Source organism: Faecalibacterium sp. An192 (assembly GCF_002160175.1).
Classification (GTDB): domain Bacteria; phylum Bacillota; class Clostridia; order Oscillospirales; family Ruminococcaceae; genus Faecalibacterium.
On record NZ_NFKB01000015.1, the window covers coordinates 1 to 55,960 of the forward strand.

The 55,960-nt window shown below is 56.6% G+C and carries 58 protein-coding genes and 1 pseudogene (1 of these 59 cut by a window edge); 19 read left to right on the plus strand and 40 right to left on the minus strand.

The window, feature by feature from the left end:
* Positions 1–157: 157 nt before the first annotated feature.
* Positions 158–796 (minus strand): CatA-like O-acetyltransferase, encoded by a 639-nt coding sequence (locus B5F27_RS06495; protein WP_087365578.1) that lies wholly within the window; start codon positions 794–796, stop codon positions 158–160.
* 396 nt (positions 797–1,192) lie between these two features.
* Here B5F27_RS06495 and B5F27_RS06500 point away from each other — a divergent pair, with 396 nt between their 5' ends.
* Both B5F27_RS06500 and B5F27_RS06505 read left to right on the plus strand, forming a co-directional pair.
* A complete protein-coding gene (locus tag B5F27_RS06500) occupies positions 1,193–1,633 on the plus strand; it encodes a DNA starvation/stationary phase protection protein (RefSeq protein WP_087365580.1) in 441 nt (146 codons plus the stop codon).
* A gap of 585 nt (positions 1,634–2,218) precedes the next feature.
* A complete protein-coding gene (locus B5F27_RS06505) occupies positions 2,219–2,869 on the plus strand; it encodes a hypothetical protein (RefSeq protein WP_087365583.1) in 651 nt (216 codons plus the stop codon).
* A 267-nt stretch (positions 2,870–3,136) separates the two neighbouring features.
* Here B5F27_RS06505 and B5F27_RS06510 read toward each other — a convergent pair whose 3' ends face one another.
* The 7 genes from B5F27_RS06510 to B5F27_RS06540 form a co-directional block, all read right to left on the minus strand.
* The gene (locus tag B5F27_RS06510) at positions 3,137–3,973 is read right to left on the minus strand and encodes a DUF1266 domain-containing protein (protein WP_087365585.1); all 837 of its coding nucleotides are present in this window, start codon (positions 3,971–3,973) and stop codon (positions 3,137–3,139) included.
* Between the two features lie 30 nt (positions 3,974–4,003).
* The gene (locus B5F27_RS06515; protein WP_087365588.1) at positions 4,004–4,993 is read right to left on the minus strand and encodes a DUF3137 domain-containing protein; all 990 of its coding nucleotides are present in this window, start codon (positions 4,991–4,993) and stop codon (positions 4,004–4,006) included.
* Between the two features lie 198 nt (positions 4,994–5,191).
* The gene (locus tag B5F27_RS06520; RefSeq protein WP_087365590.1) at positions 5,192–5,935 is read right to left on the minus strand and encodes a LemA family protein; all 744 of its coding nucleotides are present in this window, start codon (positions 5,933–5,935) and stop codon (positions 5,192–5,194) included.
* 514 nt (positions 5,936–6,449) lie between these two features.
* On the minus strand, positions 6,450–7,115 hold the full coding sequence (gene sfsA / locus B5F27_RS06525) for a DNA/RNA nuclease SfsA (protein WP_087365592.1): 666 nt from the start codon (positions 7,113–7,115) through the stop codon (positions 6,450–6,452).
* Between the two features lie 152 nt (positions 7,116–7,267).
* Positions 7,268–8,656 carry an ATP-binding protein gene (locus B5F27_RS06530; RefSeq protein WP_087365594.1) on the minus strand — a complete coding sequence of 463 codons (1,389 nt, stop codon included), beginning with the start codon at positions 8,654–8,656 and terminating at the stop codon, positions 7,268–7,270.
* Positions 8,641–9,354, minus strand: coding sequence for a LytTR family DNA-binding domain-containing protein (locus B5F27_RS06535; RefSeq protein ID WP_087365596.1), 714 nt, complete (start codon positions 9,352–9,354; stop codon positions 8,641–8,643). The genes B5F27_RS06530 and B5F27_RS06535 overlap by 16 nt, the downstream gene beginning before the upstream one ends.
* Before the next feature lie 241 nt (positions 9,355–9,595).
* Positions 9,596–10,993, minus strand: a complete 1,398-nt coding sequence (locus B5F27_RS06540) for an alanine/glycine:cation symporter family protein (RefSeq protein ID WP_087365598.1) — start codon at positions 10,991–10,993, stop codon at positions 9,596–9,598.
* Positions 10,994–11,207: 214 nt separating this feature from the next.
* On the opposite strand from B5F27_RS06540, the gene B5F27_RS06545 reads away from it, so the two are divergent.
* On the plus strand, positions 11,208–12,128 hold the full coding sequence (locus tag B5F27_RS06545) for a LysR family transcriptional regulator (protein ID WP_087365600.1): 921 nt from the start codon (positions 11,208–11,210) through the stop codon (positions 12,126–12,128).
* 85 nt (positions 12,129–12,213) lie between these two features.
* Here the strand turns inward: B5F27_RS06545 and B5F27_RS06550 are convergent, their stop codons facing one another.
* A complete protein-coding gene (locus B5F27_RS06550) occupies positions 12,214–13,017 on the minus strand; it encodes a hypothetical protein (protein WP_144066490.1) in 804 nt (267 codons plus the stop codon).
* 211 nt (positions 13,018–13,228) lie between these two features.
* On the opposite strand from B5F27_RS06550, the gene B5F27_RS06555 reads away from it, so the two are divergent.
* On the plus strand, positions 13,229–14,071 hold the full coding sequence (locus B5F27_RS06555) for a hypothetical protein (RefSeq protein ID WP_087365604.1): 843 nt from the start codon (positions 13,229–13,231) through the stop codon (positions 14,069–14,071).
* Positions 14,072–14,154: 83 nt separating this feature from the next.
* Here the strand turns inward: B5F27_RS06555 and B5F27_RS06560 are convergent, their stop codons facing one another.
* The 15 genes from B5F27_RS06560 to B5F27_RS06625 all read right to left on the minus strand — a co-directional run bounded on the left by B5F27_RS06560 (position 14,155) and on the right by B5F27_RS06625 (position 30,102).
* A complete protein-coding gene (locus B5F27_RS06560; protein WP_087365606.1) occupies positions 14,155–16,263 on the minus strand; it encodes an S-layer homology domain-containing protein in 2,109 nt (702 codons plus the stop codon).
* 19 nt (positions 16,264–16,282) lie between these two features.
* Positions 16,283–17,476 carry an ABC transporter permease gene (locus B5F27_RS06565; protein ID WP_087248702.1) on the minus strand — a complete coding sequence of 398 codons (1,194 nt, stop codon included), beginning with the start codon at positions 17,474–17,476 and terminating at the stop codon, positions 16,283–16,285.
* The gene (locus tag B5F27_RS06570) at positions 17,473–18,231 is read right to left on the minus strand and encodes an ABC transporter ATP-binding protein (protein WP_087248700.1); all 759 of its coding nucleotides are present in this window, start codon (positions 18,229–18,231) and stop codon (positions 17,473–17,475) included. The genes B5F27_RS06565 and B5F27_RS06570 overlap by 4 nt, the downstream gene beginning before the upstream one ends.
* Complete coding sequence (locus B5F27_RS06575) at positions 18,228–19,916, minus strand: efflux RND transporter periplasmic adaptor subunit (protein ID WP_087365608.1); 1,689 nt, start codon at positions 19,914–19,916, stop codon at positions 18,228–18,230. The genes B5F27_RS06570 and B5F27_RS06575 overlap by 4 nt, the downstream gene beginning before the upstream one ends.
* 263 nt (positions 19,917–20,179) lie before the next feature.
* Positions 20,180–21,655: a glycosyl hydrolase family 28 protein gene (locus B5F27_RS06580; RefSeq protein WP_087365610.1), complete on the minus strand. Its 1,476-nt coding sequence runs from the start codon at positions 21,653–21,655 to the stop codon at positions 20,180–20,182.
* 165 nt (positions 21,656–21,820) lie between these two features.
* Positions 21,821–21,991 (minus strand): hypothetical protein, encoded by a 171-nt coding sequence (locus tag B5F27_RS06585; RefSeq protein WP_204228847.1) that lies wholly within the window; start codon positions 21,989–21,991, stop codon positions 21,821–21,823.
* Positions 21,992–22,078: 87 nt separating this feature from the next.
* Entirely contained in the window at positions 22,079–23,098 is a 1,020-nt protein-coding gene (locus B5F27_RS06590; RefSeq protein WP_087365612.1) for an SdpI family protein, read from the minus strand.
* Positions 23,073–23,366 (minus strand): autorepressor SdpR family transcription factor, encoded by a 294-nt coding sequence (locus B5F27_RS06595; protein WP_087248690.1) that lies wholly within the window; start codon positions 23,364–23,366, stop codon positions 23,073–23,075. Before B5F27_RS06595 ends, B5F27_RS06590 begins: the two co-directional genes overlap by 26 nt.
* A gap of 295 nt (positions 23,367–23,661) precedes the next feature.
* A complete protein-coding gene (locus B5F27_RS06600; protein ID WP_087365613.1) occupies positions 23,662–24,087 on the minus strand; it encodes a nuclear transport factor 2 family protein in 426 nt (141 codons plus the stop codon).
* Between the two features lie 141 nt (positions 24,088–24,228).
* Positions 24,229–25,470 carry an SEL1-like repeat protein gene (locus B5F27_RS06605; RefSeq protein ID WP_087365615.1) on the minus strand — a complete coding sequence of 414 codons (1,242 nt, stop codon included), beginning with the start codon at positions 25,468–25,470 and terminating at the stop codon, positions 24,229–24,231.
* A 14-nt stretch (positions 25,471–25,484) separates the two neighbouring features.
* Positions 25,485–27,104, minus strand: a complete 1,620-nt coding sequence (locus tag B5F27_RS06610) for a hypothetical protein (RefSeq protein ID WP_087365617.1) — start codon at positions 27,102–27,104, stop codon at positions 25,485–25,487.
* Between the two features lie 169 nt (positions 27,105–27,273).
* Positions 27,274–27,483: a hypothetical protein gene (locus tag B5F27_RS16505; protein ID WP_144066491.1), complete on the minus strand. Its 210-nt coding sequence runs from the start codon at positions 27,481–27,483 to the stop codon at positions 27,274–27,276.
* Between the two features lie 153 nt (positions 27,484–27,636).
* Positions 27,637–28,464: an SDR family oxidoreductase gene (locus B5F27_RS06615; RefSeq protein WP_087365619.1), complete on the minus strand. Its 828-nt coding sequence runs from the start codon at positions 28,462–28,464 to the stop codon at positions 27,637–27,639.
* 39 nt (positions 28,465–28,503) lie between these two features.
* Entirely contained in the window at positions 28,504–29,013 is a 510-nt protein-coding gene (locus B5F27_RS06620) for a flavodoxin (protein ID WP_087365622.1), read from the minus strand.
* Between the two features lie 198 nt (positions 29,014–29,211).
* Positions 29,212–30,102 carry a LysR family transcriptional regulator gene (locus B5F27_RS06625; protein ID WP_087365625.1) on the minus strand — a complete coding sequence of 297 codons (891 nt, stop codon included), beginning with the start codon at positions 30,100–30,102 and terminating at the stop codon, positions 29,212–29,214.
* Positions 30,103–30,625: 523 nt separating this feature from the next.
* Here B5F27_RS06625 and B5F27_RS06630 point away from each other — a divergent pair.
* Genes B5F27_RS06630 through B5F27_RS06650 form a run of 5 tightly spaced genes read left to right on the plus strand, consistent with a single transcriptional unit; the run spans position 30,626 to position 33,766 of the window.
* Positions 30,626–31,528, plus strand: a complete 903-nt coding sequence (locus tag B5F27_RS06630) for a YafY family protein (protein ID WP_087365627.1) — start codon at positions 30,626–30,628, stop codon at positions 31,526–31,528.
* Positions 31,529–31,531: 3 nt separating this feature from the next.
* Positions 31,532–32,176 (plus strand): MmcQ/YjbR family DNA-binding protein, encoded by a 645-nt coding sequence (locus B5F27_RS17475; protein ID WP_087365629.1) that lies wholly within the window; start codon positions 31,532–31,534, stop codon positions 32,174–32,176.
* Complete coding sequence (locus B5F27_RS06640) at positions 32,166–32,804, plus strand: GyrI-like domain-containing protein (protein ID WP_087365631.1); 639 nt, start codon at positions 32,166–32,168, stop codon at positions 32,802–32,804. Before B5F27_RS17475 ends, B5F27_RS06640 begins: the two co-directional genes overlap by 11 nt.
* Positions 32,801–33,295, plus strand: coding sequence for an N-acetyltransferase (locus tag B5F27_RS06645; protein WP_087365634.1), 495 nt, complete (start codon positions 32,801–32,803; stop codon positions 33,293–33,295). The genes B5F27_RS06640 and B5F27_RS06645 overlap by 4 nt, the downstream gene beginning before the upstream one ends.
* 15 nt (positions 33,296–33,310) lie before the next feature.
* The gene (locus B5F27_RS06650; RefSeq protein WP_087365637.1) at positions 33,311–33,766 is read left to right on the plus strand and encodes a GNAT family N-acetyltransferase; all 456 of its coding nucleotides are present in this window, start codon (positions 33,311–33,313) and stop codon (positions 33,764–33,766) included.
* 54 nt (positions 33,767–33,820) lie between these two features.
* Here the strand turns inward: B5F27_RS06650 and B5F27_RS06655 are convergent, their stop codons facing one another.
* Positions 33,821–34,069: a DUF3847 domain-containing protein gene (locus B5F27_RS06655; RefSeq protein ID WP_242962116.1), complete on the minus strand. Its 249-nt coding sequence runs from the start codon at positions 34,067–34,069 to the stop codon at positions 33,821–33,823.
* Between the two features lie 197 nt (positions 34,070–34,266).
* On the opposite strand from B5F27_RS06655, the gene B5F27_RS06660 reads away from it, so the two are divergent.
* From B5F27_RS06660 to B5F27_RS06680, 5 genes are all read left to right on the plus strand, one after another.
* The gene (locus tag B5F27_RS06660) at positions 34,267–35,076 is read left to right on the plus strand and encodes a hypothetical protein (protein WP_158098203.1); all 810 of its coding nucleotides are present in this window, start codon (positions 34,267–34,269) and stop codon (positions 35,074–35,076) included.
* A 176-nt stretch (positions 35,077–35,252) separates the two neighbouring features.
* Positions 35,253–36,545, plus strand: coding sequence for a PTS transporter subunit EIIC (locus B5F27_RS06665; protein ID WP_087365644.1), 1,293 nt, complete (start codon positions 35,253–35,255; stop codon positions 36,543–36,545).
* A gap of 12 nt (positions 36,546–36,557) precedes the next feature.
* Complete coding sequence (locus tag B5F27_RS06670) at positions 36,558–37,967, plus strand: family 1 glycosylhydrolase (protein ID WP_087365646.1); 1,410 nt, start codon at positions 36,558–36,560, stop codon at positions 37,965–37,967.
* Between the two features lie 3 nt (positions 37,968–37,970).
* Positions 37,971–38,273, plus strand: a complete 303-nt coding sequence (locus B5F27_RS06675) for a PTS sugar transporter subunit IIB (protein WP_087365648.1) — start codon at positions 37,971–37,973, stop codon at positions 38,271–38,273.
* Between the two features lie 3 nt (positions 38,274–38,276).
* Positions 38,277–38,612 (plus strand): PTS lactose/cellobiose transporter subunit IIA, encoded by a 336-nt coding sequence (locus B5F27_RS06680; protein ID WP_087365651.1) that lies wholly within the window; start codon positions 38,277–38,279, stop codon positions 38,610–38,612.
* A gap of 171 nt (positions 38,613–38,783) precedes the next feature.
* Here B5F27_RS06680 and B5F27_RS06685 read toward each other — a convergent pair whose 3' ends face one another.
* From B5F27_RS06685 to B5F27_RS06690, 3 genes and pseudogenes are all read right to left on the minus strand, one after another.
* Positions 38,784–39,029: a DUF6809 family protein gene (locus B5F27_RS06685; RefSeq protein ID WP_087365687.1), complete on the minus strand. Its 246-nt coding sequence runs from the start codon at positions 39,027–39,029 to the stop codon at positions 38,784–38,786.
* Positions 39,015–39,319: pseudogene (locus B5F27_RS17480) on the minus strand (type IV secretory system conjugative DNA transfer family protein); the annotation flags it as partial. The gene B5F27_RS06685 and the pseudogene B5F27_RS17480, both read right to left, overlap by 15 nt.
* 48 nt (positions 39,320–39,367) lie before the next feature.
* Positions 39,368–39,547, minus strand: a complete 180-nt coding sequence (locus B5F27_RS06690; protein ID WP_087365653.1) for a transposon-encoded TnpW family protein — start codon at positions 39,545–39,547, stop codon at positions 39,368–39,370.
* Positions 39,548–39,743: 196 nt separating this feature from the next.
* Between B5F27_RS06690 and B5F27_RS06695 the strand changes: the two genes are divergently transcribed.
* On the plus strand, positions 39,744–40,832 hold the full coding sequence (locus tag B5F27_RS06695) for a HipA protein (RefSeq protein ID WP_087365655.1): 1,089 nt from the start codon (positions 39,744–39,746) through the stop codon (positions 40,830–40,832).
* Between the two features lie 149 nt (positions 40,833–40,981).
* On the opposite strand, the gene B5F27_RS06700 is transcribed toward B5F27_RS06695, so the two are convergent.
* The 12 genes from B5F27_RS06700 to B5F27_RS06755 all read right to left on the minus strand — a co-directional run bounded on the left by B5F27_RS06700 (position 40,982) and on the right by B5F27_RS06755 (position 51,298).
* Entirely contained in the window at positions 40,982–42,262 is a 1,281-nt protein-coding gene (locus tag B5F27_RS06700; RefSeq protein WP_158098205.1) for an MFS transporter, read from the minus strand.
* Positions 42,263–42,869: 607 nt separating this feature from the next.
* Positions 42,870–43,478 carry a histidine phosphatase family protein gene (locus B5F27_RS06705; protein ID WP_087365659.1) on the minus strand — a complete coding sequence of 203 codons (609 nt, stop codon included), beginning with the start codon at positions 43,476–43,478 and terminating at the stop codon, positions 42,870–42,872.
* Positions 43,479–43,530: 52 nt separating this feature from the next.
* Positions 43,531–44,268: an ABC transporter permease subunit gene (locus B5F27_RS06710; RefSeq protein ID WP_087365660.1), complete on the minus strand. Its 738-nt coding sequence runs from the start codon at positions 44,266–44,268 to the stop codon at positions 43,531–43,533.
* Positions 44,265–45,080 carry a sugar ABC transporter permease gene (locus tag B5F27_RS06715; RefSeq protein ID WP_158098206.1) on the minus strand — a complete coding sequence of 272 codons (816 nt, stop codon included), beginning with the start codon at positions 45,078–45,080 and terminating at the stop codon, positions 44,265–44,267. Before B5F27_RS06715 ends, B5F27_RS06710 begins: the two co-directional genes overlap by 4 nt.
* A 10-nt stretch (positions 45,081–45,090) precedes the next feature.
* Complete coding sequence (locus tag B5F27_RS06720; protein WP_087365665.1) at positions 45,091–46,560, minus strand: ABC transporter substrate-binding protein; 1,470 nt, start codon at positions 46,558–46,560, stop codon at positions 45,091–45,093.
* A gap of 705 nt (positions 46,561–47,265) precedes the next feature.
* Complete coding sequence (locus B5F27_RS06725; protein ID WP_343214631.1) at positions 47,266–47,439, minus strand: hypothetical protein; 174 nt, start codon at positions 47,437–47,439, stop codon at positions 47,266–47,268.
* 129 nt (positions 47,440–47,568) lie between these two features.
* Entirely contained in the window at positions 47,569–47,964 is a 396-nt protein-coding gene (locus B5F27_RS06730; RefSeq protein WP_087365667.1) for a cupin domain-containing protein, read from the minus strand.
* A gap of 12 nt (positions 47,965–47,976) precedes the next feature.
* Positions 47,977–48,534: a flavin reductase gene (locus B5F27_RS06735; protein WP_087365668.1), complete on the minus strand. Its 558-nt coding sequence runs from the start codon at positions 48,532–48,534 to the stop codon at positions 47,977–47,979.
* A gap of 39 nt (positions 48,535–48,573) precedes the next feature.
* Positions 48,574–49,419: an aldo/keto reductase gene (locus B5F27_RS06740; protein ID WP_087365670.1), complete on the minus strand. Its 846-nt coding sequence runs from the start codon at positions 49,417–49,419 to the stop codon at positions 48,574–48,576.
* 13 nt (positions 49,420–49,432) lie between these two features.
* Entirely contained in the window at positions 49,433–49,720 is a 288-nt protein-coding gene (locus tag B5F27_RS06745; protein WP_087365671.1) for an aldo/keto reductase, read from the minus strand.
* Positions 49,721–49,742: 22 nt separating this feature from the next.
* Entirely contained in the window at positions 49,743–50,591 is an 849-nt protein-coding gene (locus B5F27_RS06750; protein WP_206422994.1) for a prolyl oligopeptidase family serine peptidase, read from the minus strand.
* 14 nt (positions 50,592–50,605) lie between these two features.
* The gene (locus tag B5F27_RS06755; protein WP_087365673.1) at positions 50,606–51,298 is read right to left on the minus strand and encodes a flavodoxin; all 693 of its coding nucleotides are present in this window, start codon (positions 51,296–51,298) and stop codon (positions 50,606–50,608) included.
* Between the two features lie 282 nt (positions 51,299–51,580).
* Here B5F27_RS06755 and B5F27_RS06760 point away from each other — a divergent pair, with 282 nt between their 5' ends.
* From B5F27_RS06760 to B5F27_RS06775, 4 genes are all read left to right on the plus strand, one after another.
* Positions 51,581–53,290: a carboxylesterase family protein gene (locus B5F27_RS06760; protein ID WP_087365691.1), complete on the plus strand. Its 1,710-nt coding sequence runs from the start codon at positions 51,581–51,583 to the stop codon at positions 53,288–53,290.
* A gap of 160 nt (positions 53,291–53,450) precedes the next feature.
* A complete protein-coding gene (locus tag B5F27_RS06765) occupies positions 53,451–54,248 on the plus strand; it encodes a MurR/RpiR family transcriptional regulator (protein ID WP_087365675.1) in 798 nt (265 codons plus the stop codon).
* A gap of 147 nt (positions 54,249–54,395) precedes the next feature.
* Positions 54,396–55,481 carry a PTS transporter subunit EIIB gene (locus B5F27_RS06770; protein WP_087365677.1) on the plus strand — a complete coding sequence of 362 codons (1,086 nt, stop codon included), beginning with the start codon at positions 54,396–54,398 and terminating at the stop codon, positions 55,479–55,481.
* A gap of 134 nt (positions 55,482–55,615) precedes the next feature.
* Positions 55,616–55,960, plus strand: the 5' portion of a protein-coding gene (locus B5F27_RS06775; protein WP_087365680.1) for a LysR family transcriptional regulator. 552 nt of this gene lie beyond the right edge of the window; 345 of the gene's 897 nt are visible here — the first part of the coding sequence; it begins with the start codon at positions 55,616–55,618; the stop codon falls past the right edge of the window.

A 55,960-nucleotide genomic window follows, 5' to 3' on the forward strand; every position in this document is an offset into this window, starting at 1 on the left:
ATCCTTCGCGGCTGGCAGACCGTACTTACGCGACGTGACGCGTGGCTAGTATTCTAGGGCTATGCCCGCATATGAAAAACCCCCGGCTATGCCGGGGGATATTTATTTGCCTCGCTTTCCATTGGCTGAGGAAATGCCGGGGATGATTCTCATCTTGTCAATCCGGATTTTGTTCCCCGAGGTGCTGGATTTCCCGGTCAAGGATGGCTTTCAGGGCTCCAATGTGGAAGCCGTCAATGGTACGGTGGTTCACTTCGACCGACAAATGAACCCACAGCCGCCCGTTTTCCTGGTAATATTTTCCCCAGGCTAGCCGGGGCACGGTGTCGTCCTTATCAAAATTGTGTTCGTTGGTCAGGGCTGTGAAGTCAAACCAGGGCGTACACGAAAAATAAATCAGACTGTCGGTTTCTTCCCCGGAACGGATAAAACAGGTCTGCTGTTCGCTCTGCTCCTGGGCGTTGCGGCAGAAGGACTCCCACTCCGGTTCCCACGGAAGGGTCACAATTTTAAAAACCTCCGAGCCTTTGGGCATATAGGTGAAACTGGGATTTGCCTGGTCCAGCACCACCAGTTCGTCCCCACGGATGCGGATACGGAACTCCGGGACGAAATTCAGCGCCTTTGTACACACCCAGACCATCAGCATATAAAAAGACACGCCCCGGGCTTTTGAAAGGCGCTTGATCTCGGTCACGTCCACCGGAATGGTGACCGAGTAAAAGGGATAGTCCATCTTCGAAAACATCTCATAAATTTCTCTGCGGGCCCATTTGGCTTGGTCCAGTCGTTCCATATGGCTGCCTCCCTGTTTTGTTGGGTTATTGATCCTATTGTACTATGGTCCGCCGCGTTTGGGAATAGAAATCCCTCAGATTTTTCTATCGGAATACAGCTGTCCCCTGTTTTGGAAGCGTCAGGGTTCATCTGCGGGAAACAGTTCGGCCGCTCATCCCGGCCAGGGCGCCGCCCGAACCGCGGAAGCAACCGGATGCACACCCTCACACGCTTTCACGAAAGCGCATGCCGGTCATCTCTGTGAAGTAAAATTCACACCCATCATCGTCTATATCAAACCATATTTCATTGTGTGATCTGCTCACCTTGACAAGTCGGACTCTTTCTGTTATCCTATAGCCATAGGTTAGATACATCTAACCAAGTAAATTTTCACATCGAAAGGAGCATCCTTATGAAGAAAGAACTTGCAACCGCTCTCAACACCTATCTCGCCAACATGGGCGTCATGTATATCAAGCTGCACAATCTCCACTGGAACGTGGTGGGCTCGGATTTCAAGCAGGTCCACGAGTATCTGGAAACGCTTTACGACGCGATGGCTGGTGTGCTGGATGAAGTGGCCGAGCTGCTGAAAATGCAGGGCGAACAGCCGCTGGCTTCTCTCAAGGATTACCTGGCAGCAGCTTCCATTCAGGAGCTGCCCTCTGCCGAGCTGCGCTCCCGTGAGGTACTCCGCATCGTTCAGGCCGACCTGACTCTCCTTCGGGATCAGGCACAGCAGATCCGGGCAGACGCAGCCGCCGATGACGTCTACGCTGTGGTCTCCATGATGGAGGACCATCTGGCTCAGTACAACAAGACTCTGTGGTTCGTTGAGGCCATGCAGAAATAAATTACTCCCTCTGCGGGGACGGTGGCTACCGCCCCCGCTTTTTTGTGCGGACATCATAACAGAACCTTTTTCTGTTTTGGAGAAAGTCTCCTGTTCCCGAACATTTTATGTATGGAACGCTTGACCGGACCAAAACTTTTTCTTCTTGTCTCCGCGCATTTCTTTCAAAACAAATCCGGATTGTGCGTTTTCTCTCCCTTTTTCTGGGCATTTATGTTATAATGCTTTGTAATATATCGGTTCTGCTTTTGACAGCGTTTGGCCGTCTCCCCACTGCGGCCAATGCGGTTTGTGATGGATCGAGGCTCTGTGATGAACCTCGGTCTTTTTCAAGACCGCTCAGGTCTGTCCCGCGGATGCGGTGGGGTTTTCGCTTGCACGCTCTGTGTTCTGGACAGCCGGCCAGAGCGTTTTTGTTGGGACCATCACGCGGGCGGTTCACCCGGATTTCACCCGAGACAGCGCAGACCTGTCCGACATACGCCAAAAGCAGACCACCCCAAAACACCAGAATTCCATCCCCTGCCGCGGGCGCAGCAAGCGGGATCGTTCGCTGGATAAAACTTCACATTGGAGGCACGCAACATGAAACTGCTCAAACAAGCCGTTAAACTGATTTTACCCACCCTGGGCGCATTTCTTCTGCTGGGGGCTTACAGCGGCACCAACAGCCTTTCCTCTGCCCTCTATCAAGAGGGACTTTCCACCGTATCAGTGATGGAAGAGATGGCGGAAAACGAGGACTGGGTCAACCTTTTTTCCAGCAATCAGAACCTGGCCTCCATCCTCTCTGCCGTGGGTGACGGCGACTACTCCCGCCCCAAAACCGTCTATCAGATTCGGCTGTCCGACGAGACGGTATCCCATCTCACCCGGAACGCAGATTTAGAGGCTTTTTCGGACACCCTGCAGGCTTATCTCCGGGCCACCGTCCAGAGTTCCATTGCAGCCCAGATCAACGCCAAGGGCGGCGCTGACGCCCTGGCCGCCGCCAGCGCCTGCACCGCTTCCCGCATCTTTTTCTGTGACGACCTGCACGAAAATCTCCTCTATCTCTACACCTACGAAAACGCAGCGCCGGCCATGATTTCTTTCCTGGTGGGCGAGGACGGAGCGGTGTCCGCCACGGGCCTGTTTATCCTGTACGACGGCTTCCCCACCGGCTCGGCGGCAGAAATTCAGCAGTTCCTGTCCAGTCTGAATGTAGAAGTGACGGAAGTCTCTGTCCCTGCATAAATCAGCCCAAGCATGGCCTTTCCGCGCTCCATAAAGAATCCTCAAGCGCTTCCCGTTCCTCGGCAAAGTCCGGAGGCAGCTTTCAAATCCGTTAAATAAACCAATCAAAGCCGTCGGCCTGCGAGAGCAAACCGGCGGCTTTTTCTATCATGGTACCCTTTGCAGCAAAAACCACCGCCGGGCTGTCTGCCCTGGCGGCGGCTTTCTTAGTTTGTATGGATGTTCCGGTCTCTTTTAAGGCCTGGCGGCCCGCCCATCTTATCGCCGTTAGACCATGTAGCCGTACTTGTCGGTCACAATCTCTTTGGACAGAGGCAGGTCAAAGGGAATCGACAGATAGGGCGTCTCGCGGGAAGCGGTCTCGCCCTTCCACAGTTTGATGTAGAGTTTCCAGCGCTCGGCGGTCATGGATTTGGGGTCGTTCTTGTCGTCGCGCTGCCAGTACTGCCCGCCCAGCAGATAGCTCTCCATCATTTCCTCCCAGTTCTGGAAAACCGCCTGGGCCTTTTTGCCTGCTTCCACGCCGATTTCCAGCACTTCCTCCATGCTGACATATCCCACAAAATAGCAGCACTGGACGATAAAGGCCGCCCGGCCCATGTCCCAGCCCAGCAGGGCGTCCTCGCCGTACTTCCGATAGGCCATAAGCATCTTGGGGAGAAAGCTGTCCTCATCGGCTTTGGGGTTCCGCTCCCGGGCCACCTGGATCAGCTGCTCCTCCGAGAAACCGGCGTAACGGATCTCCAGCCGCTGCATTTCCGCGCCATAGGCGGACCGCATTCCGGTATCCAGCAGGGACTGCATTTCCTCCATGGCCTGGTCATGGGTCTCAATCTCCCAGTAATCCCGCAGCATGTTCCGGATTCGCTCCACCCGCTCCGGGATGTTCTCGCCGCCGGGGTAAATCATTCCCGCCATCCTGCGGAAACTGCCCTCGTTGGCGGCCAGAAGAATGGACCCTGCGGTATTCATCCACCGCAGGGTGGGCGACAGAGGATTGTCCACTTCAACCCGCTGTTCTCTGGGTTTGAAAAAGTAGTTGCCGACCACGATTATGATGAGGCCCACTCCTACGGTGACAAAACAGGCAATGAATCCAGCCATAAAGAATGTTTCTCCTTTCCTGTTTTCGGATTAATACGGGCTGCTGTGCTCACCGGCGCGGACCAGAATGTCCCGCGCGCTGCGCAGAATATTGGTGTCCTGAATGATCTGCTGGCACTGTTCCTCCACCGTCAGGTCCAGCCGGGCGTCAAAGGGATTGCGCAGCTGGCTGCAGGTGACATACAGTTCCTCTTCATTGAAGGCCAGGTAGACTTTCCCCTCCATGGCCTCCTGAAACGCGGTGATCTGTTCCAGTACCTGCGGGGTCAAGATATAAAAGGCGTTGGTTTCATTCTCCGCAAACACCACAAAGTTCTCATTGAAAACGCTGTTTTCGGTGTGGATGTTCAGCGGGGCGGTGGTCCGCTTGATTTCCGGCAGGGCCTTTTTGGAGAACACCTGCACAAAACCCTGGCTGCTCTTGCGGTCATCGAATCGGGAGAAAATCAGCACCTGCCCCTCAAACAGGATGTCCGGCAGGGAACGTCTGCCCGTGGGGCGCTGGCCGGTGGAGACGTTGCTGGTGCGGAACCGCACCCCCTCCAGCTCCCCGGTCAGCTCATCCGAGGAGGTAAAATACACCTTGTCGCCCTTGGGGATCAGGTTCATCCGGTCCATCTCCTCATAGGTGATGCCGCCCTGGGAGTTGTATTTCAGGCGGGAAAAGCCGGGAATCCGGCGGATGGTATCCAGCACATACTTGTTTTTGAAGCTGTAATTGAACCGGTCATAGGCCTTTCTCCACACCAGAATGGAATAGAAAAGGTAAATGACGCAGGAGAGAATCGCCGCCATCATCAGCTCTCCCAACAACACGAAGAACAGCCCCGTTGTGGTCGAGTCGCCCCACTGGAGCTCATCCAGATAACCGAGCACCCAGACCTTGTTGAGCAGAGCCATCGCCACAAACACCCCAAACGAACACGGGAGAATTCGCCGCATGATTTTGGTTTTCTTTTGGGCATCCTTGCGCAGCTTTTCCAGCTTGACGCCGCTGATGTTCTGTTCCACCCATTCCATGGTAAAAATTCCTCCTTTGATGCAGGGAGCCTGCGGTATTCATTTACTGCAAAGTGAACGGCAGCGGGTTATCCCGGCCCGCCTTCCATTCCCTCGCCCCGGCGCTCTGGGAGCGCAGGCAAAGGATGCGGATACACCAAAGCAGCATCTTCAAAACAGAGAGGATCGTGCCATTGGCCGCCGCCCGGCCTGCCTGCATCAGAACTTCACTTCAAACGTCTTTTTCTTCTCCTCCACCTCATAGAAATCGGCTTTTTTCATGCCGTGAAGTTTGGCCACGATGAGGTAAGGAAACATCTCGATTCTCTGGTTATAGAGGGACACGTTGGCGTTGTAGAGCCGCCGGGCGGCCTGCAGATGTTCCTCTGCGTCAAAGATATCCCGCTGGAAGTGTTCCATCGACCTTATCGAGAACAGGACCGGATACTGCTCGGCCAGGGCATTGATGGAGGAACTGACGCCGCTCAGCCCCTGCTGCACCGAGGTGAGCAGGCCAAGCTTCTGGTTCAGGCTCATCTGCTGCGCCGACAGGCTGTCGCCGGAACCGACGCCGCCGTCCTCGTCAGGGCTATTCTGAACCCGTCGCTGCTCCATCTGCTTTTTGATCTCCTGCATCTGCAGCTGCTGTTCGCTGATGGTTTTCTGGATGGTCTGGGCGGCCTCTTTCGAGAGGCCCTTCTTTTCCTCAAAGGCTGCTTCTTCCAGCTCTTTCCCGGTGCGGACCGCGGTGATCCCGGTGTACACGTCATACTCATGCTGCAGGAATTTCTTGACCGCTTCCAGCTCCTCCGACAGCATATCGTACCGCTTTTCCAGCGCCACATCGATGCCGGAGCTTCCCTCCTGGACCTTGACCGAGAGCCGCCGCAGCCGGTTATACAGCGAAATGTACCAGGCAGCCAGCGCCACAACCACAGCCGCCACAATAATCAGGATTTGCATACTCATTCTCCTTTTCGATGATGTCTCATACCGCAGGTGAACCTGAATGCTCTTGCATATCGCTCCGCCCGTACAGGCAGCACACGCCGATCTGTTCAGCGTCCTGCGCCCGTTCAGGCTTTGAAATCCTCTCCTTCCTCTGGCAGCTGCCGCCCCAAATACCGCAGACCACCGGTTTCAGCCGGGGAAGTCCCGGCGCTTTCGCCGGGTTCCCAATCCGTCCGCCGCCCGGAGGACTCCGGGCCGGCGGAGCGGTTCAGGATGACGCATCTATTGTATCATTCCATGGAACAAACAGGAAGTCCTTTTTGAAAGATCTTTGTACCTCTTTCCATACATCCGAAAGTCAAAAGGGCGTTTGAACAAGCTTTGTTGTCCAAAAGAACGATTTACAGCAAATTTTGTTTCTCAAAATAAACAAGGCAGGGGCCGCCCCACGGCAAGCCCCTGCCCTGCTGTCAGAAACATTCGTTCCTGCGCATATTCCAGCCCGAGAGCGGGCGCAGAAACGTCCTCATCCTTCCCTCTGCTCCACAATTTCCAGAGAATCTTCTCCCACGCGGCAGAGCAGAAACAACACCTTGACCCCGGCGGCCCGGGCTTCCGCCAGGGCCTGCCCAAATTCCGGATGGGTGGCCGTGTTGGGCCGCACCTCGGTGATTCCCTCCATCTGGATCACAAAGGCAATCCCGCAGCGGAACCCTGCCCGCTGGGCCTGGGTCAGCTCCTGCAGATGTTTGACGCCCCGCTCAGTGGGGGCGTCCGGGAAATAGCCGACCCCGTCCACCTCCAAAGTACATCCTTTGACCTCCAGCAGATAGGTCTGGCCGGCCTTTTCCATGGCAAAATCAATGCGGGACCGGCCATAGGAAAACTCGGGGCGGATGACGTCAAAATCCTGGGTTTCCAGCCATTCCTTTACCACCCGATTGGGGGCCTGACTGTCGATGTTGACCCAGCCAAGGCCCTCTTTGCGGACCGCCACCAGGTCGTACTTTGTTTTGCGGCTGGGGTTGTCGGACACTTCCAGACGCACCGGTGCCCCCGGCACCAGCAATTCTCTGCACCGGCCGGTGTTTTTGACGTGCACCGTTTCTTCTCGGCCCTGGACCTCAACCCGGGCCACAAAGCGGTTGGGCCGGGAGAGAAAACGGCCCTCGATGATTCTCCCATATTTCACAGCGGTTTCCCTTTCTGCACGGTTCAGCTCTTTGTTTGGTTGTGCAAACCGATTGTACCACGGCGCCGCATCAAAATCCATGGATTTCACCCGGTTCACACAAAAGGCCGGCCGGAGATGTTCCCGCCCGGCCAGCCTTTTGCATGGTTTTTTCAGCTCTCTGTATTCGGCCCGCAGGCAGGGCCGGCAGTCTTTTCCGGGTCCTGCGAAACCGGCATCTCTCCGGCAAACTGAAACCACCCGTCGGCGTATTCCATGGCATAAAAGCCATGGTATTTGTCCAGGATGGCTTTCACATTGGCCAGGCCGAACCCATGCAGTTTGGAGTCAGGTTTGGTGGTGGAAATGGTGTCCTCCACAATGGCCACCGGCCGGGACGTGTTCCGCACCGAGAAATAAAAGCTCTCCTCCAGCACCGCCTGCACTTCCACCGCCCGAAGCCCAGTGCATTTTTCACAGGCCTCTATGGCGTTATCCAGCAGATTGGCCAGCAGGACCGTCAGGTCTGCCGGGTCAAAGGGCAGCCCGGACAGATCGCTGACCTCAAAGCGGATTTCGATGCCCTTGCGGAGAGCTGCGGCGGCTTTGGTATTGAAAAGGGCATCCAGAATCCCATGCCGGCAGTTGACCAGCACCAGACGCTCGGTCTGCCGGGCCGAAACTGCCCGCAGATAAGTCTGGGCATCGGCGTATTTGTGCTGGGCCAGCAGCTGGCCCAACACCTCCAGCTGAGACTGGAAATCATGGGTTGCTTTCCGCTGCGCCTCATACAGCGCGGTGGCCGTCTCCATATGGACCGACTGCATTTTCAGCTGCTGGTTCAGGGTCACCAGTCGTTCGTGTTCCTGAGCGGCATGTTCCATCTGGTGCAGAAGGTAAAAGACGGCGAAATTGGCCAGCAGCAGCGCAAAGCAGCATCCCACAATGAACAGCAGAGAGACCGGCTGGTCGTTGCTCAGCCGCAGAAGCGCTGCCAGCGACAGAAGCGAAGCTGCCGGGAATACAAAGTACAGTACAAAATACCGGGGAGGAAGATTCCGCCTCCCCCACCGATGGAACAGCCGGCGAAAGCCCAGCACAAACCCCAGCGCCGAACTGTAGTACACCATGGCCGAGAGCAGGTAATACGGCGCATAACTCCAGTCCGCAAACTGTTGTACGGTCACCCCGCACAAGGCCGAAGCGGCCATGGACACGCTGGCGGAATACAGATAACCCGCCAGGTACTGGATCACCACCAGAAATGCCAGGTACAGCCGGGACAGGCCGGTATAAAGAATGCAGCAGGTGATATACAAAAGCCCCATCAGGACCAGCATCTTAACCATGAAAGAAAAGCCGATCCGGGATTTATAGATCTCGCACCAGGCCAGGGCGGCCAGCCAATAACTCCCGGCCACAGCCAAGTACTGCATGCCATGGAGGCGGCGTTTGCCAAACACATCGAGGAAAAGCAGAGCGATCCCAACATCCAAAAGGTTAAACAGGATGGCGGTGACCGTCTCTGCCAGCATTTCCACAGAAATCAGGACATTCTCCATGCCGTTCGCCCCTTCCACAGCAGATACTGCTGTTTCAGCTGCCGGTAATATTTTTTGCTCACCGGCAGCTGAACACCGTTTCGCAGCTCCATCTGGCCATACTGGAACCGCTGGATGTAGGCCATATTGACCAGATAGCTGCGGTGCACCCGCAGAAAACCCGTAATCCCCAGGCTCTCGCTCAGATCGCTGATACCGCCCGTAAACCGGCACAGCGGCCGCTCCGTCCCCGTCAGATGGGCGGTGATGGTCCGCTGGTCCGACTCAAAATAGAGGATATCGCGGAGCAGAAGGGTCACCTCTTCCCCATCTGCGCGGACGGTGAAGGTCTGCCGCCTGCGGCACAGTTCCTCCATGGCCAGGGCAAAGCAGGTGGGCAGTTTTTCGTCCAGGTCCGGCTTGAGCAGGTAGCGGAAAGCCTGCACCTCATATCCCTCCGGGGCATACTGGACAAAGTTGGTCACAAAGACAATGACTGCGTCCGGCCGGGCGGCCCGCAGCCGCCGGGCTAGGGTCATGCCGTCCAGGCGGGCCATATCGATATCCAAAAAAGCCAGATCAAACTCCGCCAGATTGTCCAGCTGTTCGGGCCGGTCCGAGATTATCAGTTCCGCCCCGGCCTCCCGGCAGGGCCGGGCCAAAAGGGATTCTATCTTTTCCAGGGCTTCCGGCTCATCGTCGCAAACCAATACTTTCATCGCTCACCCCTCCAAAACCCGTTTGTTTTATGATACAATGTTCCGTTTCAAAGCGCAATCTCCCCCGCCGCCTTCGACCGGGCCGTCGCATTCACTGCCCATTCTCACACAAAACCCCTGACACCGCATGAACGCTTCACGATGTCAGGGGTACTTTTTTGTTACTGTATCACAAACCCGCCCGGTTTGCCACCGAAACGCAGCGAACGGCAGATTTTTTGTCACGAAAGAGAGATTTTGCTCAGCTCTTTCTGCGTTTCATTTCGTGTTCTTCATAGTCCCGCAGGGAGGCCAGTGCTTTGGGGGCCAGCGGAACCAGGGCGATCATGTTGAACACCGTCATGAGGCCCACGCCCACGTCGCCCAGGTCCCACACGAACTGATAGGCCGCCAGGCCGCCCACAAACAGCATCACCAAGGCCAGAATCTTGTACAAAGTCTGGGAGATCCAGTTGTCCCCGAACAGGTACGCCACATTGGACCGGGCATAGAACAGAATTCCCAGGAAGGTGGAGAAACTGAACAGCCACAGAATCACCGCAATAAAGATCACGCCGAACTCGCCCAGATGGTACCGCATGGCGGTCTGGAGCAGGTCCATGCCTTCCAGGCCGGTGGTCAGGCTCTCGGGGGTCAGCAGCATCACCATGGCCGAGCAGCTGCAGATCACCAGGGTATCAATGAACACGCCCAGAGACTGCAGCAGGCCCTCTTTGGCCGGATGGCTGATATCGGCGGCCGCAGCGGCGCAGGGCGCCGAGCCGGAACCGGCCTCATTGGAGAACAGGCCTCTCTTGGCGCCGTTCATGATGACTGCGCCGATGCCGCCGCTGACGGCCTGGCGCAGGCCAAAGGCCTCGGCAAAAATCCGCTGGAACACCGCCGGCAGAAGCTGGGCGTTTTTCACGATGATGAAAATGGTGATGAAGAAGTAGCACGCAGCCATCACCGGGACAATCAGGTCCAGCACCTTGACAGTGGCGTTCTTCCGCAGCACCACAATGGCGGCCAGAATCACCAGCAGAATGGTGGTGTACAGCGGATCAATATGGAACGCATTCTCAAACGCCGAGGAAATGGAGTTGCTGGTCACCTGGCTGATTCCGCACCAGCAGATCAGGCCCGATAAGGCAAACAGGGATGCCACAATCGAGCGCTTCCGCTTGCTGCCCTCCCGGATGAACAGTTTGTGGAGGTAATACGCCGGACCGCCCCGATAGCCGCCGTAGAGGGGGTCCTTTTCCTTGTAAATCTGGGCCAGGGTGGCCTCGATGAAGGCCGTGGAGGACCCCAGAAGGGCGATCAGCCACATCCAGAACACGGCACCGGCACCGCCGGCCGAGATGGCCGCCACCACGCCCACCAGGTTCCCCATGCCCACCCGGCAGGCCGTGGAGACGATCAGGGCCTGCAGGCCCGAGATGCCCGCCTGCTCCTCTTTGCGGTGGCTTTCCAGGGTGATCTTCACCATCTCGGGAAAAAGCCGGAACGGGAGGAACCGGGTCCGAACGGTGAAATAGATTCCCGCCGGGATCAGAATCATCACCAACAGGGAAAGGCCGAGAGTGCTCCCTCCCGGCAGGGGAATCTGAACGATGTCCCCCCACAGCAGATTGTACATTGTCTGTATCAGCGCCATAAGAAATTCAACCTCATTGTCTCCGCTGGCCCGCAGGCCATGGGTTTGCTCCGGGGCAGATGCCGGTCTGCTCCAGGCAGGCCCTTTCCCCTCTCCGACCGCTTAAAACCGGATTGATTTTTGCGTTCATTTAGTGTAACATGAATGTATGATTTTGTGAAACGAATAGTTTTTATAAAATTATTTACTCAAATTTATAAGAGAGGTGCAGCAGATGGAACTGCGAACGGTACGAACTTTCCTGCGGGTGGCCGAACTGCAGAGCTTTTCCCGGGCGGCCCAGCAGCTGGGCTATTCCCAGGCGGCGGTGACGGTACAGATCAAGCAGCTGGAGCAGGAGCTGGGCACCCAGCTCTTTGAGCGGATCGGAAAGCGGATCAAGCTGACCGAAAACGGGGCGCGGTTCATCCCCCACGCCATGGAGCTCTTAAAGGTTGCCCAGAAAGCCCAGACGTTTATCAGCGACGACAGCAAGCCCTCGGGGCAGCTGCGGATCGGCACGGCCGAGTCTCTGTCCATCAGCGTTCTGCCCCAGATTCTGCTGGAATTTCACACCCTGTGCCCGGCGGTGGAAACCAGCATCCACACCGGCCTGATCTCGGAGCTGTTCGACATGGTGCGCCAGAACGACGTGGACGTTCTGTTCTTTCTGGACAAGAAAACCGACTTCCCGGAGTGGGTCAAGGTGCTGGAACGGCCCGAGCCCATCGTGTTTGTGGCCTCCTGCGGTCATCCCCTGGCGGGTGAGCAAAACATCCCGCTGGAAAAGATCCTGACCCAGCCCCTGGCCCTCACCGAAAAAGGGGTCAGCTACCGCTACGATCTGGAACAGATTGTGGCCGCCCGAAACCTGGAAATGCATCCCTTTCTTGAGACCGGAAACACCGACATCATCGTTCATATGCTACTGGAAAATGCGGGCATCTCCTTCCTGCCCCAGTATGCCGTCCAGAAGCATCTGGACGCCGGACGGCTCACCATTCTCTCAGTGGACAGCCCTCAGATTCAGATGTGGAGCCAGCTGGTCTATCACCGCAACAAGTGGATTACTCCGCAGATGCAGCAGTGGATCGACCTGATGCTCCAGAGAATTGGACCGGCGTCCGATTGTCCTGGCCCGCAAAACATGCTATAATCAATTTGCACCCAACGCAAAAAGCCGCAGGTGTACACTCCCCTTCCGGTTCGCACACTCTGCGGCTTGTATTGTCTTTTGGAGGTCAGGCGGTGCCGTTGCTGCTGGGCAGCGCGCGGCTGGACAACAGGCCGGACAGCTGTTCGTAATCCACCGCCAGGGTATAGGCGATGTCCAGCCCTTCAAAGGCTCCGGCCGGGAAATCCACTTCCAGGTGGTCCGCATAAAAGATCACCCGTTCCGGGTCGATGGCGGCGGCCAGACGTTCCTGCACCGCGGGGTCATCCCCGGCTGCGGCGGCCAGCGCCAGGCGCACATTGGCTTCCGGCTGGGTGAACAGGGACCACAGTTCCAGCCGCTGGCCGCTGGTGCGGTCAAAGGCGGCGGTATACCGCAGGGTCTGTCCCTGGGCCGGGTCCACAGCCTGGTCCACGGTGGTGGTAAAATAAATCACCTGCTCACTGAAAGCGGTGGAGGCCACCCTCTGGCTCACCCGCCCCGCCTGGAAGTTGTCCTTTCCCTGTTCCTGATAGCGGGTATAGGCGGCCTGCAGCAGGGTATTCAGGTCATACCGCCGGCCCGCCCCCTGATACCAGGCCGACACGGCAGACTGCACTTCCTGGCTGAGGATGCTGTAGCCAGCGTCCCCTTCGGGACCCACCGCGTCATCCTCGGTCAGGATGGTGGTTCCATCCGACAATTCGTACAGCACCCACGACTCCCGCAGCCCGTTCTGGTAGCCGCGCCAGCGGTCGACGGCCTCTCCATCCGAAAAAGAGACCACGTCCTCCTGCTCCAGCTCCCAGATCTCTTCCTGCACCGTCGAACGCTGACAGCCGGTCAGCAGCACAAGCCCGCACAGGGCCAGAGATACCATTCGTTGTTTCATGGGGAGCGCTCCTTCTGTTCGTGTGAGTGGCAAAAAGTTTCTTTTTGCAGCGGACGGGTATATTTTACCATATCTTTCCCCGACAAACAAGAGAACAGCGGCACCCTGCACAGAATCGGCACGTTCTTACGTCTTTTCCCTTCCGGCCGACACCGGCTCAGAGACCCTTTGCACCCATCCTTCCATCCATCTCAAAAAGGAGGTTGTTTCTATGAGCGCATCCAAATCCAACTCCCGGCGCCCGGGGCGTTTGGCCCTCCGGGTGCTCCTGGTTCTGTTCGTCATTGCAGCGGCGGTTCTGCTGGCCTTTGGCCTTCTGATCCGCAGCCGGTCCGCCGCACTGGCCAAGGGGGCTGCCTTTTCCTTTGATTATCAGGTAACTTCGACGGCGGCCGAGCCCTCCCTCACCTACTCCACCCTGGAATCCCTGGGCGGCCTCACCGGCACCCTCTCGGGCCAGAGCCACGGCAGCGACCTCTATCTGGCCTGGTACGCCGCCGGCAAAGAAGAAGCCTTCACCGATCTCTATGTACAGAACGGCAAGGTCCTTCTGAACATCCGCCAGATTTACCGGACGTTCCTGTCCGGTCTGGCCGCAAAGTATCCGCTGATCGGTTCCTTGATCCCCGACTGGACTCTGGGCGACTACATCTCCCAGGACCAGCTGGCCCTGCTGCTGGGCACCGAGCCCACCGTCTCGGAAATGGAAGACTACTCGGTCAGCGCCTTCTCCCTGTTTTCCATGCAGCGGGTCCATCCCAACAACGCCATGGATGGATACCTCTATTTCACCCCCAAGGAGTCCCAGGGGGGCGCGGTCATCACCATCGGCTTCCCCATCCAGAGCATCTGGGCCGAGTTTTTCCGCTGCCATGTGCTGGTGGACATTCCCAGCCAGGGCCTGCATCTGGAACTGACCGGCAAGGCTCTGCCCGGTGAATACGACATCCAGCTGCCCGCCTCGGTTATGAAGGACGAGGACATCAACGCCCTGGCCGAACTCATCCAGGCCGTCCGCTCTCTGGCCGCCCTGGTGGCTGAAATGGCCGGCTGATTCCTTTCATCAAACAACAACGCGCCCCGCAGCGGCTTGAGAACCACTGCGGGGCGCATTGTTATAAACAGGGGGATAATGAATCAATCTTTCTTCACGGCGACCAGCACGCGGATTTTGTTGCCTGCCGCGCAGCCCAGGCTGTCATACCAACCGATCAGGTGATAGTCCTGTGGGTTGACCTGGGAGAGGCTGGTGGTGAAATACTGGCCCTTGTACCACAGATAGACCTGCATATTGTCGGCGGTCTCGTAGCGGGTGTTCCCGCTCATGACCGACGCCGCGCCGATCTGATCAATCATGGTGGGCATCAGCTGAATCATGGATTTGACGGTACCGGTGGGGCTCTTGCTGACCGCAATGCCGCCGGCCACCACCGGGTATTTCACTGAGGTCTGCAGGGTGGTGTTTTCCCCGTTGATATAGCAGACATAGTTGGCGCCGGTGCCCAGATAGCCCAGAATATTGCTCAGGGCGCCGCTGGTGTTTTTGGAGGCCAGCTGCAGCGCATAGGCGGCCACCTTGCCGGTGCTGCTGGTGAGGCTGTCCCACAGCGTGCTGGCGATGCTGCCGTCAATGATGCCATACAGGATATCGCTGGTGCTGGGCAGAACCAGGTCAGCCACATCCGCCGCCACATTGCCGGTACTGGTGCTCCCGGTGGTGCCGGGCACCGTGGTGCTGGGCCGGCCCAGGGAGCTGTCCACCGTGCTGCCCACCGCGCTGGTCAGGTTGCGGACGTCGTCCAGGACGCCGTAGGTCCACAGATCGCCGGTGGCGTTGTTCAGGATCATGCGGTCAATCTCGCCCTGGGCGTTGGTGGTGTAGTAGCGGACATCGCTGCCGTTCAGGGTTACCCCCGATAGTCGGCTGGGGCTTATCGCCCCAGCCACACCCTCCGCCGTTGTGTCCAGAATCTCAACGCCGTTTGCCAGGGCCGTGCCGGAAAAGGCCGTGCCCGTCTCATTGAAGGTGCCGCTGATGGACTTGGTATCGATGGAGCGGACGTTCTCACCGTTTTCGTCCACCGTGATTTCCACCAGCATGCCAGCCGGGAAATTCAGGCTCTTGTCCACATTCACCGTCCGCACCACGCCGTCGGTGCAGGCCACCGCCACGCTCTGCAGCACGTCGGCGCCGTTGCCTTCCACCAGGCTGCGGGCGGAGTTCTGCACCACGCCGCAAAAGACCTCGTCGGCCTGGGTGCCAGTCAGCACCTGCACCACCTGGTTATCCATGCCCAGCAGCAGGGTGACCACCTGGCCCACACCGCCGCCATTCAGGGAGGAGAGAACCGAGGCAGCCGAAGAGGAGCCGATGGTGTATTCGGTGCCGGCCACCGTCACCGAGGTGGGTGCACTGGCCGAAGGGGCCACGGCCGTGATGCGGCCCGCGGCCTTTTTGGAGTAGATCCAGACCGTCTTGGCGTTGGCGCTGTAGTAGTATACGTCGTACGGGTTCAGCTCAGCCGAAGCAGTGGCAGTGTCATTGCGGTAGACCGCCGACGGAGTGAAGGGCAGCTGGGTGCCCTGGCCCGCCACAAAGGGGCCTTCCAGGCTGCCCAGCAGCACCGAGGAGACCGACACCTGGCCATCGGTGACCGAGAAGCCCAGGGTGGAACCGTAGACCTCACCGCTGCCGTTCTTGGCCGTCAGGGCGTTGTACAGAAGGACGGAGCCGTCCTCCAGATTCATCACCTGGCCGGGAGCGCAGTTCAGATCGGTGCGCAGACCCAATTCATTGGCCTTGTTCAGCTGGGCGGTGGGGAATGTGCCGCTGAGGGTGGTGACGTCATAGCCCAGCAGGTTGAGGGCAGCGGCACAGGCCTCCTCCAGAGTGATCTGGTTGTCAGGCCGGAAACTGCCGTCGGTATAGCCGCTCATCCAGCCCTGCTGGACGGCGATGCGGATGTAAGGGGCCAGGGGTGCATCCCCGCTCACATCGGTGAACAGGGTGCCGGCCGTCCCCTGGGAGGCGGCGCTCTCCCGATAGGGCGAGAAAGCCACCAGCAGCCGGGCCAGCTGGCCGCGGGTCAGGGCTGCATTCAGGCCGGCGGTCTGCTCGGAGGTCAGGCCTCCCAGCATCACCGCCGTCTGGACCGCCGTATTGGCACTGGTGGCCGAAGCAGGCATAACCAGCATGGCGCAGGCGATGCAGACGGCCAGCAAAAGTGCAAGAAACCGTTTTTTCATCTCGTGTATTCCTCCCTCTTTAATCATAGCGCAGAGCCTCAATGGGGTTGAGCCGCGCCGCACGCTTGGCCGGCAGATAGCCGAACAGAACGCCGATGCCCACCGAAATCCCAAAGGCCACCATCACCGAACCCATGGAGGGCTGGATGGTCATGCCTGCATTGGTCATGGTCAGCACCTGGTTGACGCCCGCCGAGATGAGATATCCCAGCAGGATGCCCACCACGCCGCCCAGCGCCGAGGTGGTGGCGGCTTCGGTGACAAACAGGCCCAGAATCGAGCGCTCTTTGGCGCCCAGAGCCTTGCGGATGCCGATTTCACGGGTGCGCTCCGCCACCGACACCATCATGATGTTCATGATGCCGATGCCGCCCACCAGCAGAGAGATGGCGGCAATGGCCGTCAGAACCATGACCACCATATTGATCATGGAGCCCAGGGTGGCCAGCATCTCGCTCAGACTGGTGACGTAGAATCCGCTGTCCGAGTTGAGCAGTTTTTTCAGGCCTGCTTCCAGGACGGCTTTGCCCTCCGACACCTGGCTCTCGTTGACGGTGGTGACGCCATACGCCGACACCACGCTGTTGCGGTTGAGGCGCAGGGCTGTGGTGTAGGGCACATAAATGGTGTCGTCGTTGCTGCCCTCCTGCAGGTTGGGGTCCTCCACCTGGGATTTCAGGACGCCCACAATGGTGAACTGGTCGTCCCCCACCTTGATGGTCTGGCCGATGGCATTGCCGCCATAGGCCACGCGGTCCACATAGGAGCCCACCACGCAGATTTTCTTGTAGTCGGCGCAGTCCACATACTGGAGCAGCCGTCCTTTTTCGATGGCGGTGCCGGTCATTCCAAAGTACACTTCGCTGATGCCCGAGACACTGGTCCGGCTATAGGTCTTGGTGCCCACCTTGACGGTGCCGGTCATGCTGACAATGGGCGAAATGCCCGAGTAGAGGTCGGGGCGGCTCTCCACGATGGCGTAGACATCGTCCACGTCCACAGTGCGGGCGCCGCGGCCCATGACGCTGACCTGCAGCAGGTTCATGCCCATGGAGGACACGCTCTCCCGCATGCTCAGGGTCAGGCCGTTGCCCAGACCCACAATCACCATGACGGCCATAACGCCGATGATGATGCCCAGCATGGTCAGGAAGGTGCGGAACTTATTGCTCCAGATGTTTTTCAGGGCCTGACGGAAGGTTTCATAGATCATACGCTGCCCTCCTGTTCCGTTTCTTCCTCTTCCTGGGGGATATAGTTGGGCTGGACCACTGCCTCCGGCGCATGGGAATCGCCGTCATAGACGATCCGGCCATCCTCCAGGCGGATGATCCGCTCGGCCTGCACTGCAATGGAGTTGTCGTGGGTAATGAGGACCACGGTGTTCCCCTGCTTGTGCAGTTTCTGGAGGATGCCCAGCACTTCCCGGCCGGTATGGCTGTCCAGAGCGCCGGTGGGCTCGTCGGCCAGAATCACCGCCGGCCGGCCCACCAGGGCCCGGGCAATGGAGGCGCGCTGCTGCTGGCCGCCGGACAGCTGGCTGGGCTTATTGTCCAGCTTGTTGCCCAGACCCACCTGTTCCAGCGCTTCCCTGGCCCGCTGGTGCTGTTCGCTGCGGGAAAGCCCCGCGTACACCAGGGGGAGCTCCACGTTTTCCAGCAGGCTCAGCTTGGGAAGAAGGTTGTACTGCTGGAAGATAAAGCCCAGCAGCTCGTTGCGGATTTCGGCCAGCTCGTTTTTGTCCATGCTGCCCACGTCCCGGCCGTTCAGCTTGTAGGTGCCGGAAGTGGGAACGTCCAGGCAGCCGATAATGTTCATACAGGTGGACTTGCCCGAACCGGACTGGCCCACGATGGCCACAAATTCGCCCTTTTCAATTTTCATCGAGATGTGGTCGGCGGCCTTAACCACCGTATCGCCCATCTGGTAGTACTTGCAGACCGAGTCAAACTCAATCAGCGCACTCATACCGGACCACCTCCCGGGCCGGCAACCATGACCGCCATGTCGTCACCCATGCCGCCCGCTGCTACAGCCGAGGCATCATAGGCGACGGTGTCGCCGGCCTGCAGGCCGCTGGTCACTGCAATGTAGTCATTGTCGCTGACGCCGGTTTCCACCTTGACGTAGACGTAGCCCTCGGGGGCGGTCATCTCGCTGACGGCGTTGGACGCGCTGGGCGAGTCCGCCGTCACCAGGACGTAATTGCCACGCACCACGGCGGCATTGGGGATGGACAGAGCGTTCTGGACGCTGGCCACCACAATTTCAGCGGTGGCGTTCATGCCGGGCAGCAGCTCGCCGAAGTTCTCAATGCGGATGGTGACGGGATAAGTGGTGGTACCGGCGGTGGTGGTGCCGGCCGAGGAAACGTTGGTCACCACGCCTTCAAAGGTCTTGTTCTGGACGGCGTCGGCGGTGATGGACACCGACTGCCCTTCCTTGATGGAGAGGATCTGCAGTTCGTCCACGTTCAGGGTCAGCTCCAGATAGCTCAGGTCGTGGATGATGCACATGGGGCTGGTGGTGGTGGAGCTGTCGCTGCCCACCGTCTCGCCGGCCTGGATGTTCTTCTGGATGATGGTGCCGCTGATGGGGGCGGTGATGGTGTAGTTGTCCATGGTGTTCTGGGCGTCATCCAGCGACAGCTCCGCGCTGCGGAGGTTGTCGGAGGCGGTCTCCACCTGGCGGGTCAGGCTGTCGCTGGTGAGCTGCAGAATGGCGTCGCCGCTGTTCACCCGGGCATTTTCCTGGACGCAGAGGGCTGCAACGGTGCCGGAAACCGAAGCGGTCAGGGTCTGCTCCTTCTGGTAGGCAAACCGGGCGGAGCCCAGAGCGCCCACGCCGTTCACCGAGGCGGTGGCGGCCTGGGCAGAAGTCAAACTGCCGTTGTTGGGCACTGCAATCACCACAGTGCGGACCAGCAGGCTGCCGGTGCTCAGGGTATCCGAGCCGGACACCGAGCGGATGGAGCCGGTGACCGTCTCATAGGTGCCGTCCAGGGTGACCTGGGCGGTCTGGCCCACGCTGAACCCGGCGGCGTCCGCAGCCGGGAAATTCAGGGTCAGCAGGACGGTGGAGTCGTCGCGGATCACCGCCACCTCCTGCCCGGCCGAGACGGCGTCGCCGGGGGCAGCCTTCACCGACACCACAGTGCCGCCGATATCGGTGCGGACATACTGGGCGTTGACGGCGTCCTCATAGTTGCGCTGGGCCTGATTCAGGGACAGCTGGGCCCGCTCCACGCTGTTGGCCGCATCGGAGCTGTCGATGGTGTACAGGATATCCCCTGCCTGGACCACGTCCCCTTCCTCAAAGTCGGAGGTCAGCACTTTGCCCCGCACCAGGGCCTTGACCTCATAGGTATTGGCCGCCGTAATGGTGCCGGAATCGCTGAACACATTGGTGATGCTGCGCTGTTCCGGCGCCACCTCGATGTAAGAAATATTGGCCGCAGTCTTGCTGGCGCTGTTCCTGGGCAGGAAAAGGGCTCCCGCCACAGCCACCACACAGACGCCTGCGGCGATCTTTTTCCAGTTGCGCTTCAGAAAAGGCTTGGCGCCCTTTGCCGCCGGCGCTGCGCCTGCGGTCCCCGGGCTGAGCGAAACGCTCTGGCCGTCCTTGTCCTCCTGTTGTTTTTTCTTTTTAAACACGGTATTATTCCTCCTTTTCATTTACCAACAGCATAGCATGTTCATCTTGAGGCAATCTTGATTCAACCTTGAATTTACCTTGAGATTTCATGATTTCCTGCCTTGGCAGATGCTGCCAGCCCTCTGATTATACACCACAAAAAAGTTGAAATTGTGAGAAGGCTACCGTTTTTTCGGCTTTTGGACGGATTTTTTTACGATTCATAAGCCGAGCCGTGTTTGCACAAGGATTTCCCGGGAAAAGTAAACCGGCGGACCACCCCTCAAGGGACGCAATTCAGGTTCTCCATACACACGCCCCTGCAGTCCTTCAAAAGCAGCTGGCGGGTTTCCGAGCCGGCAAGGCAAAGGTTGCGGAGGGTCACCTGTTCCAGCTCATAGCCCGGCACATCAAAGCCCGCCAGCTCCACCGGAGCGCAGGGTTTCATGCTGCCGTCGCCATCCACATCCCGATAGAGGCCGGTAAGGGTCAGGTCCTCAAAGAGGTAATCCCGGAACACCGGCGGATGGGGACCGGGGACGCCGTCGTCGTTGTACCCCACCTGGCAGACCATCACCCGGGGCAGACGGCAGCGCCGCACCGACAAGCCCTGCACGCCGCCGCCCCGCTTTTTGGTGCCCTTGACCATGACGCCGAACTGGGAGTCCTCCAGGTCGCAGTCCCAGATCCGGACATCCTCAATCCCGCCGCTGATCTCGCTGCCAATGCAGATGCCATGGCCAAAGCTGCTGCGGCAGTCAAACACCCGGATTCCCCGGGTGGGACGGTTGATACGGTTTCCCTCGGGGTTTTTGCCCGACTTGATGGCCACCGAATCGTCCTGGGTGTAGAAGGTGCAGCCAAAGAGGGTGCAGTCCTCGCTGGAATCCGGGTCCCAGCCGTCGCCATTCCAGATGCCTTTGGAGCGGAAGGTGCAGTGATCGGTGACAATGTCCCGGCTGTAAACCATGTGGACATTCCAGCTGGGGCCGTCGGCAAGGGTCAGGCCCGAAATCCGCACATGGGCGCAGTTGCTCAGGTTGATGAGCCGGCCCCGGACCCGGCCGGGAATGGTGTTCTCATTTTCGCAGGTCTTGACCAGGTCCTGCATGGCGGCCAGTTCCTCTTTCATCCGCTCCCGCTCCGAGGCAATGGTCCCCCAGGCCAGATCGTATCCGCCGCCGCAGATGGTGCCCTCGCCCCAGATGCGGACATCCTCGCAGTTGGGCCCGGCGGTATGATCCAGCGTGCCGAAGTTCAGCAGGCTGGCATAGCACATCATTTCGGTACCCTCAAAGCGGCTCAGGATGCGGGGTTCATAATCCTCCGGCCGGGAAGACCCCTGGAGGACGGCGTCTTTGTCCAGCCAGATTTCCAGATGGCTGTGGCCAAACAGGGCGCCGGTGCGATAGACGCCCGCCGGGAAATAGACATATTCCTCCAGGCCGCAGGCGTCCAGAACCCGCTGCAGGGCGGCGGTGTTGTCGGTTTTGCCGTCCCCTACTGCGCCCCAGGGCTCTGCCGTCACATCCAGAGGCCGCTTTTCTCCCTCTGTCACAACCTGGATGCTCCCCACCGGGCGCACCTCGACGGCATAGCAGGTGCGGGGCGTCAGGCCCTGGAGGGTGAAATGGGTTTTATCGGTGCTTCCGCAGGGCACGCCGTCCAACAAGATTTCATACCGCTCGGACGGCTGGACCGGAAGGTCCCAGTACAAGGTCATGCGGTCGGGCCCGGTCAGGGCATAAAGATTCGCCATAAAAGCGCTCCTTTCCTTACTTTACACTCCGCCTTCCGCAGCAATTGCAGAGGGCTGTATACAACAAATTCAGTATAGCATAGTTTGGCAGGCTTCGCCATAGGACCGGCCCGCCGGGGCATCAAAAAAGCAGGGGGCTTTCGCCCCCTGCTGGAGTTTCTATGGTTACCACTTGCCGTTCTTGATGCGGCCGCCCACCAAAATCAGGAGGAACAGCACCGCCACCAGCAGAACCGTCAGCCACACCGGGCAGAACACCCACACCCAGGACCAGGCAATCAGGTCCAGACATTTCAGCACAATAAAAACCAGTGTCAGCGTTGCGATGAATCCCATATGGACGTCCTCCATTCCCCTGTTCGGCGTTTCTTTTGGCTTTATGATAGCAGATTTTCCCGCGCCGCGCAAGGGATGAGGCCGCGGTCACCGGGCCGCCAGCTGTGCCGTCAGTTCCTCACAAAGGGCCTGGGTGGAGGCGGTATCAGGGCCATTCAGAACAATGGTCTCCCCATTGACGCTGAGCACCACGCTGTCCTTACAGGAGGCATAGGTGTAGCGGGTGTAATTGCCATAGGCGTCGTTGGAGAAAGAGCCCATCAGCATCCGGAAGTTTCCAAAGCCGTAGGTGCGCACCCCTGCGCTGGGGGCGGTGTCTCCCGGCTGATAAGTCACCGACTCGATGGAGTCATAATCCACGGTGAGGTCGGACCAGTACCCGGTCTCCACGGTAAAGGAGGTGTCCCCATAGTTCACTTTCAGGCTACCCGCAAACAGAACCCAGCCGACAAAGGCCACCACCGCCACCAGAATCACCAGCCCGATGACTTTTTGCCGGGGGCTGGACTGGATCCGAACGGCAGTACCTGCCTGGAGCTGTTTCCGGTAATAGAGATAGGAATAGACGCAGGGCACTATGGCCGCCGCCACAATGGCTGCCGTAAACACCACCGCCATCGCCGCAGAGGGCAGCAGAGCCGCTATCATGCAGGCCAGGCCTGCCGCCACCCACACCTTGCCGCCAAAGCGATGGGTGACGTTCCAGTTTTCTTCATTTTCCAGGGTCCACTTGACCCGGATTCCGATGGTGGCATTCTGGCGGAACTTGGGCATATAGTTGCCGATCAGCAAAAACAGCAGGCCAAAACCCAGGTTCATCACAATAATCATGAAATCTGCGCCATTATACCCGCGCTGGAGGCCTGCCACCACCGCCCCCGACAACAGCGAAATCACCGGCAGCAGCCAGAAAACCAGTCCTATTGCTTTTTTGCTCTGGCCCTCCCGGTTGCGCCGATCTGCAAACACCAGCAGCAGGCACAGCCAATGGGCTGCCAGAAAAATCACTGCCTCCCATGCCATCCGCCAGCCCAGCAGGCCGGGCAGAAGAATCACCAGAGACGAAACAAGCAGTTTTCCTTTATTCTCCGCGATCATCTTTTTCATGGCCGGACTCCCCTTTCAAATCCGTAATCCAGAGCATGACCTCCTCCAGCACCGAGGCGTTCAGCTCATAATAGATATACTTTCCTTCCCGCTGGTCGCGGATCAGGTCCGCGTCCTTGAGCACCGACAGGTGCCGCGAAATGGACGCCGCCGTCACCGGGAAATGATCGGCTATTTCTCCGGCCGAAAGCCGTCCGCCTTTCAGCAGGTTCAGGATCTCCCGTCGGATTGGGTCCGCCAGCGCCTTCAATGTATGCTGTAAGCTCAAAGCTCATTCCTCCCTTTCCGTCTCATTACGATTAACAATTAACTTAATCGTTAATTATAGGATAGTACAAAGCCCATCCCCTGTCAAGGTCGCTGGAGTACATTGCACCGGGCAGCTTCCTGCCGCCGGAAAGGTTCCATTTATAAGGGCATCCATGCCGGGAGCAGCCTCCACCGGACATGTATCTGGCCCCCTTCCAAAAAGAAATCCGCCATTCCCTGCCCAAAAGCAAAGAATCAGCGGATTGTTTTGTGGGATTGGCTTCAGGAACCGGCCGTGGCCTCACACAAGCACGTCAAAACCACCGGGCTGCTTCATCCCGGAAGTGCGGCATGGGCCCGTTCTGGTAGGGGTCATAGGTGTCGCAGTTGCACCCGAACTCCTTCAAAGACTTAATTTGACCGGCGGCGTTCCACACCACCAGGGTGACGCCATCAAAGGCTTCCACCCGCCCGTCCTGCATCTGGTTCCGGAAATACCACTCCACCACTGTCTGGCCGTCTTTGTGGAAGAACTGTCGGATCTCCCATTCCAGCACCGTGCCCCGGGTGTTCCATTCCTGAAACCAATGCAGAATCGCTTCGCAGCCGTGATACTGCGGTCCCCAGCTCTCGGTATAGACTGCGTCCGGGGCAAACAGTTCCCGGATGCCCAGGTCCTGCTGCCGCAGCCACATCGAAAACCAAAGGCGGATCTTTTCTTCACGCTTTGCTGTGTCCATATCGGGGTCTCCTGTCTCAGCTGATGTTTCGGGTCTGTCTTGAAACGGAAAAGGGCTGCCCGATGATTCACCCGGCAGCCCTTTGTGTTTGTTATGATGCGGCGGGCCGGGCCTTTTTACCGTTTCTCCGTACCGCTTGTCTCAGCGCACCACCCACTTGCCAAAGAGGGTCTTGCGGTAGCGCAGCAGCTCCTCTTTCGCGTCGGCGCGGTCGCCGGCCTTCTGCAGCAGAGCCACGCCCTTTTTGATGTCCGCCGGAACACCCAGGCCCCGGGCGTAGATATAGCCCAGCATATAATTGGCCTCTTTGTTTTCCCATGTCATTTCTTCCAGATAGGTGCGGGCGCGGGCATAGTCCTGCTGGGTGCCCAGGCCATAGAAGCAGCACTTGCCCAGATAGAACACACCCCAGCGGTTGTCCTGATTGTAGGCCCAGCTCAGCAGCTGGAAAGCCTTGGCATAGTCCTGGGGGACGCCTTTGCCGTTGAAGTACATTGCGCCCAGGCGGTTGTGGCTGCCGATGGAATACCCATCCAGGTTCAGTGTGGTCTCATAGCACTGGGCTGCCTTGGCGTAATCCTGGGGTACGGCCTCGCCCTCTTCATAGAGGCAGCCGATCTGGTACAGTGCCCGCATCTCGCCTCCGGCGACCGCCTCCTGATACCAGTGGAGGGCCTCCTGCTTCTGGCCGGCATCGTTCAGCTCGTTGCCCCAATAGAACTGGTGGATGGGGTGGCCCATTTCCGCGCCGATGCGATAGAGGCCCTTGGCCTTCTCGGGCTGCGGCGGGATCAGACCCTCCTCGCCTGCCTCATAGAAATGATGCAGGTTGTCGCCCGCGGCATAGACGCCATTCTTATAGGCCTTGATGAACCAATCCTCGCACTTGGGGATGTTCTCGACCACGTAATCGCGGAAGGCTCCCATGTCGGGGAAGGCGTCGGGACCCTTGTTTTCGATCCGGATGTAATCGCCCCAGAAATACACGTTGCCGATTACGAACTGGCAGAAGGGCTCGCCCCCTTTGGCCTTTTCCAGAACCACATTGAAGGCCTCCTGCAGGCTGGCAAAGGGCATCTTCTTTTCCAGCGAGGGGGTCATATCTCCGGTGCGCAGGCAGATCAGCGCCGCCAGGGCGCTGCCCTCTTCCACGCCTTTGTGGTACAGCAGAGTGGCCTTTTCGTCATCCTCCGGGAAACCATGGCCCTGCCACACATACTGGGGGCCGCACAGGCACCGGGCCAAAATGCAGCTGGCGTCGCCATCTCCGGCGGCAGAAGCCTGCTGCAGAAGCTCCAGGCCCTCCCAGCCTTTTCCCTGCCGCTCCTGGTAGTAGATGTACTGGAGCGCCGTCTCCACTGCGTCACTGAAAAACTTGCCCATTTTTGATTCCTCCGTTACTGATTTTCTACTTCTTTGGTGATATCTTCCCACTGGCTCCAATCCGGCCGGAACTGCCCACGGGCAAAGTCCATCAGCCAGGCGGCCGCCTTCCGCGGGGTGGTCTTGATTTTGAACAGGCGCAGCGTGTCCGGGTCTGCGCGGGTCACCAGAACGGTGCAGCGCCCGTCATCGGCATTCCCCGCCACCAGACGCATCCAGAGCCACCCGCCGGGCAGGGTCAAATCCACCTGCTGGTAGCTGCCGTCCACCATGCCGTCTGCCGCCACCTGGACGTCCTCCAGGGTGAAGTTTTCGTGGTTCTGGCTGACGCCGCGGCGGGAGACCAGGGACAGTTTGGGCGGCCGGAGTTCCTGCGGGTTCTCCTGCTGCTCCATCCTCAGCTGAACCTGGGTCCAGCCTGTTGTATCCGGCATCTTTCCGCCCAGCCAGGCCGCAAGGACTTTTTCTGCTTCCTCCGGGTTCACCATGCCATGCAGGCCATTTTCCGGCTGGCTGCCCTGCTGCGCCGGGGCTTCCACCAACAGCATCCGGACTTTGCCTTCCAGCGCCGTACCCGCCGAGCACAAAAGCTCCATGTACGCGCCCTTCTCCCCCTGGATGGGGCGGGACGGCGTCAGGAAAAAGGTTTCTTCCGGGGCCTGCAGGCACTCCTCCAGCATCTGGGAAAGAACTTCCATCGACAGCCGGGATGTGACTGTACCGTCCGCCCGGGTGAGGACCATGTTCTGGGCTGGCTGCGATTCCGTGCGGGGCTGGCTGGCTTTCCGCCGGCCATCCCGCAGGCGGAAGTCCTGCAGCACCTTTTGCCACTCCTCATCCTCCATGAAGTTGTACCTGTCGAACTCACTGTAGGGCAGGATCAGAGCGTCGGGCGCCCGCAGCTGGATGCAATCCACCAGGGGCTGCAGTTCTCGGTAATCTTTCAGTGTAGTGGACTGGACCTGATGCCGGTCATCCATAATCCACAGCTCCACGATTCGGCTGGTCTGGACGCGGCCGCCTGCATGGCGGTGCACAATCTCATCCCGCGGGAACACCGCCCGAATGCGGGGTATATAAGAGGCCTGCTCTCCCAAGACCCATTCTTTGCCCACAGCCACTTTGTCGAACCATTTGCCGTTTTCCTGGATATCCTTGTCCACCATGGCGAACATTTCCCGGGCGCTGGGCGCCTCCTCCGGGTAAGGCATCTGGGACCGGATGGACTGGGCCAGCGTGCTCTTCTCGGGGCAAAAGACATCCCGCAGGGACGTATAGCCCACATAAATGGCCAGAGCCAGCGAGCCAAGCCCTACCACCGCGCCACCGGCCATCATCGCATATTCTTCCCAGGTGCGCTCATAAGTCAGCAGGCCCGCGACAAACACCGCTCCGCCGCACAGAGCCACCACAAGAAATACCAGCGACATCCACAGTTTGGAAATTTGCCTTCGGGTCTGCTGAACGCAAAAGCCTTCCTCCGGCACATCGGGCCGGTGCTTTTTGTTCCACCGCATAATCAGGTAGATGAACGGAATGGCAAAGATCCTCAAAACAACCACCAAAAGGACGTAGACCACCCAGTCCCAGGGCCATTTGAGGTAAAATTGCTTTTTCGATTCCTTCGATTCCATGATGACCGCTCCTTTTCATTTGCCATGGAAGCCTACAGCGTACAGGCCGGTTTCACCCGGCCTGTTCATCCACACCCATTTCTCTCTTTTATCCTCTCCTGTCCGTTCCACGTTCCGGCCATCTGTGATAATTGTTTAAACTTGTTCACCAAAACGCCATTCTTTTTTGTCAAGAATACCCTAAAATCATGTATTTTTCAAGGGCATTGCAGCAAACAGATGCTTTTCCTGCACAAAATAAAGTTGGCATTTCGGGCTGGTTCCGACAGGAGCAATTGTCTCTTTCGCTGTGAAAATGGAACATTTTTACGCTGTGCAGCGGTTTCCTGTCGGGTAAAAGTATCTGCGAGGCAGTCAAGGTCTGTGCTGCCTGCTCCATGTCTGCATTCCTCATTGAAGAAGTCCAAACAAAAAAGCACCTGACTCATTCCGAATCGGGTGCTTTTCCATGTCGTTATTTTATTTGGGGTCGTTTTACGCAACCGGCTGTTTCACAAACAGGCGGCACACATAGATCCTGCTGCATAGTCCCTCAAGGCTTCAGCGGGCCATAAAAATAGGATGCGGTAGCGCCGCCGTCGACGAGAAAGTCTGCGCCGGTGATGAAAGCGCCCTTGTCGCTCATCAGCAGTTCCGCCACATTGGCCACCTCGTCGGCGGTGCCGGGGCGGCCGGCGGGGCATTTGGCGAACATATTCTTATAAAAATCCCCGCGGGGGCCGTTGAACTCGTCGATGGCCAGCGGAGTGACGATGATCCCCGGCGAGATGGAGTTGATCCGTGCGCCCCGACTCCCCCACTTCACCGATTCCGCCATCACCCGCTTTTCGTTACACCGTTTGGCCAGCTGATAGGCGTGGAGCGTGTCCTGGATATTTTCGAGCTGAAGCAGGGGCAGTTCCAGCAGGTGCTCGGCAGGAGTGCAGGCCAGCTGTTCGTCCTCCTCGGGAGTAAGAGCCGGCATCCGGCGACCAGACTGGCTGGAAATGGTCACACCTACACCGCCAGGGGCAATCACTTTGCCCACTTCTTCCAGCAAAACAGCTGTACCGTAAAGATCCACCTTCAAAATGGCTTCAATGGGGGCCTGGCTGGGGGAAACTCCCGCCGCATTCACCAGCATGGTGATCTCGCCCATCTGCTGCGCCCGGGCGATCATCTTTTGAATGGATGTACGGCTGGAGAGGTCCATCTCCATGGGGGTTACATCATAGCCGGCACCGTTCATTATTTTGGCGATAGTCTGTGTATTTTCCAGTTTTTTATCTCCCACCAGGATCTTTTTGCCATATCCCATCCGACGTGCAATGGCCATGCCGATCTGGCCAGCCCCAGCCCACAGCATCACTTGCTGTTTCATTCTGCGTTCCTCCTTTTCAACCTTACAAACTTTCCCGCCTCAGCGCGCCATGGCCCATCGCTTGATTTCTTCCCCGGCTTGCTCCACCCGGCTGCCCAGAATAGCCAGCCCCGGGGCCACGTTCGCCCCTTTGGCCGCCAGCGCGATCTTCCGCTCGGTTCCGCTCAGGCCGCTGCCCTCATGGGTACAGAAGTGGCGAATGGTTTTGCCCGTCCAGTCAAATGCTTCCAGGAAAGAGTAGACCGCCATGGGCAAATCCCCCCAATAATTGGGGTAACCCAGATAAATCTCGTCGTACCCCTCAAGGCTTCCCGGAAGCGTTTCCAGCTCCGGTCGGGCATGGATCTGCTGATCGGCCTTTGCCTGCCGGATACAAGTCTCGTAATCCTCTGCATAGGGAACTTTTTGCTGAATTTTGAACAGCTCCCCGCCCACCACTTCTGCAATCATTTGAGCTGCCTTCTCGGTGTTGCCCACTGTAACCCAGCGGTATTGGCCGCCAAAATAGTTTTCGCCGGCCCGGGAATAAAACACAATCAGTTTCGCCATTGTTTCTCCCTTTCTTTTGAATGCACTGACCGGAATCTCAGTTTTTGTGAACGCCGGTCCAAGGTCTTTTCTTTACGCCTTCATTATAGAGTCTGCTGGCCCGGGAATCAATTTTGCTTTCAGAAACAGTTGATAAGTTTTTCTAATATAAAAAGATCATCCCGAATCTTCGGAATGATCTTTTGGTACTGATTTTGTTCATTCAGCGGTTTTGTATTGCTGTTTCAGAATTTCGGCGAAGGTCTCCACATAGTAGCCGGAATTGTCCTTTTTCCAGAAGGCGCAGTAATTGCGGGTGATCTGCTCTCCCCCGCGCACCAGAGGGATTCGGACCAGACCGCTGTCCGCATTGTCCGCCCCGCCGCTGCCCTCCACCGGGAGAAATCCCCGGCCGCTGATGGTCAGCAGACGGGCAGCCTCCAGCGTCTCGGCACAGAGAAACTCTCCCTGAAAACCCACGATGTCCCGGTAATATTCCCGCTCGGTCTCCTGTTGTTCTTTGGAGGCCACCAGGATACAAGGCAGATTCTTCAGCTCCCCGGGCTCGATCTCTTTCAAGGCCGCCAGAGGGCTGTGGGCGGACAGTTCCACCGCGCTGTCCGCGGTGGTCAGGATCAGGTTCACAAAGGTATCTGAGAAGGCCCGGCGCTGGTCATTCAGGGCAAGATCCACCTGCTCTTCCTGGAGCATTCGATAGAGTTCTTCGTGGTTCCCGTGGTGGATTTCGAGCTCCACGTCCGGGTATTTTTGGGCGAACTGCTCCACGGCACGATAGAACTCCCGGCCGCTGTAACTGCGCAGGTATCCGACCCGAAGGCAGGCATTTTTACCACGGGCGATCCGGAGGGACTCCCGGCAAATCCGCTCATAGTCGGCCACCAGAATCAGGCTTTTTTGATAGAAATACGCTCCCGCCGGGGTAAGGGTGAATTTGCGGTTTTTGCGTTCCAGCAAAAGAAAGCCCAACTCCCGTTCCAGTGCCTGGACTTGCTGGGAGATGGCAGACTGGGAGATATGGCATTCCTCCGCCGCCCTGGAAAAACTGTCGTTCCGCACCACAGCCTGAAAATACTGAATCTGCCGCAGCATGGGTTTTCCTCCTGTACCAAAGAACTTTTTCTTATTATAGCACAGAAACAGAGACTTTCCAAAATACTTAATCTTTATAAGAGGTTCTATCGGGATTCAGGTCCTCCATGCAGGTGCAGCGCTCCCTCTGATTTCCCGAGCCTTTCGGCGGCAGTGATAGAGAGCAGAATCTATTCTGAGGGAATCCCGACGGCAAGTCTATGTATATAGGCCATTGGTTCACGACGCATCCCTGCTTTGCTCAGGCCCCTTCGGCTGAACCCGATCCAATTTTGATGTACAAAAAGAAGCGAAACATGACAGACAGCTGTCGCGCCCCTGTGGTATAATAGCTGCAAAAGCAGCTATTTGACCCAGTAGTGCGCGCGTCGCACGGATTGGTTTTTGTCCGCTTTGGCGGACACGGTATAATAGCTGCAAAAGCAGCTATTTGACCCAGTAGTGCACGCGTCGCGCGGATTGGTTTTTGTCCGCTTTGGCGGACACGGTATAATACAGAAAAAGCGGAAAGGCGGCGCAGCCCATGAAAACAGAGCGTCTCATCGGCATCCTGTCCATCCTGCTCCAGCGGGAAAAGGTCACCGCGCCCGAGTTAGCGGAACAGTTTGAGGTGTCCCGCCGGACCATCCAGCGGGACATCGAATCCCTGTGCCAGGCCGGGATTCCCATCGCCACCGCTCAGGGCACCGGCGGCGGGATTTCGATTCTGGAGGGGTACCGGGTGGACCGAACCGTCCTCACCACCCCCGAGATGCAGGCCATTCTGGCGGGGCTGCAAAGTCTGGACAGCGTCAGCGGCACCCGCCGCTATGCCCAGCTGATGGAAAAACTTTCGGCCGGCGCCGGCGGGCGGGGTTCTCACATCCTGATTGATCTTTCCTCCTGGTACAAGACCAGCCTGGCCCCCAAAATCGAATCCATTCAGTCCGCCATCCAGCAGCACCACACCCTGCGCTTTACTTATTTTTCGCCCAAGGGGGAATCGGTGCGGGTCATCGAGCCCTATGATCTGGTGTTTCAGTGGTCTGCATGGTACGTCTGGGGATGGTGTCAGACCCGGGAGGACTTCCGTCTGTTCAAGCTCAACCGTATGACCGGGCTGATCGCTGGCCAGGCGTTTGTGCCTCGGGCGGCTCCTCTGCCGGATCTGACGCCGGACCGGGTTTTCCCCGCCAACTATCAGGTTACGGTCCTGTTTGATCCGGCCTGCCGCTGGCGGCTGGTGGAGGAATACGGAGCTGACAGCTTCACGGTGGAGCCGGACGGCCGGCTCCGGTTCCATCACAGTTTTCCCGATGCGGACAGCGTTCTCAGCTGGGTTTTAACCTTTGGGGAGGGCGCCGAACTGACCGAACCGGCCCAGCTGCGGGACCGGCTGGGCCAGTTGACCCAGCGGCTGGCCCAGCGCTACCAAAAGGAGGTTTGACCGATGCGTTATCTGTGGCTGGACGAATATCTTTTGAACAAGCGGGGCGTCACCAAGGATTTTCAGCCGGTATGGAACTGGATTCGCTACCACATCGGCGGCAAAATGTTTGCGGCCCTCTGTCTGGACGATGCCGGCAAGCCCTATTACATCAACCTTAAGCTGGACCCCATGGAATCGGAATTCCTCCGGGGGCAGTATCCGGACATCCTCCCCGGCTATTATTCCGACAAGCGATGCTGGGTTTCGGTGCGACCTGACGGTGCAGTGCCGGACTCTCTGCTGCGCGACATGCTGAACCAGTCCTATGGCCTGGTGCTGGCGGGACAAAGCAAAAAGGCCCGCCGGGCGGCGCTGGGGCTGACCGCCTGCGGGCTGAAATGTGCCGCCTGTCCCCTCCATTCCAAGGAATGCCCTGGCTGCAACCAGTGCAATGGACGTGTTTTTCACGCTCCCGCCGGGAAAGCCTGCCCCCTCTATGCCTGTGCCGTCCACAAAAACCACCGCACTGGCTGCGGAGGCTGCCCGCATCTTCCCTGCGCTCTGTGGGAACAGGTGCGGGACCCGGCTTTGTCGGATGAAGCGTTCCGGGCCTCGGTATCCGCCCGGCTGGAAAATTGGAAAGGAGTGCCATCCAATGCCCTTTGATTACAAGAAAGAGTACAAGGAATTTTATCTGCCGCCCAAAACGCCCGGTATTGTCACGGTGCCCGCCATGAATTTCCTGGCAGTGCGGGGCCAGGGCGACCCCAACCAGGAAGACGGCGCCTACAAACAGGCTTTGGGGATGCTGTACGCCGTGGCCTTCACCATCAAAATGAGCAGGAAGGGCCAGCATCAGCTGGAGGGCTATTTCGACTATGTGGTGCCTCCCCTGGAGGGGCTCTGGTGGCAGGAAAACACCCGGGGCGTAGACTACACCCGCAAGCAGGATTTTCAGTGGATTTCCCTCATCCGGCTGCCTGAGTTTGTGACCCGCGAGGCCTTTGACTGGGCCATCCGGGAGGCCACCGAAAAGAAGCAGCAGGATTTCTCCAAGGTGGAGTTTTTCTCCTGGGGGGAAGGTCTTTGCGTCCAGTGCATGCACATTGGCCCCTACGACGCCGAGCCCGCCACAGTGGCGGCCATGAACGAATATACCAGGGCTCAGGGGTATGAGGCGGACTTCGTGGAAGGCCGCTTTCACCACGAGATTTACCTCAGCGACGTGCGCCGGTGCAGCCCGGAGCGGCTGAAAACAGTGATACGGCAGCCGGTCAGGAGGATTGGGCTATGAAACAAGGTTCCGTCCACATCCGCAGGATGCGCCCGGATGAAATAGGGCTGCTCCGGGAATTTCTCTATCAAGCTATTTATCTGCCAGCGGGTACAGAGCCGCCGCCCCGAACGGTGGTGGATTTACCGGAACTGCGGGTCTATATCGAGGACTTCGGCACACGGCCCGGCGATTTCTGCCTTGTGGCTGAGGTGGACGGCAAAGTGGCAGGGGCAGCCTGGAGCCGTATTATGGAAGACTACGGTCATATCGACGACCATACCCCTTCCCTGGCCCTTTCCCTGCTCCCGGACTGCCGCGGGCAGGGCATCGGGACCCGGCTGCTGGACGGTCTGCTGGTCTTATTGCAAAAACAGGGATATCAACGAGTCTCCCTTTCGGTCCAGACAGAAAATCCCGCCCTTCGTTTGTACCAAAGAGCAGGATTCAAAATGGTTGAGACGCGAGGGAATGAGTATCTGATGGTGCGGGACTTTACCCAGCCAACATAGCAGGAGGACACCAACATGGAAATCAGACTGGCACAGCCCCAGGATATTGGCCCCTGGATGGCTTTGGTAGAGCAGGTACGAGAGCAGTTTCCAGGACTGGAAACGGACAAGGCCATGGAAGAACACAAAGCTACCGTTCTGGATTTTATCAGACAAGCCTCTGCCATCTGCGCGGCAGAGGCCGGGCAGATCGTGGGTGCGCTGCTGTTTTTCAGGGAAAACAGCATGCTCTGCTTTCTAGCGGTGGACCCATCCTGCCGGAGACAGCACATTGCCCGGAAGATGTTCCAATTCATGCTGCCTTTCATGGAGGAAGAGCGAGATATTACTGTCACCACTTATCGTAAAGACGATCCCAACGGAGTCGCGGCACGAGCCTTCTACAAACAGCTGGGCTTTTCGGAAGGCAGGCTGACCGAGGAATTCGGCAGCCCTGTCCAGGAGTTTGTTCTAAAGCGTTCCAGCCAATGACACAAAAAAGCGGCAGGGAGGACTTTCTGTTGAGTCCCTGTCGCCGTTTTTGTTTCATTCTGGCAGGTTCCGATTTGTTCCATGCATCAGCCGATCACAGTTTATTTGGTCATTGGTCAGCTCTCCCGGACAGATCAGAAAGCTTTCCGGCATCCCGCCGCGGGTGCAGAGGCGATGGGTGCGGGCCTTGCGGGTGAGTTCCGGCATCCGGTGTTCCAGCATTTTCTCCTGGTGTTGGCAGTAGCGGAGCTTCTGTTTGGCTTTTTCATTTTGGTCTTTCATGCGGTCCAGTTTTTCGTTCATAGGCATTCCTCTTCTCATTCTGATGACTCGATCGGACTGCTATTGCTTTGCAGCAAAAACAGGTCGAACTCAAACTCGACAAGTCATTGTTTCCCTTTTCTATTCCCCTTCCGGTTCTTTTGCCTCGCCTTGTAAACAGTCGGCAGGTATGCTATCATTACAAATATCGCATGTATGTTTTGACCGGAGGAGGCCCCATGAAAAAACTTCGTCACGCCCTGTACGCCGTCCTCAATGCCAGCGAGCCCGACTCATCGGACTACCGCATCGCCAACTATCTGATCGAAAACATTTATAAGAAAGAGCACTTCGGAATTCAGGATGTGGCGGACGCCTGCTTTGTCTCCAAATCCTCGGTGAGTCGGTTTTGCCGGCGGATCGGCTATGCGGATTTTCTGGCCATGAGCCAGAGCATCAAATATGTCCAGATGCGCACCTACAAGCGGTTTGACGAATATCTGGACCTGCCGGTGGATGCCATGGCCGGAGCCTACCTGGACCAGATGAACCGCTGCATCGAACAGGTCCGGGCTTACGCCACCACCGACATTCTCACCGAGCTGGCCGGTCTGCTGGACCGATATGACAAAATCGGGATTTTCGGCCAAATGCAGTCCTATTCGGTGGCCATGAACTTCCAGTTCGAACTGGCCTCTCTGGGCAAGCATGTTTCCAGCTTTATCATGATGTCCCAGCAGGAAGATTTCATCCTGGATTCCGGGAAAGAGGCCATGGTCATCATCATCTCCTCGGGCGGACGGTATTTCCAGGATTTTTCCCGGTACTTTGATTACCAGTCCAAAAACCGGCCCTACCTGGTCCTCATCACCAACAACCAGCGGCTGAAAAAATGCGTGCCCTATGATAAGGTGTACATTGTCCCCTCCGACAGCAACACCGCCAGTCAGCCCACTTCCCTGCAGATTTTTGCCAATCTGGCAGTAATGCATTACAGCCGGCTGTTGAGCCTGCGCCGGGCCGAGGCCCAGGCGCAGGAGCAGACATAAGACTTTCTCTGTTTCCCACACAAGAACACGAGTGCATTTCAAGAAAGCAGTTCCAGAATCTGGAACTGCTTTCTTTGTATGGAAAACACGGGACATCTTTCTTTTTCTCTGCTATACTCATGCCAACCTAAACAAAAGCGCGCTGACAAAGGAAATAACTTTTTGGAGGTATATACATGAACGCCCTGGAAACCATCCGCTCCAAGCTGGAAGAGTGGATCGGCCGCTTCGCTTCCACAACGGCCATCAATGCGCTGAAAAACGGTGTCATCGCCACCCTTCCCCTGACCATGCTGGGCTCTATCTTCCTGCTGATCTCCTCGTTCCCTCTCAGTAACTGGGACGCGATCATGACCGGCCTGATGGGTCCCGACTGGAAATATCCCTTCACCCAGATTTCCGGCAACACCTTCGACATTATCGCCATGGCATCGGCAGCCAGCATCGGTTACCAGTACGCCAAGCTGAAAGGTGTAGAGCCCTTCGCCTGCGGCCTGATCTCCCTGGTGAACTTCCTGGCTTTGATTCCCTCCTCGGTCACCAGCGGAGAAGTCACCGTAAATAACGTCATCTCCAAAACCTGGTCGGGCGGCAGCGGCATGGCCACCGCCATCATTGTGGCCCTGGTCACCGGCTGGATTTACACCTCGGTGCTGGCCAAGGGCTGGCGGATCAAGATGCCCGAAAGCGTCCCCAAAGGCGTTTCGGACACCTTCAGCGCCCTGATCCCCGGTTTCCTCTCGATTCTGGCAGCCTTTGTGGTCTGCGCAGTGCTCCGCTTTGCAGCCCACGCTTCCCTGGCTGAGATTCTGGTCAGCCTGCTGCAGGTGCCCCTCCAGGGCGGTCTGGGTTCCCTGCCCGGCCTGCTGATCCTTACGGTTCTGCTGTCCCTGTTCTGGATGTTCGGCATCCACAGTTCAGTGGTCAACTCCATTGCCAACCCCATCCTCCGGGCCAACGGCCTGGCCAACCAGGCCTTGCTGGACGCCGGCGTGGCCCTGACCGCCGCCAACGGCGCCTACATGGTCACCTATCAGACCCGTTCCAACTTCGTCACCATGTCGGGCGCCTGCTGCACCATCGGCCTGGTGCTGGCCATGTGCTTCTGCGCCAAGTCCAAACAGTACCGCAGCCTGGGCCGTCTGGCTCTGGTGCCTACCCTTTTCAACGTCAACGAGCCGGTTCTGTTCGGTTTCCCCATCGTGCTGAATTTCGGCATGGCGATCCCCGTCTTTCTGGTGCCCATTGCTTCAGCCCTGATGACCTATTTCTCCTGCTACTTCGGCCTTGTCCGCCCCTTTGCTGCCATTGAGGTACCCTGGACCACCCCGCCCATTATCAGCGGCTTCATCCTGGGAGGCTGGCGTGGCGCCGTGCTCCAAATCGCCATCATTGTGGTGTCGTTCCTCGGCTATTACCCCTTCTTCCGCAAACAGGATGCCCAGGCATTCCAGGCGGAGCAGGAATAAAAGGAGACTGCTATGACTGAGAAAAAATGTTTTCCGGAAGGATTCTTGTGGGGCGGCGCTGTAGCCGCCAACCAGTGTGAAGGCGCTGAAGGCCGGGGTCTCTGCGTATCGGACATGGCCCCCCACGGGGTCCGCGGCCCCTATGACGAGGTCCAGGAGCCGGGCAAATACTATCCTCACACCGTTGCGGTAGACTGTTACCACCACTACAAAGAGGACATCGCCCTGATGGCCGAAATGGGCTTCAACTGCTTCCGGCTGTCCATTGCCTGGAGCCGCATCTTCCCCCACGGGGACGAGGCCCAGCCCAGCGAGGAAGGGCTGCAGTTCTACGACGACATCTTCAACGAGATGCAGAAATACGGCATCCAGCCCATCGTCACCCTCTCCCACTACGAGACCCCCCTGTATTTGGTGGATCACTACGGCGGCTGGCGCAATCGGAAGACCATCGATTTCTACCTGAACTACTGCAAGGCCGTCTTTGAGCGGTACCACGATCGGGTCAAATACTGGCTGTCCTTCAACGAGATGAACAACGTCCTGGACTTTTATTTCGTGGCCGGCGGCATCCGGATCGACGAGGGAGAGAACAAGGCCCAGGCCATGTACCAGGCTTCCCACCACATGTTTGTGGCCACCGCCCGGTCCATTGCCCTGCTGCGTTCCATCGACCCCAGCTGCAAATACGGCTGCATGGTGAACTCCAGCACCCTCTACCCCGCCACCTGCAACCCGGTGGACGTCTTTGGCGCCTACCGAGGCCGCCGCCGCAAATACTTCTTCATGGACGTCCAGGTCAACGGCCGGTATCCCCGGTACATTCAGCGCACTTGGCGTGAAAACGATGTTCATCTGGAAACCCGGCCCGAGGATTTTGAAGTGATGGCTGCCAACACGGTGGACTTCATCTCCTTCAGCTACTACCGCAGCAACACCTACGAGGATGGCAAACAAACCGGCAGCGACACCGGCGGCTTCATCTCCGACCCCAACCCCTATTTGGAGCGGACCGCCTTCGGCTGGCAGATCGACCCCATGGGCCTGCGGTACGTCTGCAACGAAATCACCGACCTGTTCCACAAGCCCCTGCTGATCGCCGAAAACGGCATGGGCACCTACGATGAGGTGAACCCCGACGGCTCCATCGATGACGATTACCGGATCGACTATCTCAAGCGCCACTTGCAGGCGGTATACGAGGCCATCCAGGACGGCTGCGAGATCATGGGCTACACCTACTGGGGCCCGCTGGACATCGTGTCCGCTGGCACCGCTCAGATGTCCAAACGCTACGGCTTTGTGTATGTGGACCGGGACGACGAGGGCCACGGTACCCTGAAACGCAGCAAAAAGAAATCTTTCGACTATTACAAGAACGTGATCGCCACCAACGGCGCCAGCTTATTTGAGGAGGTTTAAATCATGAGAAACATCGTTCTGTTCTGCTCTGCCGGCATGTCCACCAGCGTCATGGTCAAAAAGATGGAAGAAGCCGCCAAGGCCATGAACTACGACTGCAAGATCGCAGCCTACTCGGTCTCAGAGGCCACCACCTACGGCCCCGACGCCGACATCATCCTGCTGGGACCCCAGATCCGCTTCAACTTGAACAAAGTCCGGGGCCTGCTGCCCGGCAAGATCGTGGAGGTCATCGACATGCGGGCCTACGGCATGCTGGACGGCAAGGCCGTCATCAACTTCGTGAAACAGAAACTGGGGGACTGAGCCATGGCAGAAGAAAAGAAGATCGACCTGGAAGAGATGTCGCTGGAGATCATCACCAACGTGGGCACCGCCCGCTCCATGTATGTGGAGGCAGTGGAAGCCGCCAAAGCCGGCAACTTTGAGGAGGCCCACAACCTGGTGGCAGAAGGCGAAAAGATTTTCATCAACGGCCACCATGCTCACGCCGACCTGGTGAACGCCAAAGTCGGTGTGGAGGATTTGCAGTACATGTTCCTGGTGATGCACGCCGAGGACCAGCTGATGAGCGCCGAGACTTTGAAAATCGTCTGCGACCAGCTGATCGACCTGCTGGAGCAGAACGCATCCAAAGCAAACTAAACCCTTGAACCAAACAGCCCGCGTCCTGGAGAGAAGCTCTCCTGGGGCGCGGGCTTTGTTTTTCTCATATCCTGTTGTAGTCCCGCCTGAAGGTTGACCCTGAAACTCGAACAGGTCACCTTGCCGGTTTAGAGACGTACGTATCACAAACAAACTGCCGTTTTTTTCTGTCTATTTGTCATCTATCTTTTTTACTTGCTCTATCATCTCCTGCTGAACCAGCAGCCCTGCCGAGAAGCCAACCTTGAAGTGGCACTCGTTCTCTTCGCTCTGGGCGATGGAAACCTGGTCCTGGAGTTCTTCCACCAAATCATAATCTTCTTTACTTAGCCTTTCGGCCAGCCGATCCATAATCTTCTCACAGGCTTTCAGTGCGTTCCGGTACTTTTCAGACTTCGGAACATCCAGGAATTCCAAAAGTGTGGCGAAGTTTTGTTCTTCCTCTAGGGTTTCATAGTAGATACAGGCGATTAACGACGTAAGCAAGAGCTTTTCTGCTTTGACCCGGAAAGGATCGCACCTTTTCACTCTCCTCTGGTATTGGTCATGAGGGTTGCTACCAGCTTCAAGATGTTCTTTTCTCCGTGGATATAGTGGAAGGAGTTGTAATACATCGACTTGCCAAAGTTGATGGTGTTAAAGATCTTGATGCGATAACCTTTCTTCACAAACGCAGTGCCGGCCTCAAGGACGCTGGTGCCCTTGGGGAGTACGTTGTCAAGATATTCAGAGGGAATATCTTCCGAATTTTTGTCTCAAAAATTGGCGGTTTTAACATCATCCAGCATCAAACGCTTCATTTTGTCCTCCAAAGTGTCTTTTTCGGTCTGGCTGAAGTGAATTCCTACCACATAGGTGGTATTTTCAATCTTTACGCTGAAAGTGCCTGCGGGGGTTGTCTGCGGTGATGTGGTGAACTGCTTTGATTCTTCCATATCTTAATTCCTCCTTCAAAAAAGTCCAAACAAAAAAGCCCTTTTCCTTGGCAGAAAGGGCTTTCGTTATGGTATAATATCCCAAAGGATATTGCTTTTCATCGGCGCAAAGCGCCTACCCTATACCACAGGAGCGCCAGCGACTATGCTATAATATTCTTATAAAGATTTTCCCTAGATGAAAGGAGTGCTCTGGATGCGCTATCTTCTTCTTAATAAGGATGCCATCTGGCTTGAATTCCGGTGCGAACGAAATGAATACCTGGAAGTCACCGCCCAGGAAGAAGTGTGGCACACAGGGCAGCGGCCTTTTGGCTATACCAACCTGACCGATTTTCTGGAACGCCGGAAAGCACCCAAGCACCGGGCCCATATCGCCGAACTGCTCCGGCAATATGGGTGTCAGGAACTGGACGGTTACCTGGATGTGACCCATGCTTTGTCCCTGAATGACACTTTCTGGGTCAAACGTGCAGATTCTTCTCTGAAATGGAATGATGTTTCCCTTTACCGTAACCCGTTCAATGAAGTGATTTCGGAGGCAGCATTTGATGGTTCTCTGAGCAGCTCCTCCTTTTCCTCTACCTCGCCGGAATTCAGCACAGATGGCCAATATGCCAAGTGCTGGATGCGGGAGGATAATACCATCTGGCTTTACAAGACCGGCGGTGTCTTCGGCATGGAGCCTCTTTCGGAATATCTGGCTTCCCAGCTGGCAGCCTGTCTCTGCCCGGATGCTGTGACCTATGACCTGGGGTTCTATCATGGTACGCTGATCTCCAAATGCCCGCTTTTCACCAGCGAGACGTTTGGGCTTGCCAAGGCGGCCGTTTTGACCAGAGACCGAACCATTTCCGGCTTTCTGCACTACTTTGAAAGCATCGGCAGCGGTGATGCCTTCCGCCGGATGTGCATCCTGGATGCACTGATCCTGAACACTGACCGCCACAGCGGCAATTTTGGCATTCTTTATCAGAACGACACCATGCAGATCCAGAAAATGGCCCCGGTGTTTGATAACAACCGAAGCCTGCTGTTTGACCTGGATGATGACCAGCTGAACAATGCCGAATGGTGCATCCGGCATTGTTCTCCTCGGCTGGGTGTGGATTTTGTTGCCACAGCCAGAGGTCTGATGACCGATGCCATCCGCAGCGACCTGGAAAATCTGCGGAACTTTTGTTTTGAACAACATCCGAATATCCCAGCACCGCAGGAACGTCTGGATCGTTTGACTGAAATTGTGCAGCGGCAGCTGGGGGAGATTCTTATACAAACATTGTAGGGGGGTAAAACTCTCCCCATTTCCTATTTTTAAAGAACCCAGTCAAAAAGGCACCTGACTCGTTGCAGAATCAGGTGCCTTTGCTTTACGTTTCCTGCATCAAAGATCCAAACGCTTATGCAGATTGTTTTTTCAATGAGCAATAACCCTTAATCAACGGATAGAATCTGTTCATCCATATCCTCTGTTTTGGGCAGAGCACAAATCAGTCGATTGACCCGCATCGTCATAGCGATCGCCAGATACCCCAGGCCGCAAATCAAGAAAGGAAAAACGGAATTGAATTTCTGGACAACAACTCCTCCCAGGAGCGACCCTCCCAGAGATGCAATGGCCATCAAGCTCAGGTTAACGGTGTTGACGCGGCCAATCATCTGTCTGGGAGGCAATTGCTGAAAAACCGTTCCAAAGACGATATTGATCATTCCCAAGGCGTTGGACGCCATGACAATCAGGATTGCGCCCATCAGCGGCAAACGTTCCACCACAAGCGCCATCAAGACCCAGGATGCGCCACCATACAAGAAGGACACCGGCAAAAGCTTTCCCACTGGAAAACGCTTCATCAACTGGCTGCTGACAGCGGCTCCGCTGATGGAGCCAGCTGCAAAGAGGGTCAGGATCAGTCCATATCCAATGGATGCCCCAAACGCCTCCGAGGAAAAGGCCGGCAGATTGACCACCATCATGGCGTACAACAAATTCAGCCCTATCAGCGGAATCATCAGGGACAGGATGGCTCTGTTTTGAATGAAAACAAGACCGCTTTTTAAATCCTTCTGGTACTCCCGCAGGAATTCCCTGAAAGGCGGCGTCTTGTTCCCTATCTGATTTGCGGACCGGTGTCTCCCGGCAGGCAGGCCCCGTCCTACCATTCCCGCCACAAGAAGGGCCGCCAAATTGATGGAGCTGTTGATGAGAAACATATGCTTCAGGCTCAGCAGGGCCAGCAGCACACCCGTTATGGCATTGAACATTAGGTCAATTCCTGTACTGGTCATAGCCAGAATGGAGTTGGCCGTCACCAGCTTCTCTTTTGGTACGATGCCGGGCACCATGACATTGTGAATGGAATAGGTCATTCTGGACATCAAATTGAAAAACGGAATGCTGCACACCAGCATCCAAACCGATAAGCACCCCTTGGCAGAGAGAAGATACAGCGCTGCCGCAATCAAAAACTGAATGCCGCTGGAAACAACCAGAAGCCGCCCCCGATTAGAACGGTCAATGATTGGACCGCAAAAGAAATTCAGAACATCGGACAGAGAGAACATAAATCCGCCCATGGAAGTATAAAGCGGGTCCCTGGTAAGATCATATAAAACCCACATGATAACAACATAAAACAAACTGTCTCCCAGATTGATCCAAACTCTGTGGTAAATGATTCTGCGAAACAGCCGAAACTCTTTTATCATTTCAAGCATAAACCGGATGCACCTCATGCTGGGGCCTGCTTTCCCCGTCAAAGGGATGGGCAGGCCTGTTTGTACAGAAACGGTACGCCCCGCACTCATGGGATTGCGAGCGTCTCCCTACCCTGGCGGGCCGCGGGGCCTGCAGGCTGCCATGAGGACACAAAGCAAATGCTTTTGCTGGCCGGCAACAGACATAAAAATCTCCTTTTTCTCACAGATGTCTGCAAGTAAAAGGAGATAGTACACAGATTTTCAAGTCAAATGTGCATCAAACCACAGTTTTGACCTTCCAAAAGGGCGCACTATCCCCCTGAAAGGCCAAATTCAGCAATAGATTGGGAGATTTACAGGCCATGGGTGCGCCATCCTTTCCGGTTATCTTGTTATAGTATACTGCGGTATACACTTTTGTGTCAAGGACGGCAGCCTTGATTCGTTCTCTCATAAAGATACCTGCTGTTCTATATTTTGTTCTCCTTTTTTCTTTTCGGTTTTCTCTTGAGTCTGATGAAGCTGCTGTTCACACTGCGTCACATTTTTCCGAGTCACCCCAATACAGACGCTAATTTATTCCATACACTGTCCCATATTAATTCATTCTTGATAGCGGTTTGTGTCAACGACTGCAGGAATCTCCTTTGTCTAGATACTTCATCCTGGACAACCGTTCATTCTCAAATGCAAGAACAAATGCACTGGGTGCTGCAATGCTGCCATTCACCACAATGGTCCCCTGATATGTAATTTTACGCCGCTTCTTCTGCTTATCTATCACTTCGATGGTGCACCAATTTAAAAGATATGCACAGATGGCTGCGGCGTGAGAAACGACAGCAACCGTATCCCCATCTTGCATTGCCAAAAGAATCCCGCACATGACGGCAGTCATTCTTTCTTTGGTCTCATTCAATGACTCGCCGCCGTCATTTTTGTAATTGTAATCCTCGTATTGACGACTCCAAAACGCTTCATTGAGCGTATTGGGATTTCCAAGCTCCCTCTCTCTGAGTCGCTCATCTACAACGAAATGCGCATGCAGCTTTTCTGCGGTGCTGGTTGCCCTCCGATAGGGCGAGGTATAGACCGCTTGCACAGAATGAAACGTTTTCAGCGAGAACAGTTCCTGTGCTTTTCTATATCCCTGTTCGGAAAGCGGAAGTTCCGCTGTTGGTAGGGTTCTGTCTTTGATTGGTTCGGAATGTCGAAGCAGCAGGATGGTTTTCATTTTTATAATCCCTTTCCATTTTCTTTTGGCCCATTTGAAAATTCTCCAACGATCATTTTTCTGTGCTGCGGCTGCAGATCACCCCAAAAGCAATCATCAACGGCAGCAGGAACAAAACGCCCCCAAAAAGTTTCTGTGCCGGGTCGGCTTCCGGCAGCCGGGAGAGCAGGATGGACAGCGGGTAATGGTCTTTTTGCTGCAAAAAGATCATGGGCTGTTCCAGCAAGTTCCAGCTTTCCGCCATGGACAGCAGCGCCGCTGCTGCCAGATATGGGGCCATCAGGGGCAGATAAATCCGGCGCGAAAAAGTCATTCCGGCTGCGCCGTCGCAGGCGGCTGCGTCGAAGATCTCCCGGTCAATCCGGCTGGTACCAAACCAGAGCAGCAGCACCATCCAGGGCTGAAAAGCAGTCACCAGCAATAAGCCAGCCAGGGTGTCCAACAAACCCAGCTTTTGCAAGACCAGATACTGGGGCAGCATCAGCGCCTGCTGCGGCAGAAGCATCAGCAGCCCGCAGAGCACAAGGCAGATCCGTCTAAAACGGCTCGAGACGCTCCGGGCCAAAACATATCCCGCCGGCAGTGCCACCGCCGTCTGTAGAATCATGCTACCGATGGCAAGGGTCAGTGTATTTCCATATCCCTGCAAATACTCGGGCGATGTCACGGTACCCCACAGGGAATCCAGTGGCTTTCCTGCCAACGGCAGCACCAGCAGCAGGCAGGGCATCAGGAAAACAACAGCCAGAAGAACCAAAACCACCGGGAGAATTTTATGATTTTCTCTCATGACTGCCCCCTCCTCTGGGTTTCCTTCCACAGGGCCGCCAGCAGCAGCCCCACTGCAAAAACCCCTATCACTACTAGAATGGATGCGGCTTCCAGCCGGGCATAGTTCATGTTGGAGAAGTTATTCTGCAAGAAATTCTGTAAGCTGTAAAGTTCCTCGTGGGGGTGTTCTCCTCCGATCAAATACGCTTCCCGGAAGCAGCGGTATCCGTTGAAGATCACCAGGATCACACAGAGGCCCAGACCGCGGGCGATCAGGGGCAGCCGCACCCGAAATAGGCACTGCCAGAACCCGGCTCCGTCCAGTTTGGCGGCGTCCAGGATTTCCCCCGGGATGGATTCCAGGAAGGCCGCGCAGATCAGAACCGTATAGCCTAATGTTTTCCATAAAACAATCGCCAACCACACCAAAGTCGACTCTTCGTTAAAAGTCCAGGTATCTTCCCAGCCCAGCATGCTGGCTCCTTCGGTGGCCAGCATCACTACACAGGCCACCGGCAGGATACCCGGAAAAAAGAAGGCCAGCCGCAACCGTGGCCCGGCTGCTTCCACACAGAGCACCGCCAGCAGGACTCCCAGTACCAAATTCAGGGGTACGGCAATGCACCACAGCCGCAGCAAGTTTCTTAAAGCCAAACCAAAGGCGTAATTCCCTAACAGGTCTGTGTAATTTGCAAATCCGACAAAGTTTGTGCTCATCCCTGCAAAAAAGCTCTTGTATAAGGCAATCCCCAAAGGAAACAGATACCCCGCCCCCAGGGCAATCAGGGCGGGCAAAGCCAGCAGCCAGCTCTGTATATCTCGTCTTTTCATGGCTGCCCCCTCATTCATCCAGGTAGAGGCGCATTTTGGACGAGAGAATTTCGATCAGTTCATCCAGGGATATCTCGTCATTCCAGTACTGCATATGCAGATAACTCGCCACATTCTCCCCGGTTTCGCTTTGGCCCAAATCCACACCACGATACCATATGGTCTGGTAATGTGCAGCCGTCACCTGATCGCAGATGACTTCCAACTGCTTGATTCGGGCCTCATCCAGCGGAACGCCATGCCTTTCCTGCCGCTCTGCAATTCCTTCTTCGGTCATCCTCTCTCTGGAAGCATCGTAAACGGAGAACTGATACTGCGCATCGAAGCAAGCCTGCATACATCCTTTTCGGATGGGAAGCTGATCGAAGTCTGCATAGGCAGCCGCAGACTGGCATTCCTCACTGACAAGATAAAGCAGCAGGTCCGCAACTTCCTCGGGATATTTTGTGTTGCGGTTGCCCATGGCATAGGACCCAATTTTTGCCGTGATGGTCCCCTCTTCATTGGGGATCGGCATGACTGACACCTCTATTCCCAATGCCCGGCACTGCCGCAAAAGGTTGATGCTGAACCTGCTGTACCGCAGAGTGGCAAACGGCACACCCTGGGCAAATTCATCCTGAACGTGTGAAGGGTTTGTATCATTGAACAACCCCCGGGCAAGATCGTAGGCGATATCTCCGGTGCGGAAAATCTTTTCCAGTTCCAGCGCACGGCGGACGGCAGATGTATCCAGCCTTACCTGATGCGCCTCGTAATCCAGAACCGGCTGTGCCAAGACATCCAGCGGGTCTATGCTGGTGATAACCAGAATCGATTGTTCTTCGTGGATGCGCAGCAGCTCGGTCAGCAGGGAGTCCATGCTGTACATGGCCCGCTGCAAGTCGAAGCTGCTGGCGTTCAGCACATCTGCTGCGCTGATCATCAGCGGAACAGAGAAACCAAGAGGCAGAATATACTGCCTTCCCTCCCACTGGCCTGCATCCAGCACGGCGGTATAAAAATCCTCCTCTCTGGAGAGGCCCTGTTTTTCCATAGCTTCGGTCAGGTCCAGAAAGGTTCCATTTACCATGGCTTTCTCAATATCCGGGAAGAGATTGATTTCTGTGGTGCGGTAACCCTCCATGATAAAAAGATCCGGGCCGCCGCCTGAAAGGATCTCGGCGTTAAGCTGGCTGATCATGGCCTCCCGTTCTTCCATGTAATTCACCCCTTTGGGTGAAATAAATTCCAGGGTGAGATTGGGATGCGTTTCCTGGTAATCCATCAGAGCCTCATAGATCGGGTAATGAACCGTTGGATCGGCATACTGCGCCGGCAGGTAAACCTGCAGCGTGACCGGTTCGGACGCTTCCGATTCCGCCGGCTCTCTTGACGCTTCGCTTTGTGTCTGCTCTCCCCCGCCTGAACAGGCGGCACAGCCAACGGCCATCAGAACAGCTGCGCAAAGGGCAGCTGCTTTTTTCATGATATCTTTCATTTTACCCCCAACACTTGTTCTTCCTTTTCATCCAATACAAGCTGCATTACAGCTTTGTCTTATTATAACAAACGAGGGAATCATTTTCCATAAAATTGCGCTGAACCATGGATTTTCCAGCGCAAAAAGCCAATAGGTAGCCGGTATCAACCGGCGCAGTGAAAGCGCAGCTTTCTCTGGATGAACAGAGCAAATCGTTTGCGAAGGTCATCTGCTCTCCGCAAGGGGACTTTGTCACTACACCCACAGGTGTATTTCGGAGAGCAACCGCCGAAGGCGGCTCTTGGCACGGAGAAGAAACGCAACGCACCGGGCTGCCAGTGTATCGGTATCCGGTGTTCAAGCATTTTCTCCTGGTGTTGGCAGTAGCGGAGTTTCTGTTCGGCCTTGTCTTTTCTATTCTGAAGGTTAGTTTTGAGTTTCGTCATGATATGATTCCCCAACTATATCCACGATACACAAAAAACCGCCGGCTTTCAAGGTGTTCATAAAACACGATGAAAACCGGCAGTTGAATTTCTGTTTTATCTCTTGCCGTGGAAATTCTTGCGGATCCATTTAGCAACATAGGCTGCAAGCAGAGCAAAAAGGATAAACACAATAAGAACCGCAATCGTTATATATACCAACTAAACTCCTTTCCCTGGTCACAACTCTCAGAATAGTATACCAGTCTATCTAAGGACTGCGGATTTTTCTTTTTTGTTACGCTACGTTGGTGTCGATCCAGCTCTGAATGTGTTGTGCGATGATATCATTGTTCAGGTCCTGGAACATAAAGTGATCGTTGCCGGTGATCCCTTCCTGGGGCAGGCCAATGACAGTACAATTGCCACCCTGCGCGTTGTAGGCCGCCTCGTCATAACAAGTCTGACGCATGGCCTGCCAAGCATAGGTGGCTGCCAGAAGCGAATCGCTGGGCAATGGCTCTGCCGATGCCGGAGCCGCCACCGGTCACGACTGCGACTTTATCTTTCAAATTTGCCATTTATATTATCTCCGCACTGTTTATTCCAGTTTTGCGTATTCCTCTGCTTTCACCGGTTCCAGCCACTCGGCATGAGAACCGGGAACGGAAATTGCCACATGAGCAAACCAGTTGTCCGGTGCTGCGCCATGCCAGTGCTTAACCTCGGGCGGAATGCTGACTACATCGCCGGGATGCAGTTCCTGAGCGGGCTTTCCCCATTCCTGATAGTACCCGCGCCCTGCCGTACACAGGAGGATCTGGCCGCCGTCATGATGGATATGCCAGTTGTTCCGGCAGCCCGGCTCAAAGGTCACATTGGAAACCGATACTCCCATATCACTCAAGGGGCACAGATAACTTGCCCCACTAAAATACTGCCCGGCCACCGTGTTGGGGCCGCCCTGCGGGAACAAATTGTGAAATTCCCCATTCATACAGCTGCCCCCTTACTTACATTTGCTGCCATCGCGGAAGGCATTGCCCACACGTCCGCCCAACACATGATAGCCATTGTTTGCAGGCTCAAAGGCAATGGGCCTGAATTTCTCCATGTCCAGTTTCCCATCGCTGTCTAGTACCCTTTCATCCATACTGACATTGACGATCTGGCCGATGATATTGCCGTCCTCATTTACCTTCAAAAACCTGCATTCCAGCGCCACCGGCAGTTCCTGAATCAGAGGGGCGTTGACATGCGCGCTCTTGATCGGGTGGAAATGGGCTTTTTCCATCTTGTGGGGTTCGCTGTTGCCTGACACCAGTCCGACGTAGTCGGCGGCTGTGACGTGTTCCGCATCGGCAAAGCTGACGGTGAAAGCGCCATTGGTCCGAATGTTCCGGGTGGTGCAGTGATCCTCGCTGAGGCAGAGGACCACTTTGTCGGCGTCATACAGGCCGCCCCAGGCAGCGTTCATGGCGTCAGCTGTGCCGTCAGGGTTCCATGTCCCAATAATGAGAACCGGCAGAGGATAAAACCAGGATTTTACGCCAAAATCTGTGCGCATAGCATGCTTCTCTCCCTTCTGATATGTGACAAATCGGGCTCACTTCTGACCATCCACATCAGGCACGATCTCGGCGTAGCGGCGCAGCAGTTCGGGGGTGCTGGTATAATAGCGCTTGCGCTGGTCCATGGCAGCGATGCGGCTCATCTCCTCGTCGGTGAGGGAGAAGTCGAACAAATCGAAATTGTCCCTGATATGGGCGGGGTTCTTGGAACCGGGAATGACAATGTTGCCGCTCTGAATCTGCCAGCGCAGGATGATCTGCGCATTGCTCTTGCCGTATTTCTGCGCCAATTCAGCAAAGACCTTCTCCTGAATCAGGGCCTTGTCCCCATGGCCCAGGGGATACCAGGCCTGAATGACCATGGCTTCCTCATCCAGAAAAGCCTTCAGCTCCTTCTCCTGGTTGTAGGGATGAACCTCGGTCTGAAGGACCGCAGGCCGGACCTTGCACTGGGAGAGAATCTCCTCGATCTGGGTCCGATTGAAGTTGGACAGGCCGATGGCCCGGACTTTTCCCTCTTGACAGGCCTTCTCCATCTGGCGGTAGCCGGCCAGATAGTTGCCGGCGGGCTGATGGATGAGCAGCAGGTCGATGTAGTCGGTGCCCAACCGTTCGAGGGTCTTGTCCACTGCATCAGGCTGTTCGTAGAAGGAAGGCCAGAGCTTGGTCTCCAGGAAAATCTCCTCCCGGGGCAGGCCGCTCTCGCGGATGGCGCGGCCTACAGCCTTCTCGTTCAGATAGGCGTTGGCCGTGTCGATGAGACGGTAGCCATCTCCCAGAGCGCTGAGGACCGAAGTTTCGGCCTCGTCGGGGGTCAGCAGGAAAGTGCCGATGCCCGCCATGGGCATCTTGACGCCGTTATTTAAAGTTGCGTATTCCATAAAGAAAACCTCCTTAAATATTCATTGTACGGTCCGTTTCGTTCCACCGAACACCTCCGACATCTCCATGCCGTTCAGGGGCCAGAGCCTCCCCTGCCAGCCGCTCGCTGCTATGCGGGTCCGCCGGGATACCGTACACCTCAGCCGTGTCAAAAAAGGTGCAACCCAGATCATAAGCCTGCCGCAGCAGTGTGACTGCGGCCTGTGCATCAGTGGGAGCACCGTAGGCGTGGGAAAAGTCCATACAGCCCAGCCCCACCACCGACACCTGCAAACTGCGGCCGGGTGTTCTTATCTGCATCGATATCTTCTCTTTCCGCTTGTCAATCGTTCCGGTGACTGAACAGCCAGCTCATTACATCGGCATCGTGGGCGAAAGCCTGGCCGCCAGCATGCTGGTCCGAAAAACCGTGACTTGAAAAATAGTCCTGTTCTCTCAGATCCAGCACCACAAGCCGGTCGATCTCGGCCTGGCTCATCCCCTGGGCAGCGTAGAGACTGCACAGCTGCCGGTAGGTCCGCTGCAGAGATTCAGGGCCATAGTAGCTGTCCTGCGCACCAATTGCGAAGTAGATGGGGGTGCGTGCAACCGCCAGAGCGTTCAGGTCTCCATCCCACTGGGTGCTGGTCAGCAGGCAGGCCGCATACAGCTCCGGACGCATTCCCATCACCAGAGAAGTCGTCTCACCACCGCCCGACATTCCGTGCAGATAGACCTGGTCCGGGTCGATGTTGTAGTGCGATAGAAAATACTCGGTCAGGGCGATAGTCTGCTCGGCGGAAGTCTGACCCCAGTCGTTGAGCTGCGGGGACACGACAATCATTCGGCTGTTATAGCGAATCGCCTCGGTGCCAAAATCTTCCTCCATGTTTGCTCCGACTCCCTGAAAGTACAACCCTCCCCACCCTGGCAGGGTCACAAAGAGAGCGTATGCTTCGCTGCCGTCGTAGCTGGCCGGGACATAAAGGCTGAAGTGGATATCCATGCCGTCCGACGTATGCAGAACATTGTCGTTGACAAAGCCCCGCTGCATCTGCGTGCCGGGGGTAACCTCCAACATCAGGGTGTCGATGGAGCCAGCCGAGGCGCAGCCTGCCAGGATGGCAGATGCCATCACAGCCAGAAGAGCAGCCAAAATGCCTGAGAGGAAAATTGAGATGCTGCGCTTCATCTGCCGTTACTCCTTTACAGACCCAGGCCGTTCAGCCACGTCTCCACGTCGTCCTCGCTGACGCCAGAGGAGAAACGCTGTCCTTCCAGCCAGTCGCCGGTGCCAGCCATTTCAGCCAGCAGAGTGCCGCTCTCGCCCAGACCCGAGCTGGAGGAGGTGCAGAAGGGGATCACCGTCTTGCCGGTGAAATCGTTAGCCTGGACAAAACCGTCCACAGGCCAGGCCGCCTCACCCCACCAGATGGGGTAGCCGATGAATACGGTATCGTAATTATCCCAGTTGTCGGGGGTGATCTGCTCCAGATCCACTGTCACAGTATCTCCGGCCACCCGGGCATCATGCTCGGTGGAGACACGGCTCTCCGGGTCGGTCCAAGTCAGGTCCTCGCTGGTATAAGGGTCGGTAGGAACCAATTCAAACAGGTCTCCGCCGGTGAGGTTTGCGATAGAGCCAGCTGCTTCCTCTGTGTTGCCGGTAGCCGAATAGTAGACCACCAGGGTGTTGCCGGCGCTCTGCGTCTCGGAACCGGCCGCATTGCCATCGGAAGAAGCGGCTGCCGATGAAGCGGGAGACGCCTCAGAAGAAACAGCTTCAGAGGGCACCGGCGAAGAGGAATCCGGCTGTGCTGCCGAAGACGCGCTGGAACCGCAGGCCGCCAGGCCCAGGGCCAGGGTCAGGCTGAAGAAAATGGCAGTTAATCGTTTCATATGGAAAACTCCTTTCATTTCTGTTTTACCCCGGCGGGTACAAGATCCTGCCGCCGGGTCTGTATCAAGTATAAAAGGAATCGGGCTCCAGCAGAAGTCTCCATTGGTTATGCAGTTATAACGTTCAGGTTTATGCCGAGGGGCTTGCGCATCTTTTCATTTTATGAAAGAGACTTTCCTGACCGGTCGTTGTATTTTAGTATCTTTGAAGATATCCTAAAGACAACGATGCAGATGACTTTTCTGCAGATCCGCTAGAACAAACAGGAAGGAGCGTTTTTCATGAAAGAGATCTCACGCCGTCGTTTTCTGCGCACATCAGCCCTCGCAGGGGCAGCCGCCGTTCTGGCAGGCACTGCATCCCTCGGGGCAAATGCAGCCTCTCCGGCCCCGCAGCCGGCAGCAGACGAAAACTGCCTGGGGCAGCTGGGCACCGCCATCGCCTCGCTGGGCAATGGTTCCCCGGTTCTGCCCACAGTGGTTGGGCTGTCCCGCGGATATGTCATGGGCTACACCTACAATGGTATCCACACTTTCAAGGGAATCCCTTACGGCATGCACCAGCGCTTCCGCTATGCTGCGCCGGTGGAAAGCTACGGTACTGCGGAGCAGCCCACCAACGCCCTGACCAACGGCTCGGTCTCGCCCCAGAGCAACACCCAGACAAACTATTACAACCCCTTTGCTGCTGCGGCCTTTATGACGCCCTCCGAATCGGACATGTTCAGCACGGAGAGTCAGTGCCTCAACCTGAACGTCTGGACCAGCTCTCTGGATTCTTCTGCCCGCAAGCCGGTATTGGTGTTCATCCACGGCGGCGGGCTGCAGACCGGCTCCTCCCTTGAGCTGAAAATCTACGATGGCCAATATTTTGCCGACTATACAGACTGTGTTTTCGTGTCCGCCAATGCCCGGCTGAACTACGTCGGCTACCTTGACCTGAGCGCCATCGGCGGCGACGCCAACACCGGCATCGCCGACCTGGTGCTGGCACTTCAGTGGGTTCGGGATAACATTGCTGCCTTTGGCGGCGACCCCGGCAACGTGACCATTCTCGGCCAGTCGGGCGGCGGCACCAAGGTGACAGCTCTGGCCTCGGCTCCGGCTGCCCAGGGGCTGTTCCAGAAGGTGGTCAATGTCAGCGGCGGTGCTGCCAGCGGACGCAGCCCCGAACAGGCCGCAGAGAACGCTTATCAGTTGGTAAATCATGTCCGGGCAAATGTTCAGGGCATGTCCAGCGCCAGCGATGCCGAAGTATTCAGCTATCTGCAAACGGCTGATTACGACCAGCTTGTGTCCTTATGCGAGGGCGCCGGGGTGGACTACCAGCTGACCACCGGCTCCCCCTATTTCCAGTCGGATTTCTACAGCGGCAGTGGTCTGAATGCCATTGCTGCCCAATACACCTACATGATCGGCAATGTTTGGGCGGAAATGGACGGCCGAAACTCGGCCGATGCCGTGCTGTATTCCCGCCCGGGAGACGCCAAGTGCAATCTCACAGCCGCACAGCAGGAAAATGCCATGCGGGAGCTTCTGGGCAGCAATTATGACCAGGCTGTGGAGCTGTTTGCCGCTGCCTACCCCGGACATGATTTGTACGACCTGCGCTCCCTGATTTCTTTTGCTGATGATCCGATGACGGCTCATGCGGCGGCCTCGGCCCCCGCGGTCTATGAATATCTGGTGGCCTACACCCTGCCTTATTTCGGCGGCATGACCATGACCCATACCTCTGACATCGGTTTCTGGTTCCACTCCGTTGACACGGTTCCCTACCAGATCGCCGGCGATGAGGCAAACGCCCACCATCTCTCCGACCAGATAGCCCGGGCACTGGCTGCCTTCTGTGCCACCGGTGATCCCTCCACCCCTGCCCTTTCGTGGGACCCCTATACCATGCAGGCACCCCGCACGATGGTATTCGACACGCGCAGCAGCTGCAAAGACAGCAGCTTTGACGATGCGCTGCAAACCATTTTAGGCCGCTGAGGCCTTATCCCCGCTTGCACATCCCGCCCATCGGTTCTGACCGATGGGCTTTTTTAGTTGTAACTCCTAGCTTTATAGTTGTGAACCAACGGATACTTCTCTTTTGGGGCAGATCCCATTATAGTAAAGACAAAAGAACTGTCGGAAAGAGGAGGCCATCATGATCCGGTCTGATTTTCCCGAGCACACTGGGAAGCACTTCATCTGCTGCTGCAACCGCCAGGCACCGGGCAGCAGCGATCACAGCGTTGCCCACGCGGTGCTGCAGCACACCAAAAACATTCTGGAATTGTCGCAGGAACAGCTTTCAGCCGAAGCTCACTTATCAACTGCATCGGTCAGCCGGTTTTTTCGACGGTGCGGGTTTGAATCCTTTCAACAGTTCAAACATCAGCTTGCTCAGTTCTTCGCTGAACGCCGTCTGCGGCAGATACGGCATCTCCTCACGGCTTTTCATGGTAAAAACGCGCAGGCCATGGCCCAGCAGCTCTATCAGGAAGCCGCTGTCAACCTGCAGTACACGATGGAACAGCTGGACCTGGATCTGCTGCGCCAGGTAGTGAAGAAAATACAGAACAGCCACACCGTTTACTTTGTGGGCGATAATCGTGATATGCACTGCTTCTATTCGCTTCAGCTGGATCTGCTCTGTAATGGACAGGCCGCCTACTTTTATAACATCGATGATATCAGTGAGCATACTCTCCCCCAAATGGACCGCTCGACCACGATACTCCTGCTATCTGTCAATTCGTTCTGGTTCCACGAGGAAATGGCCCTGCTCTGCGCGGCTGCCCGGCGGGAGCATGCTTTCACCATCCTCTTTTCTCAGGAGAAACCTTACGCCCAGGTCGAGCCGGACCTGTGCTGTCTTTACGGTCAGGCCGGCAGCTTCAACAACGGATATTATTCCCTGATGCTGCTGGCCAAGCTTCTCAGTACCATGTTTTATACCTGACAGGGTTTTCATTTTTTGAAAGAGGCTTTCTGTACACATCGTTGCTGGTTCGTTGCAAGCTTGTTACAATATTTACAGGAAACATCCAAACACAGTCAGCCCAGGGCCCGGGCCGGCGCCGGCATTACAAAGAAAGAAGGAGTTGTCATGGCAAGTAAATACGACGGTCTTGCCCGCATCATCATCCAGAATGTAGGCGGCAGGTCCAACATTGTATCCCTGACCCATTGCGTCACACGGCTGCGCTTCAAGCTCAAGGACGAAAGCAAAGCCAACACCGAGGTGCTGAAGGATACCGACGGCATCGTCACCGTTATCCAGTCCGGCGGACAGTACATGGTGGTCATCGGCAACCAGGTGCCTGAAGTCTACGATGCTGTATGCGCTGTGGGACATATCGCCCCGGGCGGCTCCGTCAACGAGGACGGCACCCCCGCTGAAGAAACAGCCGAGACGCCCAAACAAAAGCAGAACCCTCTCAACGCTTTCATCAGTATCGTCACCAGTGTATTCACCCCCTGTCTGGGCGTGCTGGCAGCCTGCGGCATCATTGAGGGCGTGCTGGCTCTGCTGGTGGCTGCCGGACTGATGGACGGCGCAGGCTCTACTTACAACATCCTCTATTCGCTGGGCAACGCATTTTTCTACTTTATGCCCATTCTGCTGGCCTACACCGCCTCCAAACGATTCGGCCTGCCCGAACTGGAGGGCATGGTCATCGGCGCAGGCATGCTGTACCCGTCCCTGCTCAGCAGCTCCACTGCAGCTCACGATGCTTTGTTTGGGATTCCGGTTATCATGCCGGTCTCAGGAGACTACACTTCCAGCGTGATCCCCATCATCTGTGCCGTGGCTTTCGCTGCCTGGTTTGAAAAGCTCTATGTAAAGCACATTCCCGACGCAATCAAGATGTTTGCCGTTCCCCTTATCACCTGCACCGTCACCTTCTGCCTGACCCTCTGGGTCATCGGCCCGGTTACTTCCCTGCTGGCCCAGGCCCTGAGCATGCTGTTTACCTTCCTGAACAACACCAGCGCCATCCTGCTGGGCGCCTTCCATGTCATGCAGTACTCGGTGGGTGCGCTGGGCATTTTCTCCTGGCCTGCGTTTGTTGACATCACCACCAACGATGCCTCCGGCATGATTATTGCGGTCATCGTCTCTCTGGCCGCCATGGCCGCCTCCTTTGTGGTGACCTTCCTCACTTATACCGATGAAGCCATCAAACGCTGAATTTCTGATTTTCCACGCACAAGGGTGTGCCCGGATGGGCACACCCTTGTTTTGCTTTTTGAGCGCTGAGCCTTGACAAAGCCTTTTCCCTGACGATACAATAAAACCAGTGATTCAAAAGGACGGTGATCTGTGTGTATAACCCGCAGCTCGATACATTTTTGTGCGTGGCGGACGCCGGCAGCTTCAACAAAGCCGCCGAACGGCTGTATATCTCGCCGCCTGCGGTCATCAAACAGATCAACCTGCTGGAAGAGGGCCTGGGCCTGCAGCTCTTTGTGCGCACCCACCGGGGCCTGCAGCTCACCCCGGCGGGCCAGAGCCTCTACCAGGATGCGCGATACATCATTCAGTACTGCAACGACTCCATCACGCGGGCCCGCAGCGCCATGCAGGAGAGCGAAAAAGTGATTCGTATTGGCACCTCCCCCATGACGCCGGCCCAGTTCCTGGTGGATCTTTGGCCCCGGGTACAGCAG

Bases quoted from the DNA above. Each gene is read 5' to 3' on its own strand.
- B5F27_RS06495 (WP_087365578.1), bottom strand. From the start codon at position 796: ATGGAACGACTGGACCAAGCCAAATGGGCCCGCAGAGAAATTTATGAG.
- B5F27_RS06500 (WP_087365580.1), top strand. From the start codon at position 1,193: ATGAAGAAAGAACTTGCAACCGCTCTCAACACCTATCTCGCCAACATG.
- B5F27_RS06505 (WP_087365583.1), top strand. From the start codon at position 2,219: ATGAAACTGCTCAAACAAGCCGTTAAACTGATTTTACCCACCCTGGGC.
- B5F27_RS06510 (WP_087365585.1), bottom strand. From the start codon at position 3,973: ATGGCTGGATTCATTGCCTGTTTTGTCACCGTAGGAGTGGGCCTCATC.
- B5F27_RS06515 (WP_087365588.1), bottom strand. From the start codon at position 4,993: ATGGAATGGGTGGAACAGAACATCAGCGGCGTCAAGCTGGAAAAGCTG.
- B5F27_RS06520 (WP_087365590.1), bottom strand. From the start codon at position 5,935: ATGCAAATCCTGATTATTGTGGCGGCTGTGGTTGTGGCGCTGGCTGCC.
- B5F27_RS06530 (WP_087365594.1), bottom strand. From the start codon at position 8,656: ATGGAGAATGTCCTGATTTCTGTGGAAATGCTGGCAGAGACGGTCACC.
- B5F27_RS06535 (WP_087365596.1), bottom strand. From the start codon at position 9,354: ATGAAAGTATTGGTTTGCGACGATGAGCCGGAAGCCCTGGAAAAGATA.
- B5F27_RS06540 (WP_087365598.1), bottom strand. From the start codon at position 10,993: ATGGCGCTGATACAGACAATGTACAATCTGCTGTGGGGGGACATCGTT.
- B5F27_RS06545 (WP_087365600.1), top strand. From the start codon at position 11,208: ATGGAACTGCGAACGGTACGAACTTTCCTGCGGGTGGCCGAACTGCAG.
- B5F27_RS06550 (WP_144066490.1), bottom strand. From the start codon at position 13,017: ATGAAACAACGAATGGTATCTCTGGCCCTGTGCGGGCTTGTGCTGCTG.
- B5F27_RS06555 (WP_087365604.1), top strand. From the start codon at position 13,229: ATGAGCGCATCCAAATCCAACTCCCGGCGCCCGGGGCGTTTGGCCCTC.
- B5F27_RS06560 (WP_087365606.1), bottom strand. From the start codon at position 16,263: ATGAAAAAACGGTTTCTTGCACTTTTGCTGGCCGTCTGCATCGCCTGC.
- B5F27_RS06565 (WP_087248702.1), bottom strand. From the start codon at position 17,476: ATGATCTATGAAACCTTCCGTCAGGCCCTGAAAAACATCTGGAGCAAT.
- B5F27_RS06570 (WP_087248700.1), bottom strand. From the start codon at position 18,231: ATGAGTGCGCTGATTGAGTTTGACTCGGTCTGCAAGTACTACCAGATG.
- B5F27_RS06580 (WP_087365610.1), bottom strand. From the start codon at position 21,655: ATGGCGAATCTTTATGCCCTGACCGGGCCCGACCGCATGACCTTGTAC.
- B5F27_RS06585 (WP_204228847.1), bottom strand. From the start codon at position 21,991: ATGGGATTCATCGCAACGCTGACACTGGTTTTTATTGTGCTGAAATGT.
- B5F27_RS06590 (WP_087365612.1), bottom strand. From the start codon at position 23,098: ATGAAAAAGATGATCGCGGAGAATAAAGGAAAACTGCTTGTTTCGTCT.
- B5F27_RS06600 (WP_087365613.1), bottom strand. From the start codon at position 24,087: ATGGACACAGCAAAGCGTGAAGAAAAGATCCGCCTTTGGTTTTCGATG.
- B5F27_RS06605 (WP_087365615.1), bottom strand. From the start codon at position 25,470: ATGGGCAAGTTTTTCAGTGACGCAGTGGAGACGGCGCTCCAGTACATC.
- B5F27_RS06610 (WP_087365617.1), bottom strand. From the start codon at position 27,104: ATGGAATCGAAGGAATCGAAAAAGCAATTTTACCTCAAATGGCCCTGG.
- B5F27_RS16505 (WP_144066491.1), bottom strand. From the start codon at position 27,483: ATGGAGCAGGCAGCACAGACCTTGACTGCCTCGCAGATACTTTTACCC.
- B5F27_RS06615 (WP_087365619.1), bottom strand. From the start codon at position 28,464: ATGAAACAGCAAGTGATGCTGTGGGCTGGGGCTGGCCAGATCGGCATG.
- B5F27_RS06620 (WP_087365622.1), bottom strand. From the start codon at position 29,013: ATGGCGAAACTGATTGTGTTTTATTCCCGGGCCGGCGAAAACTATTTT.
- B5F27_RS06625 (WP_087365625.1), bottom strand. From the start codon at position 30,102: ATGCTGCGGCAGATTCAGTATTTTCAGGCTGTGGTGCGGAACGACAGT.
- B5F27_RS06630 (WP_087365627.1), top strand. From the start codon at position 30,626: ATGAAAACAGAGCGTCTCATCGGCATCCTGTCCATCCTGCTCCAGCGG.
- B5F27_RS17475 (WP_087365629.1), top strand. From the start codon at position 31,532: ATGCGTTATCTGTGGCTGGACGAATATCTTTTGAACAAGCGGGGCGTC.
- B5F27_RS06640 (WP_087365631.1), top strand. From the start codon at position 32,166: ATGCCCTTTGATTACAAGAAAGAGTACAAGGAATTTTATCTGCCGCCC.
- B5F27_RS06645 (WP_087365634.1), top strand. From the start codon at position 32,801: ATGAAACAAGGTTCCGTCCACATCCGCAGGATGCGCCCGGATGAAATA.
- B5F27_RS06650 (WP_087365637.1), top strand. From the start codon at position 33,311: ATGGAAATCAGACTGGCACAGCCCCAGGATATTGGCCCCTGGATGGCT.
- B5F27_RS06655 (WP_242962116.1), bottom strand. From the start codon at position 34,069: ATGAACGAAAAACTGGACCGCATGAAAGACCAAAATGAAAAAGCCAAA.
- B5F27_RS06660 (WP_158098203.1), top strand. From the start codon at position 34,267: ATGAAAAAACTTCGTCACGCCCTGTACGCCGTCCTCAATGCCAGCGAG.
- B5F27_RS06665 (WP_087365644.1), top strand. From the start codon at position 35,253: ATGAACGCCCTGGAAACCATCCGCTCCAAGCTGGAAGAGTGGATCGGC.
- B5F27_RS06670 (WP_087365646.1), top strand. From the start codon at position 36,558: ATGACTGAGAAAAAATGTTTTCCGGAAGGATTCTTGTGGGGCGGCGCT.
- B5F27_RS06675 (WP_087365648.1), top strand. From the start codon at position 37,971: ATGAGAAACATCGTTCTGTTCTGCTCTGCCGGCATGTCCACCAGCGTC.
- B5F27_RS06680 (WP_087365651.1), top strand. From the start codon at position 38,277: ATGGCAGAAGAAAAGAAGATCGACCTGGAAGAGATGTCGCTGGAGATC.
- B5F27_RS06690 (WP_087365653.1), bottom strand. From the start codon at position 39,547: ATGGAAGAATCAAAGCAGTTCACCACATCACCGCAGACAACCCCCGCA.
- B5F27_RS06695 (WP_087365655.1), top strand. From the start codon at position 39,744: ATGCGCTATCTTCTTCTTAATAAGGATGCCATCTGGCTTGAATTCCGG.
- B5F27_RS06700 (WP_158098205.1), bottom strand. From the start codon at position 42,262: ATGCTTGAAATGATAAAAGAGTTTCGGCTGTTTCGCAGAATCATTTAC.
- B5F27_RS06705 (WP_087365659.1), bottom strand. From the start codon at position 43,478: ATGAAAACCATCCTGCTGCTTCGACATTCCGAACCAATCAAAGACAGA.
- B5F27_RS06710 (WP_087365660.1), bottom strand. From the start codon at position 44,268: ATGAGAGAAAATCATAAAATTCTCCCGGTGGTTTTGGTTCTTCTGGCT.
- B5F27_RS06715 (WP_158098206.1), bottom strand. From the start codon at position 45,080: ATGAAAAGACGAGATATACAGAGCTGGCTGCTGGCTTTGCCCGCCCTG.
- B5F27_RS06720 (WP_087365665.1), bottom strand. From the start codon at position 46,560: ATGAAAGATATCATGAAAAAAGCAGCTGCCCTTTGCGCAGCTGTTCTG.
- B5F27_RS06725 (WP_343214631.1), bottom strand. From the start codon at position 47,439: ATGCGTCAGACTTGTTATGACGAGGCGGCCTACAACGCGCAGGGTGGC.
- B5F27_RS06730 (WP_087365667.1), bottom strand. From the start codon at position 47,964: ATGAATGGGGAATTTCACAATTTGTTCCCGCAGGGCGGCCCCAACACG.
- B5F27_RS06735 (WP_087365668.1), bottom strand. From the start codon at position 48,534: ATGCGCACAGATTTTGGCGTAAAATCCTGGTTTTATCCTCTGCCGGTT.
- B5F27_RS06740 (WP_087365670.1), bottom strand. From the start codon at position 49,419: ATGGAATACGCAACTTTAAATAACGGCGTCAAGATGCCCATGGCGGGC.
- B5F27_RS06745 (WP_087365671.1), bottom strand. From the start codon at position 49,720: ATGCAGATAAGAACACCCGGCCGCAGTTTGCAGGTGTCGGTGGTGGGG.
- B5F27_RS06750 (WP_206422994.1), bottom strand. From the start codon at position 50,591: ATGAAGCGCAGCATCTCAATTTTCCTCTCAGGCATTTTGGCTGCTCTT.
- B5F27_RS06755 (WP_087365673.1), bottom strand. From the start codon at position 51,298: ATGAAACGATTAACTGCCATTTTCTTCAGCCTGACCCTGGCCCTGGGC.
- B5F27_RS06760 (WP_087365691.1), top strand. From the start codon at position 51,581: ATGAAAGAGATCTCACGCCGTCGTTTTCTGCGCACATCAGCCCTCGCA.
- B5F27_RS06765 (WP_087365675.1), top strand. From the start codon at position 53,451: ATGATCCGGTCTGATTTTCCCGAGCACACTGGGAAGCACTTCATCTGC.
- B5F27_RS06770 (WP_087365677.1), top strand. From the start codon at position 54,396: ATGGCAAGTAAATACGACGGTCTTGCCCGCATCATCATCCAGAATGTA.